The sequence below is a fragment of the Vibrio sp. OPT24 genome, from assembly GCF_015163545.1.
In the GTDB taxonomy this organism is placed as follows: Bacteria; Pseudomonadota; Gammaproteobacteria; order Enterobacterales; family Vibrionaceae; genus Vibrio; species Vibrio cyclitrophicus.
Window position 1 is genome coordinate 186,212 of record NZ_JADDYI010000044.1, and the last position, 57,671, is coordinate 243,882.

Here is a 57,671-nt window from a genome sequence, read left to right on the forward strand (position 1 = left end):
TCTCTCTACTAGGTATCCCACCATCAGACATGGCAGTAGACTGGAACCAAGTAATCTTTAAAGGCTTGGTTATCAAAGGTATCTACGGTCGTGAAATGTTCGAAACTTGGTACAAGATGGCGTCACTAATCCAGTCAGGCCTAGATCTAACACCAATCATTACTCACCACTACAAAGTGGACGACTTCCAGGAAGGCTTCGACATGATGCGCTCTGGTATGTCAGGCAAAGTAATCCTAGATTGGGAATAAGTTTTAGCTGAGTAACAAGATATTAGAAAGGCGACAGTTTTTACTGTCGCCTTTTTTACATCTCGGAACTCAAGAAAATGGGCGATATGATCAAGGTTCAGTTGCCCATTTTTTACAGCAATGAGTTGTTAACCCAATGCAGCAGCCTGCATGATTAGGCCACAGATGTAAGCGCCGTATGTACCGAGTGCGTAACCAAGTACAGCCATTCGACTTGTATGGTTTATATGTCGAGGAATGTTTCAACAATGTAAAAATTGAATTCATTTTTACAGAGCGATGAGAAATTAAAAATAATGGGTAGATCACATAAATCCTAAAGATCGCCGAGTTTAGCACGCTCTACCTAGTTAGCCGGTGCCCTGTTCGAGCTGTAGGTAAAGGTATGGGCAAAGAAAAAGCGGCATGAGAGCCGCTTTCTGAATTGGTATAGAGAATGGTTAGCTAGAACTTGCTTAGGACTCCTCTTCCTCAAAGCCGTCTGCATAACCTTTTGGCGGTGGTGTCCAGCCACGTTCGGAGCGAGAATGCTTGTCTGAACGGTCTTTTTTCATGTCTTCTTTCATCGCTTCTTCCAGGTGAATGAAGATCTGTCGGTAGTTATTGTCGTAGCGTGGATTTTCTTCGGCTTCAGACCAAGCTTGATAAAGCTTTTCAGATTTACGACTTTCGACACGTTGATACGTTGATTTTTGCTGTTCAACAAAAAATGGATGATGCCCAAGAGAACGCAAGGCTTGTGCGCCCATCTCAAGTGCTGAATGGTACGTTTCTGATTCCACAAAATCGGCGCCGGCTTCTCTTAAGCGATAGCTATGACCACGGTCAAATGCACGCGCCAAGATTTTAACTTTTGGATACGTGTGTTTTACGTACTTCACTAATTCGACGCTAGAATCTTGATTATCGATAGCAACAACAAGCATCGCGGCTTCTTCGATACCCGCGGTATGCAACAAGTCGTGACGAGTAGCATCACCAAAGTAAGATTTAATATTGATGGAGCGTAATAAGTCCACTTGGTTTGCTTGATGATCCAATACTACGGTATTGACGTCATTTGATACCAACAAGCGGTTTACTATCTGACCAAATCGGCCGATGCCTGCAATGATAACGGTACCTTTCTCTTCTATTTTGTCTTCTTCTCGATCGTTCGATTTTTGCTCGTAACGGGGCAGAATGACTTTATCAAACAGAATGAACAGACCAGGAGTTAAGAACATAGAGAGGGCAACAACCAGTGATAGTGTTTGAACAATATCCGCAGGTAATACATGGTTCTGTGCTGAGAAGCTGAGTAGTACAAAACCAAATTCCCCCGCTTGAGCCAAGCTCAATGTAAATAGCCAGCGGTCGCTGTTTTTGATTCTGAAGATCAAAGCCAGTGTAAACAACACCAAGGCTTTCAGCGCCATCACGCCAAGAGTTAAGCCAATGATGAGTGCGAAATCGTTAAATAGAACGCCAAAGTTGATACCTGCGCCTACCGTGATAAAGAATAATCCAAGCAATAACCCTTTAAACGGGTCGATGTTAGATTCCAGTTCGTGCCTGAACTCACTGTTGGCAAGTACCACACCTGCTAAGAAAGTACCTAGGGCAGGCGACAAACCAACAAGGCTCATTAGCGCGGCAATACCAATCACCAACATCAGTGCAGTTGCAGTGAAGATCTCGCGTAAGCCAGAGCTCGCAACAAAACGAAACAGTGGCCGACTTAGATAATGTCCACCGACGACCACAATCGCAATTGAAGCCGTAATAACAAGTCCGTATGCCCAACTTGGCAAACCTGCAACTAAACTGAGTTCATCATGGTGTGCAGCGGTTTGGGCGGCACTTTCTGCCAAAGCAACCAATTCAGGAAGAGCCAACAAAGGGATGAACGCCAGCATTGGGATAACGGCAATATCTTGGAACAAAAGTACCGAGAAAGCGTTTTTACCGCCTTCCGTTTTAGACAGGCCTTTCTCATTGAACGTTTGTAGAACAATGGCTGTCGATGAAAGCGCAAAGATCAAACCGATAGTTAAAGCAATCGTCCAAGGTTGACCAAAGAACTGTGCAATTCCCATCACGATAGCGGTCGTACCACCAACTTGAAGGCCACCAAGCCCCATCAATCGGTTTCTCATCGCCCATAGCATCTTAGGTTCAAGTTCAAGCCCGACTAAGAACAGCATCATCACTACACCGAACTCGGCAAAGTGCTGGATGGTTGTTGTCTCTTCGCCAACCAATCCAATGATGGGACCAATCACAACGCCAGCGATTAAGTAGCCGAGAACTGATCCAAGTCCAAGTCTTTTGGCAATAGGGACCGCAATCACGGCTGCAGTTAAATAGATAAATGCTTGTAGAAAGTATCCCGTCATTATTTAACCTCTGCCATCAATTCTTCCACAATATGGTTCAACTTTTCTGCCTTGTTGGCTCTTTTGATGTTGATATCACCTGCAACCAAGGCCTGTAAAAGCGTTCTGTAGCTATCGACATGTTGTTGAATACGGTTTTCTTCTAAAGCGGTACGAGATCCAAAAAGCGCAAAAGGCGCAAGATAGTTCATCCCACATAAAGACGCGGTTTGTTCAATTGGGTGAAGCAGTTCTCGAATAGTGAAGTGGTTGTAGCCATCACTTTGGTAAGCATCCTTTTTACCGCCAGCAGTGATGCAACACAGTAAGCTCTTACCTTGTAACTCGTTGCCATCGGTTCCATAGGCGAAGCCATACTCTAGAACGAGATCTTGCCACTCTTTGAGAATTGCCGGTGTGGAGTACCAATATAAGGGGAACTGAAAAATGATGATGTCATGGTCCAATAGGCGTTTTTGCTCACGATCGATGCTGATCTTGAACGTTGGATATTCGGCATAGAGGTCGACGCACGTGACACCGTCAACGCGTTTTGCTTGCTCAAATAACGGTTTGTTTGCTTCAGAACGATGTTGAGAAGGGTGTGCGAATAGCACTAAAACTCGATTTTTCGACATATAGCCCTCTTTGTATATAAACGAATAATACCTATTGGGATTATAGATATACAATAATAGAAGAATGCTTGAAGAACAACGAATTAGCTAATAGTGATTGTTTTTTCATTATCTCATTTCGTATAGTTTACCTTGTTTTAAGGCACTGTATTGTTTATACAATTCAATACTTCGAAAGGATATGAGCTTGTAAAACTAAATATTCGTTAATAATAAAAGCTAATATTTTTACTTTATGTCACCTTAACGTTAGAACGAAACCATTCGACAACTTTTCATACAATGATAACGAATAAAGGAAAGAGTATGAGTACAGATCTGCGTCAACAATGTGATTTTTTGCTTTCTGGTCACTTAGAACCAACTCCGGCACAAACATTCGCTCAGATGGCTCACTGGTGTGAAACAAATAATGTTACTCACGATAGCTACGGTGATGGCGAGTTTATTGAGAGTTTTGAAAAGAAAGTGGCAGATCTGCTCGGTTATGAAGCGGCTGTGTTTGTTATTACGGGCACCATGAATCAACCGACTGCACTAGAAATTGCGTGCCAAGAGAGAAGAAACCCAGTAGTGGCGATGCATGAATCGAGTCATATTATGCGCCATGAACGCCAAGGGTATCAGCTTCAAAATCGTTTTAGTGTTCTTCCTGTCGGTAACGTATTCCGCACTTGGAATGTCGATGACTTAAAGGCATGGCCTGATGAAATCGCAGCCGCATTATATGAACTGCCGATGCGAGAAATTGGTGGGCAGTTACCCGAATGGGAAGAGCTTGAGGCGATTAAACAGTACTGCAAAGAGCAATCGATTCACCTTCATATGGATGGTGCCCGCTTGTGGGAGTGTGGCGCGTATTACCAAAAGCCATACCGCGAGATTGCTAAGGGGTTCGATAGCGCCTATGTCTCGCTGTATAAAGGTCTCAATGGCCTTGGTGGTTCGCTACTGTTAGGCGATAAAGCTTTTGTAGCGAAGGCATCGGCGTGGATGAAGCGCCAAGGTGGTAACGTGTATCACCGAACGCCTTATGTGGTATCTGCTGCGATGCAGTTTGATGAGCGATTAGAACTGATGCCAGCTCTGTATGAACGCACCAAACAGGTTTATCAAATATTACAAGATTACCCTCAGTTCACCGTTAATCCGCGGCAACCGCAGGTCAATATGCTTCACCTTTATTTACCTGTGAACTACGAAGACGGCATTATTGTGAGAGATAACATAGCGAAGAAACACAAGATTTGGATAGGAAGCCCAGCGATCAGTGAGTTGCCAAACCAATGTAAGATTGAATGGTATGTAGGGGATAACTTACTAAATTTGCCTGATCATGAGCTGATAGACATTCTAGATTTTATTAGCGAAGAGCTGATTTGATCACGGAAGAGTTGAGTTGACTACAGAAGAGCTGACTGAAGAAGAACTGATCTAACTGAAATGGATACAGGAAAGAGTTCTTGTATCCATTTATATAGCTAGGATGTCCAGCTCTGTTACATATACTGGTTGATGTACACGTCGACCAAGAACATGAACACTGGAACCGTGCTGAGAAGCCCGAAGAAGACAATTGGCACCCAGTTCTTCATTTTCTTTTTAGGTTGCTCAGGGTTGTTCATAAATTCGGCCTTCAATTAGTTGTAGTTACAGTAGTAGTATTTGTAGCTGTCTAGCTTCGTGGTACTAAAAATCTAAGTGCATGGTATCAAATAAATGGGTTGAGCCCTATGTGGATTTAGAGAACCGTGGTGTGTATCAATCACATAAAATGTAAGTGATTCATAAGCGGTTCATAAAGGTTCAACAATAATGAACCTAATAGAACAAGCACTGCCTTACTCGGCATATAAAACAAATAACGTTCAAAAATTTGGAGAATACAGAATGAAAACAATAGGAAACATTATTTGGTTTCTGTTCGGTGGCGTATTTATGGGGTTAGCTTGGTGGTTCTTCGGACTGCTCGCATTTCTCACTATTGTTGGTATCCCATGGGGGCGAGCGTGTTTTGTTATGGGCAACTTCTCATTCTTCCCATTCGGTCAGGAAGCGATTTCGCGTGATGAACTAACCAATGAAATGGATATCGGTACTAGTCCGCTAGGTGTGATAGGTAATATTATTTGGTTCTTATTTGCAGGTATCTGGTTAGCAATAGGTCACATCATGTCAGCCGTGGCGTGTTTCATTACTATTATCGGTATTCCGTTTGCGATTCAGCACCTTAAGTTAGCGGTTATCTCTTTGGCGCCAATTGGTAAAACGGTTGTCGACAAGCGTGAAGCAGAAGCGGCGCGAGTAAGAAACTACAAAGGTTAAGATTACAGTATCATCTTGATTGAACTGAAAAAGCACATCGCATGATGTGCTTTTTTTATCTCTGGTTCGTTGCTTAAAAAGAAAACCAAGTTCTAAACGTTGTTGAATAGAACCTCTAACCTAAGTGTGAAATTGGCTTCTTCAATGTGCTTATCATAAGGCTCTCTTTCCCATTGGTAGCGAGGGGTTAGTTCATAGAATAACCACTCTTTCCAAACGTTTTGCCGATAAGTCACCGACACTTGTGAATATTCATAGTGGTTGTAAGGTTCGTTGGTTGCCTTGATAGTCGCGCTATATTGGAGAGCTTGATCTTGAGAAAGGTAGTGGTATAACGTCAAGCCCGTACCATATTCCCATCCTTTTAAATCATCGTTATAACCCGCAAAGTTCGACCATCTAGCTAAGAAATCATCACTTAGTGAAAGATCAAAATCGATATCGGTGATCTCTCCTGTCTCTTGCTTATCTTGATAAACACGTTGAGTCAGCCTAACTACGGCATCTGTAGTCAAAGGGTAGGTAAAACGATAGCGAGCTTCGATTCGTGGGCGCAGTGTTGCTTTGATATTGAAACTACTGTAACCCTTGGCATAGGCATCGTAGCGTAAACCTAATGCACTTTCTAATTCTTCTGAGTCGTTAGGGAAGAAATCAAAGAACTCTTCATCGCTGACTGATTCATAGATCAACTTCAACCGCTTACTGACAAAAGGAAGATGTAAACGCGCATTGAGTTTTGTTGAGTAGCCCACGTCACCACCTTCAGAGTAGATGAAATCGTTGTACCAACGGACGGACGTGCCAGCTCTAGCATCTTCTGTAATACGGTCATCAACAAAGAAGCTATCGAACCACAGGGCGGGTTGACAAAATTTACTGTTTAGGAAGTGGTAGGCTTTTTCTAAAGGAGCGTCTTCTAATGGCTGGCTGTGACACTCATTCTGTTCCTCCGCTTTAACAGAGTAGGACATGAGTGAAGCTAATAATGAGGTGCTAACTATCCAACGACTCAATGGAACCTGTTTGTTATTCTATATATCAATAGTTTAACTATAACCAAGCGATTACAACAATGCGACTTTTTAGTGGTTTATCGTGACTTTTGAGGTAGAGGCCGACAAATGAAAACGGACTCAGAAGGTGAGTCCGTTTGTGTTTACATTGATCTGTTTCTAGAACAATATTTGACCGAGCAAGGTCAAAATGTCTTAGTATCTAGATTACATTGCCGCTTCGAAGATTGCTGAAATCTCTTCGTGGGTTGCTTGTTTAGGATTAGTGAAACCACAAGCATCTTTCAGTGCGTTGTCAGAAAGTGTAGGGATGTCTTCAAGCTTCGCACCTAGTTTTGCGATACCTGTTGGGATATTTACGTCGTTTGCTAGTTGAACAATCGCGTTGATCGCTGCTTCTGCACCTTGCTCTGGTGTCATGCCTTCAATATTCACACCCATTGCTTTTGCAACGTCACGTAGACGCTCAGGGCAAACCTGCGCGTTGTAGCGTTGAACGTGTGGAAGCAAGATAGCGTTGCATACGCCGTGTGGAAGGTCGTAGAAACCACCTAGTTGGTGCGCCATCGCGTGAACATAACCAAGAGAAGCATTGTTGAAAGCCATACCTGCCATGAATTGCGCATAAGCCATTTGTTCACGAGCTTCAATATCGTCGCCATGTGCTACGGCTGTTCTCAGGTGTGCTTGTACAAGTTCAATCGCTTTAATTGCTACTGCATCTGTAATTGGTGTTGCTGCGATAGAAACGTAAGCTTCGATTGCGTGTGTTAACGCATCCATACCGGTTGCAGCAGTTAATGATGCAGGTTTAGCAAGCATCAACTCAGGATCGTTTACGGAGATAAGCGGTGTTGTGTGTTTATCAACGATAGCCATTTTAATGTGACGAGCTTCATCGGTAATGATGCAAAAGCGGGTCATCTCAGACGCTGTTCCTGCCGTGGTATTAATCGCAATCAACGGCATCATTGGCTTTTCAGACTGATCAACGCCTTCGTAATCAGCAATCTTGCCACCGTTAGAAGCAACCAGTGCGATACCTTTTGCGCAGTCATGCGGAGAGCCACCACCAAGAGACACAACAAAATCACAATCATTGTCTGTAAGCAGTTCAAGGCCATCATTAACGTTGGTGATGGTAGGGTTTGGTTGAGTGCCATCGAAGACAACAGCTTCAACACCACGTTGGTTAAGAAGATCTTGGACCTGCTTTACCACACCAATTTGGTTCAGGATTTTATCGGTAACAATAAGCCCTTTTTTAAAGCCTTGAGACTGAATACTATCAGCAGCATCTTTCAAACAGCCCGTGCCCATGAAGTTGATTGTAGGGATGTAGAATGCACTAGACATTGGAAAACTCCGTTAATTATGATTTTTGGTTTCTTTTATGTTGTCGGTAATCAGAAGGGAGTCTTTTGATCTGAGATAAGTTTGAGCCCGAACTACCACTTTGTAATTATGTGGTGTGATAGGGCTCATATAGCAATCGTTTTTATGGTTTTATTGTGTGTTTATTATCAACATCGAAAAGCTGAATTTTGGTAGATATGCAGGGATATTGATGAATAATGTGGCGAAAAATACACATTATCGTCTTGGTTCATCTTCGTTAGAAAGGATTATTTCAAGTTCAGGCTGAGTTAGACTGTGTGTAGGTTCTGCTTCTGAAATTTCATTTTCTTCTGGCTCTTTATCATAGTATTTAACAAGAAAAGGAGTAAGCATGATAGATGACGGTAAGAAGTGCTTCATAATACCTCCGGGTATTTGAGTGTATTTCTTGTATGGTATTGGTTTAATATGTGGCAAAATTTGCGATACATCATGACTTGTTGCTTGTTTTCTATAAATTCTTAGAACTATATTCAGGCTCACAAAAATGGTAGTAGAATGAACACTTAGCCTTTGAGGCTAAGAAAGAACAAAAATAACACGGCTAGATAGCGCGAATAATAGGACAGATAATGAAGTACGATTGGATATTCTTTGATGCAGATGAAACCTTGTTCCATTTTGATGCTTATCAAGGAATGAAGCTGATGTTTTCTCGTTTTGGGGTGGATTTCAGCGAGCAAGATTATTCGGCTTACCAAAAGGTTAATTTACCACTTTGGGTTGATTACCAAGATGGTCGTATTACCGCAGACCAACTGAAACACACCCGCTTCGAAAGCTGGGCCGAGAAACTAGAAACAACAACGGCTGCTTTAAACAGTGCATTTTTAACAGCGATGGCAGACATCTGTTCATTATTACCGGGTGCACAAGAGTTGATGGAGTCTTTAAAAGGCAAAGTGAATATGGGCATCATTACTAACGGTTTTACAGAGCTGCAGTCAATCCGTTTAGAGCGCACCGGAATGACAGATTACTTTGATCACGTGATTATTTCTGAAGAGGTTGGGGTAGCCAAACCGGACGCCCAGATTTTTGAATATGCACATAAGCTGGTGGGATTTCCATCCAAGCAAAGAGTGTTGATGGTTGGAGATAACCCGCATTCAGATATTCTAGGTGGGCTAGATTTTGGTATCGAGACTTGTTGGTTAAACAGCCAAGAAAAGGCAATACCTGCGGGTATCAACCCTCATTATCAAGTTAAGTCACTGGCTGACTTACAAGCGCTTTTATTGGCTTAGGCAATAACAACTAGCACCAACGAATACGCAATAACAAATAGTTTATTTCGTAAATTGCTCAATATTCGGAAGTCGCTTAAGTTTTCGCAAATTAATAACCGATGGCCGAGTACGAAAATGTACTCGGCCAAATATTTTAAACTTGGTTTAGCTTACAGAGTGATGACCACAAACAGATAAAGGAAGAGGCGTGCTGAAATCTCATCGTTATAGCTGCTACGGTATTATCGCCATTTTATTGTGGAGCTGCTTGATTGCTCTGTCTCGTAGTGTGTCAGAACAGCTTGGTCCAGTTGGTGGTGCAGCCAGTCTCTACACTGTGAGTGCGCTGTTGTTAGTGTGTGTGATGGGGTTACCAAAACTGTCACGCTTCTCTAAGTCTTACCTACTGATCGGTGGCGCGCTGTTTGTTTGCTATGAGATTTTCTTGGCTCTTGCTTTGGGAATGGCGAACAGTCGACATCAGGCAATAGAAATGGCCGTTATCAACTATTTATGGCCAGCACTGACGGTGTTATTTGCGGTGCTACTGAGCGATAAGAAGATTAACTGGTTGGTTTATCCAAGTATCTTCTTGGCATTTTTTGGGGTGGCTTGGAGCATCAGTGGTGATCAAGGTCTTTCTGTCGACCAAATTGCAGCCAACATTGCGACCAACCCAAAAACTTATTCAATGGCGTTCTTTGGTGCGATTATTTGGGCTGTTTATTGTAATTACACCCAGCGCGTTGCGAAAGGGCAGAATGCGATTGTGCTGTTCTTTATCGCTACGGCGGTCACTCTGTGGATTAAATACGCACTGAGTGATGAAACCGGTATGGTAATGACAACCAGTGCTGCAATTGATTTAGCATTAGCTGGCGCTTGTATGGGCGCAGGCTATGCACTTTGGAACACGGCGATTCTTGGTGGCAACATGGTGTTTTTGGCAACCATGTCGTACTTTACGCCAATCTTCGCGACGCTACTTTCCTCGGTGATTTTGGGCTTGTCATTGACTATGACGTTTTGGCAGGGCGTATGTATGGTAACGATTGGCTCTTTAGCTTGCTGGTGGGTAACAAGAGAAAAACCGACGGCAAAGGCGTCGGCTTCTAAAAAGGTTCAATCTCAGTCTTAATTTGCGCTTATGTCCCAGCGTCATTTGCTAGGTGAAAGCTTAGCTCGCGACATTGAGGTTCAGTTGCAGCTCATAAGGCATTTTAGATAAGCGTCGCTTAAGTTGGCGGCGCGTACGTTCTATATCATCGACCGCAATGGCTTGTTGGTTGTTGGTATGGATATCAACGTTAATTCTTAGCTCCGGCCCAACCTTTGTTACACCGATTAGCTCTAAATCTTGCTCTGCATCTTTGTCTACAGCGATAACGTTTTTATCTACCGTGTCACAAATATCTTTGGTTGCCGACATCATAAGCAGTTCACGCATTGCTTCTCTTAGCATATCGAAAGGTACTTTGATGAAGTAGAAAGACATCAGCAACATCATCGTTGGATCAGCATATACTGCGTACTCTGCTAGCGGAGAAAAAGTAATTAACCAAGCCGCCACGAAACCTGCCGTTACCGCTACACTCAACAGTGTATCCATTTGCCACTGCTTAGATTCAGCTTGAATCAGACCAGAAGAAATACGCTTACTTTTATTGGCGATGTACCACCAAGCGTAACCACAACCCAATACGTTGAAAATACCAAACAGAGTCGCGATAGAAGCATCGACTTCACGACCACCTGTCATCAAAGCACCGATCGCTGAATACAATGAGTAACCAACCACAAGCAGAATAACAATGGCTTTAATTGCGATAACAATCGGTTCGATGATCGCTCGACCAAACGGGAACTCTGTGTCTGAAGGGCGATTAATGTATTTTGAGGCAGCTAGTGACAATAAAGTTAACAGTAAGCTAATGAGAGAATAGACACCGTCAAATACTATGACTAGAGAGCCGACGAGAAGGCCTAATACCAGTCCACCGGTGGCGAAGCCTGATGCTAAAAGGGCTGAGAACAAGAGTACTCCGTTTTCGTTTTGGCTTTTCCTGTCACACATAATATTTTCCAGATGTTTTTGATAACTTCATTGTTCTAATATTGAGTTGGCTTTACAAACTTTATCTGATGATGGTTATATGCATTATTTAATTTTAATAAGTAAATCTATAATATTCATATATTTAGTTTTATTTTTAGGTGTCAATAAAATTGACGATGACTGTTTTTGGGGTAAAGTGTGCAAGCGAAATAGGATGGTTTATCATTAGTTAAATATATCTGTTGTTGTGCATTTTATAGATGTGTGAATTTGAACTGCTATTACTAAGGAGTAGGTGCATATGAAGTTTGACGATATCAGTGATAACGAGTTGTGGGTGATTGCTAACCCGATCATGGATAATCTGATGGAAGGTTCAACCAAAATTGACCATGATCTGCATTGCAGGGACTTTACTCAGCGAATGAAAGATATTGTTACGCCAGATTACTTAGAAAAGGTGTGCCATCATTATCAACATAGCAATGGCTTTTTTGCTGAGCGTGAGCCTGTCGCGCTGTTTAGACGTTCCGATTCAATTGCCTTTGTTTGGAAGCAAGCATACACGATTGCTAGAGGCGAATTTGTGGCTGAAATGGTGCTGGTAGAAGAAGACGGTCGCTACTTGGTAGACCATGTGATGGTTTTCTAATCTAGGAAGTCTATGATCGTTTTGCATCGATTTGGAAATCACCTGTTTAGATATTAACCGTTAGAAATCAAACAAGTAGTCGCTGAGCTGGTCGGCTAACCAATTCATTCCTGGGTGTTCAGCCATCCCTGCTGCTGTAAACATGCAGTAATCCTCTTGCGTCAAGCCGTAAGTGTGCTTGATCACCGCTAATTCCTGCTCGCGCAATAAATGACGAATTAATGGTTCAGGCATTACGCCCCAAGCTTCTTCTCGTAAGATTGTATCTAGCATAAAGTCAAAGCTAGAGAAACCTATGTAACGGCGAGAGAATGGCTCAAGCTCAGGATTATCCTTTTCGTTAAGGTAAACCATGGTCGCTTGCATTGAATTTCTCAATACTTCATCAGAAACACGTCGCATCGCACTCAGATCATGCCCTTTCTTACACACAGACATCATTCGAATTTTACCGAGTGGATTGTAGATAATCCTTGGATCGTCAACACGTTCGTAATCGACACCAAATGCGAAGTCGACTTGTTGGGTTTCAACGAGGTTAGCTAAGTCGCCGCTCGACGCGAGAACGAAGTTGAATGAAGTCGACGGGTACTTGTTGTTTAAGGTATGAGATAAGTCCTGCCACATCTCATCGGGTAGGGAATCATCTCGTGCAATCCAAATCTCTGCGTTGAATTCGCCCGAGACATGCAGGCAGGTTTGTTTAATACGCGCAGCCGTTACTAACATGCCTTCGCAGTCTTTGTAGATGGCTTTACCTGCTTCAGAGAGTTCAACGTGGTTTCCGCTGCGCACGAACAGTTCGACATCTAACTCTTTTTCCAAGGCTTTAATCGACATACTGAGTTTGGTTCGGTTGCATTCAAGCTGGCGCGCTGCTTCAGATACTGACCCTAAATCAGCAACAGAACAAAAGGCTTGGACTTGAGAAAGGTTCATTTCATTTCCATATTGAGCGGGTGTCGGTGCATATTATCTGAATATTGTGCTGACTATCTTAGAAATAGTCCATCTTTGCATGATAACTCTATGACGAATTGACTAATTTGGTTTACTCTGGAGAAGTTCCGAACCTACAAGAAGTAAAGATGGAGGCCATGATGGCGAAACAATGGGACGAATACGCCGTTGATTGGGATAAAGATCCCGCGACCGCAGTATTCGCACAGTCCGTATTTGACCAGTTAACACAGCTCGTTAATTTGAACGGAACCCGTGTCCTTGATTTTGGTTGTGGTACAGGACTACTCAGCCAGAAAATATCTCCTTTAGCAAAAGAGATCATCGCACTTGATATCTCCGAAGGGATGATTGAAGAGTTAGATAAGAAAGAGTTACCCAACGTTGAACCTGTTGTTGATCTTTTATCGCGCGGACTTGCAGCGCAGCATCCAGCATTCAGAAACCAGTTTGACGTAGTGGTAGCTTCTTCGGTGTGTGGTTTTATCCCTAACTTACAAGACACAGTCAGTCTTATTTACACGTTGCTTGAAAACGATGGCACGTTTGTACACTGGGATTGGTACTTAGACAATGACAGTGATGATTATGGCGTTAGCCAACAGCGCTCTGAAAACGTATTAAGTGCAGCCGGTTTTTCAGTTGTCGAAGTATCAACACCGTTCTCGATTGATACGCCACAAGGTACTTTGAAAGTATTGATGGGTGTTGGACGAAAACAAGTACTTCCTCATCTGTAATAGAGAATACATCTTGAGCTAGCATTCAGAGTACTCCTTCAAACACTAAACCCACATTAACGACTTAAGGTCAGTGATGTGGGTTTTCTATTTTTAGTCGTTTGTGTTCCAAACAGGCGAGCTAGTGAGTGCTTTTTAATATCTTCACTACCACTACCAACGGCAATACTGATTTCCTCTTTCCCATTTTGATCATAGATAAGTTAGTTTCCGACAAGTAATAAACTGGTAGTTTCCATTTTGGAAATGTATCGTTGACTACATTTCATTAGTGGAAATGCGGCTGTGAGATATAAAATAAGCCCATAATAAGTTTAAGGGTTTCATCATGAGCCACCAATCTGCGTCATCTACTTCTTCACCACTTTCAGATCAACAACAACGCTTTAGCAATATCATTTCAGATGCCAACCTGTCTCCAAAACAGAAGTCGAGCTATCTTGCTTTAGAAGCCGAAGCCAGCCTGCCGTATATGCCGGTAAGCAACGAAGTAGAGGAAGCCTTACAACAAGGTGTGCTATGTGACATGTTTGAAGGCCACGCTCCATTTAAGCCGCGCTATGTACTTCCAGACTATTCTAAATACTTACATCAAGGCTCAGAGTATTTAGAGCTTAGCGCGGCAACCAATTTTGATGAAGCGTTGAACATGCTTACCATTATCTACCATCACGTTCCATCTGTGACGTCGATTCCGGTCTACCTAGGACAGCTGGATGATGTATTGATGCCTTTTGTTGGTGACCTAACCGATGAACAGGTATATCAAAAACTTAAGCTGTTCTGGATCATGTTGGATCGCACGCTTCCTGATGCGTTCATGCACGTTAATATCGGTCCAACAGACAACGTTGTGTGCCGTACGATTTTGCGCGTAGATGCTGAACTGAAGCAGATCGCACCAAACCTAACCTTTATGTACGACCCTGCTGTGACCCCTGACGATCTACTTCGTCATGCGGCAAGCAATATCTGCGAGTGCGGTAAACCACATATCGCAAACTATCCAGCGCATGCCGAGGCTTACGGCGACAAGCGTTTTGGTATTGTGAGCTGCTATAACTCTTTGCCTCTAGCGGGTGGTTCAAACACCTTGGTGCGTATGAACCTTAAGCAAGTGGCGTTGAAGTCTGAGGATAGTGCTGATTTCTTACGACAAGTATTGCCGAATTACAGTGGCAAAATGGTTGAACTGATGAACGCACGTAGCCGCTTCTTGCATGAAGAGTCTCACTTTTTTAAAGGCTTCCTGGCCAAAGAAGGCCTTATTGAAGAAGACCGATTTGCGCCAATGTTTGGCATTTATGGCATGGCTGAAGCGGTAAACATTCTGTTGGAAAAAGAAGGTAAAGCAGGGCGCTATGGTCACGATGAACAAGCTAATCAACTTGGTCACCGCATTTCTGAAAAGCTGGCTGAGATCGTTGAAAGCTCTGAAGTGAAGTATGGGCTTGAGGGTAAAGCTTTGCTGCATGCTCAAGGCGGTATTAGTTTAGATGAAGATGTGACTCCGGGTGTGCGTATTCCTTATGGCACCGAACCTGACCCAGTCTCTTACGTTCGCGCTACCGCGGGTCACCATAAGTTCTACACCTCGGGTATCAGTGACATTCTTACCATCGACGAAACAGTGAAATCTAATCCTGAAGCGATGTTCAATTTGTGCAAAGGGGCGATTCAAGCGGGTTACCGTGAGTTTACGGCTAACGTCGCGTCAAATGATCTGGTTCGCGTGACAGGTTATATGGTCAAGCTATCTGATATTGCAAAATATGATGAGCAAGGTTCACGTACCAATACCACATTCTTAGGTGCTGAAGCGGCTAAAAACACAGGCATTCTTGAGCGCAAACCACGAGTAGCGAGTTTAGAGATGTCACCGACGTACGCTTAATACTTAAGCGTACATATGACAGCGAGCTTAAGTATCGTACTAATACTATGAATAATAAAAGTTTCTGATCTAATGACTCAAATGGCTAGGGTTAAAAATAATAAGACAGAAAAACAAGCGAAGGTCAGCCGTGTGCTGACCTTTTCTTGTGTTGACGGACCGGGAAATCGCTTGGTGCTGTTTCTGCAAGGTTGTAATTTTGATTGCATTACTTGTCATAATCCACACACCATCAATCATTGCAACCATTGTGGAGGCTGCGTTAGTGGCTGCCCAAGTGGCGCACTATTTTTGACTAAAGGTAAAGTTGTGTGGGACCCGGCAGCCTGTACAAATTGCGATCAGTGCATCGATAGCTGCGCTCATAAGTCGAGTCCGAAAATTACCACCATGACGGTCTCTGAGATTCTTACTCTCGTTAAACATAACGCATTCTTTCTGAGCGGTATCACTGTCTCTGGCGGTGAGGCGACGATGCAACTGCCGTTTATTATCGAGCTGTTCCAAGCAATTAAAAGTGATCAGCAATTAGCACACCTTACGTGCTTTATTGATAGTAATGGTTCGTTACCAATACAAGGTTGGGAAAGAGTATTACCATACCTTGATGGTGCGATGATTGACTTAAAATCATGGCAATCGGAAACGCATCAATGGCTTGTCGGAAGAGGCAACCATCGAGTCTTCAAAGCCATTAACTACCTTGCTGAGAAAGGCAAACTGCATGAAGTTAGGTTGTTGCATATCCCAAATAAAAGCGATCTCGAAGATGAAATTGAACAGGTGGGATGTTACTTGAAGGTGCTGCCTAGTGATGTTGGAATTCGACTGAATGCGTTTCAACATCATGGCGTGATTGGCGAAGCGTTAGATTGGCCGACATGCACCGAACAACAGATGCAGAGCTTTCACGATAAGCTCTACACCATAGTTCAAAGGCCGATACAAACCCCTGGGGTATATACCTAATTCTTTTGAAGCCTGCTTTCACAAAAGGAATTAGCTTGTTAGAGTTGCTTCCAGTTAATACCTAGGCTTCTAAGAACAAGTCACACAACCATTTGATCGCTTGGTCATTCATGTTGGGTTTGTTCCATACCAAGCTATACGCGACCTTACCGTAATCAAAAGGCAAGGGTTTGCTCACTAAACCTTGAGCTTGTTTAGCTTGTTCAGCCCACTGCTTAGAACAAGTGAACAAGAAAGGTGTGTGATGGCACAGCACAGCCGCAGCACCAAAATCTGCTACCGATATCGCCATCTCTCGTGGTTTATGACATTGAACCAGGTTTTGCTCAAAGTAAGGCTTGGAGAGTTCATTATCTAAGATCCCAATATGCTTATAATCTAAATAACCTTCAACGGTCAGGTCCCGCTGAGCGAGAGGGTGGTGTGCGCCCATTAAACATACCATTTCGTCTGGAAGAATCGTTTCCCAAACCAGTTCTTTGTTATCTGTTGGGGGCTGGGAAATATCATGAGGTAACAAGATCAAGTTTACCTTGCCACTAAGCAGAGCATCGAAGCCGAGTTGTTGCTTGGAGTAGATATTGAGCTTAGCTTTGGGGGCGAGTTCGGTGGTGATTTTGCTGATTTTAGAAGCGAAAACTTCAAAGGTACTTTCACGCATCGACAGCGAAAAGCTACCTTGGTATTTTTGAGGTGAAAAACTTTTTTGATGAAGCAATCCATTCATACTTGAAAGGATCGCGTGAACAGTCGGAGCTATCTGCAATGCAAATGGTGTCGGGATCAGCTTGGTGCCATCTCGGTAAAACAGTTCGTCATTTAGAATGTCGCGTAGTTGAGATAAGGTTTTGCTTACACTCGAAGGGCTTACACAGAGTTGCTCTGAGGTTTGCGTGACGCTGTGGGTATTTAGCATAATATGAAGCGCAGTGAGGTGCTTAAGGCTCACTCTAGATAAGTGTAAATAATCCATTTGTGACTCACGCATTAAGAATGGCTTGTGATTTTGCTTAATCCACACAATTACACAAGCCAAATTAGATAAAGGTTATTAACGAGCTAATTTATGGTGAGCTCGTGAAAAGTGGCCAGCGCAAAACGCACCGACAATCGATAGCTCACCCGCCAGACACAGTGCAGCACATACCTCAGCGAGGGCTTGTGATTTACCATTGCCGTGAAGACCAAGTAAATCGAGACACGCCTTTTGACTTGGCAGGCCAGTACCGCCGCCCACTGTTCCTAACATTAAATTAGGCAGTGTTACGCTCGCGTACAAACCGCCTTCTTTGTTGATTTCCATACGAGTCATGCCTATTGCTGATTCAGCAACACACGCTGCGTCTTGGCCACAAGCAATGTAGAGAGCAGCTAGTGCATTGGCATAATGGGCATTAATGCCGATAGTGCCGCTCAAAGCACCGCCGACAGTGGTCATCTGGCCAAACTGAACCATCTTCTGTGGCGTGGTATGTAGGTACTTAGCAACCAATTCTGGGGATATATTCACCTCAGCGGTGACTTTTTTGCCACGAACACTTCGTAAGGTTTGTGTATTGGCTTTCTTGTCGCCTGATAAATTGCCATCGAGAAAGGCATGATCAGGCTTAACTGGCGTATTTTCTATGATGTACTCAAATACGGCATTGGTCGCGATAGTCACCATATTTTGACCAGAGGCATCTCCAGTTAGAAATTCAAACACCAAGTAAACATGGTTACCCTCGATGTTGATATTGATGTCGGTAAGTTTGCCGTGTGAGGTTGTCGATTCCGCCAAGGTTTTAAATTGGTCATATTGTGTCACGGCCCAAGCCACAAACTGCCCGGCTTCAACTAACCCTTGGAATGCAAAGCCTGGGGTACGAGTGACGCCTTCGTTTAACAACATTGCACTTGCGCCACCACAAGCGGTAATCAGCTTTGAGCCACGGTTATAAGATGCAACAAGTGCAGCTTCAGTTGTTGCTAGCGGTACCAGGTAGTCACCCTCAGCGAATAAGCCATTGACTCTTAGTGGACCAGATATACCAACAGGGATTTTCACTGTTCCAATAAAGTGCTCGATGTTTTTTTCGTAGGCTTGGAATTGACTTTGCGTATGCGGGTCGAGTAGCTCTTGTTGTGATTCTGAATTATTGAGAGCAGCCCAACGGCGCGTTAGATTCTTTTCTGTCAGGTACGGGCTCGGAGTCAGTTTATTCACTGGCTTTTCAAAATGAGGTTGAAGCTTTTTTTCTAATTCGTCTGCGGAGATGTCGCCCCCTAAAATAGAAACATAGTCACGGCGATGCAGATTTAGTTTTGGCATAAATAGTATGAAGTAAAGTTTGCGCAGCAAAATTGATTTGCGCTGATTCTACCGAGTAATAAGCCAGAAACAAGCATCTGATATAATGAGTTACAGTTTGTGTGGTTGTGATGACAAAAAGGAGCTAATGATGGCTCAAAAAATGGCCTTTGAGACGTTATTCTAAATATGGATGTCGAGAAGACTACCGATGGCTTCATTTTGACGGTCAATCACGCTGGCTCCCACACGGTTGTAATTTGCACTTTGTGTCAGTTTTAAGATTGCATCGTTTGACGAGGTAATGGGATCAGCTTCTTTCTCTTTAAAAGAAATGGATTGGTCAGGTTCTACTTGATTAAAGCTCAAGTCGCTACCTTGGATTTGGTCGTCGGGGTTGGATGTGTGTTGAGAGGCTTGGTTGAGTTCGAGCGCTGCTTCTTCAGCCATATTGGTTGACTGCTGAATGATGGCATAACCAGATTGAATTCCCGATATCGACATAGCAGAACCTTTAATTGACATACGGACTAAGTCTAGGTGGACGATATATTGAGCGCAATGATGATTTGATAAAACTTACTATGAAACGATGAACTTGAGCTAAAATAGTGACGGGTGTCTACTAATTGAACAGGTCATTTATCGCGTTTAGCTCTTCATCAGTCAGAAGAGATGGCTTATCCAGCTCAAGACTTCCGTCGATCTCGCCTTGAAGCGCTTTAAGTTGTTGAGGATTGAGAAGCTGTATTTGCTCCTTAAACGCTTCAAATTGTTGTGTATTCATAGTGTGACCTTTGTTCAAATCCATATGCTCTATAGAGCATAGCCTACTGATTCGGAAAATCAAACAAGATTAAGTGAATATTAAATGAAGTTTGATAGTTCCCAAAACTAAGACGACTATAAATTGCTTTGGTTATTTTTTGTCCGAGAAATGTTAGGCAAAGTTATGGCTTGGTCAATCAATGTCAGAAAATTCCCACAATGTAAAAATCTCCCCAGCCCTTATTGCATAAGGTCGCGTAATAGTTTGTCTTGCCTCCTTATCGGTATGGGTAGAGTGAGTTTTTGCTATTGATAGAACAATGTACAAATAAAAGGGTGGTTAATAATTGCTCGATCTTGGCTATCTTTTTGTTTTTACAGTATTTTGTTTATTTCTCAAGACGCGCCTGTGTCGAGCGACTTATCAATCTTAACTTTTACCGCAAATTTGGTCGCTAAGGTATGGAGTTCTGGAAGCATTCGATAAATCAAATGAAGCTGTTGTAAGACCATTCTGACAGAGCTTTCATCTTCTTCTCGCCATTCACTTAAACGCTGATCAAGCTCAGGGTCGTAAGAATTTTTCACTTCACACTGTTCTTGATGAGAATAGAGCTGATCATTGAGAGCGTTGAGATGCTCATGTATGACACGGTGTGCGTCCAATACCAGTTTGTGTGTGGCTTCGTCATCGATACGAGTCCGATGGGCACCGAGTGCTGAAATATAGCTTAGTAAAGCATGATTGAGCGTAAGGAATCGAAAGCTCTCATCTTCTGAGGTGCGATATTTGCCGGGCTCAACCAACATGCTGCTGATGGCCACTGTTAGGTTCGCATCGTTATTGTGTGCGCTGCGACGTGCAATACGGTAATTTAGCGTGTCTTTTTTACCTACACGGTACTGACCAATGATTTGAGCCAGGTAGTTTTTATTTGAAGCGAGGGCGTCTGCCATGACTTTATGTAATCGCTTTGATTGCCAGTCTGGTAATACGTAGATCACAGCGAGTACGGCGAGAGCACAACCTATAAAGGTGTCAGCTAATCTTGGAAGTACAACGGCGAAGCCTTCTCCAAGTTGATTAAAACAGAATAATACCAATAAGGTAATGAAGCCCGTTGCGAAGCCATAGTTATTAATGCGGAATGCAAAGAACATCACGCCACTAATGACAATGAAAACCAATTGGCTCTCTTGGGAAGGGAAGAAAGTCAGTAACGGAACCCCAATGAGTAAACCTGCTACCGTGCCAATGACACGGGCGGTCAGTTTTTGTCGAGTTGCGCTGTAGTTTGGCTGACAAACGAACAGCGTCGTGAGTAGAATCCAATAACCACGTTCAATATTAAAACCTTGGATGATTCCGTAACCGAGTGTGAGCGTAATAGCCATGCGGATTGCGTGGCGAAATAGCATGGAGTCGGTATGCAGATTGGCTCTGATCTTTTGCCACATTGCTGTCAAAGTATGTGGGTTCGTATCGTCTAACACACCTTCTTCTAGTTTTTCGGCATCTGGATTACTGATATTCGATAGCTGTTTTTCAACGGTAGCTAGGTTGTTGAATAGATAATTCAATTGGTTTAACAGTGGCTTCCATTCTGGCTTGTTCTGTTGCTGTAAATGATTCAGTGAAGACATCAATTCATCAAGTGCCAGTACAGATTTGTCGCCATGTTGATATTCAGCACCAACTTTTAATGACGCCGCAACTTCTTTACAGGCCGCAGCTTGAGCTTCGAGCAGGTATTTGAAGCGAAACAGAACATCAGAACGTTCGAAATGTTTAGCTAGCTCTTGATAGCGATAGTGGCTTGAACTGACACGTTCATGAATATCTTGCGCGATGAAATAGGTGTTTAGGAACCGGTCACTTGGGCCATCAATGTGCCCTCGCTTGGAACGGTTAAGCAACGTTGCTTTGCACATGTTTAGTGCATTAACGGTGCTGGCATTCAACTTAGCTTCAATTATACGGTGTGGCTGTGGGATAAGGTCAGACACAGGATAGAATAGCTCCGCCTTTGATCCCATATAGGTGCCAATTTGATCAAATACGGTAGCAAGGTTCTGTTGCACGGGTTGCATTGGCCATACAATTTGCCAAATCATTGACATGAAGTAGTACCAAGCTGCCCCTGTTAATAGCAGCAAAGGCTGAAACCATAGGTTGGTACTTTCGTGAGCGCCAAGCATGGTGTAGATAGCGACCAACAGCGAGCCAAACGCGATACTGGCGTATTTAGGGCCAATCGCTCCGAGTATGATGAAAGAGAAGGTTGAAACGAAAAGCCCTATCGCGAACAGCCAAGGTGTATCGAAAAGAATCTCAATAGAGAAGGCTGCAACAGCGAAACAGATAAAGGTCAATGTGAGTGCTTTCAATCGACCAGTAAAGCTGTCATCACTTTCCGCTAGAGCAGCAGCAATGACGCCTAAAATAAGTGGGGTGATGAGTGTGTTTTGTCCATAATACCAAGCAGGCACCACAACACCGAGTAGGGTGATGAGAATTAATACGCTGTAATTTATGGTTTTATTCGCCCAATAGAGGCGTAATTTGGCAGAAAAGTCCACAGTCGCTCACTTGACACACTAAAACCATAATCCTAACAGAAATCAAGCACAAGAATTTGATACTTATCCATAATTGTCCCTAGATGGTCATGAAAGCGTCGATAAGATATGAGATATTATTAATTCTGATTGCATCATGATATAAATTCAATATTCCCAATTAAGAGCACGCTCCAATGCAGCTAAGCGCTAACAAGACTGCACAGTTTTTTATTCAAAATGAGTATCATCAGGTCGAACTTGATGGTCCACGCCTACTGTTGTCTTCAGTGGGTAGTGAAGAACGTATCCCGTTTACTATTTGGAGTGGCAAGATCGCGATAAAGCGCGGCTTGTTTTGGGGATCGTTGCAGTTTTTTGCTAACCAACAAGATGGCAAACAGCGCAGCTGGTTAGTGCAAGGGCTACCTTGGGAGCAGTGTCGTCAGTTTGCTCGAGCCTCCGTTGCCGCTTATCAAAAATGGCATGACACTCAATGTGAACAACTCGCGGAACACGTCCCTCAATGGGAAGCTGAATTAACTCGTTTGGAGCAACTTCCTGCTTTCTTGCCGCATTCCAAGGTCAATACTTGGGTTGAAATGGTCAATTCAAGTTTAGAAAATATGACGATGACGCTAGAAGAAGCGGCTCAGCGTATGCCAAACCGATTTGCTCGTATGCAGCCATGGTTGTTAGAAACCGAGATTAAACAAGCTGAACGAAATCAACAGTGGCTAGAAACTGAAAGGAAGAACTGGGAAGTGCTGTTTGCACAATGTGAGTCATCACCGTTGAATTTGTCTCAGCAATACGCGGTTTTGATGAACGACGACCATAACCTCATTCTTGCTGGTGCAGGGTCAGGTAAAACTAGCGTTCTGACGGCTCGTGTTGCTTATTTATTGCAAAGCCATCAGGCTCAAGCTGAAGAGATTCTATTGCTTGCATTTGGTCGAGAAGCGGCTGACGAAATGAAACAGCGTCTCGATAGCAAAATTGGCTTATCAGCTGAAAAAGTTCAAGTCAGCACTTTCCATCAATTAGGTTTGAAGATACTGAATCAAGTAGAAACCGAACGCGTTGTTATTTCTCCTCTCGCGCTAGACAATAATCAACGCCAAGCATGGTGCATTGATTGGTTGAAGAAGCACTGGATGACGCCGACCAACTTCAAGCGTTGGCAAAAACACCTGTCTAAATGGCCAATCGCGTATTTGACCGGAGATGATGAACTTGGTAGTCATGTATCGAACCTTAAGTTAATCGGTTGGCTCGAAAAACAACTTGAGCAGTTAAACGCGTCGGGCTTATCGAAGAAAGAAGTCCAGCAACAGTTAATCGATCATCGGGATTACACGCGCTTAAACAGTGAACTTTCATTGTGCTGGCCGTGTGTCATCGCATGGCAGAAAGCGCTAAAAGAAGAGAATCATATCGACTTCTCGACCATGATTAGTCGTGCGACTCAATACGTGGAGAAGGGCAAGTTTGTCTCGCCTTGGAAGTTCATCATGATCGATGAATACCAAGATATCTCACCTGATCGTCTTGCTCTGGTTGAAGCGCTTTGTAATCAGTCGAAGGCTCAACACCAAGCTTCTATCTTTGCAGTTGGTGATGACTGGCAGTCTATCTACCAGTTTGCAGGTGCAGATGTTGATCTAACTACGGGCTTTAAGGATCGTTTTGAGAGCTCGACTATTCATCATCTAGATACAACTTATCGCTTTAATAATCAGTTAGGTGCGGTTGCCAATCGCTTTGTACAAGAAAACCCGATTCAGTTGCCGAAAGAGCTGAACAGCTTTAAGCAACAAAAGCAGAAGGCGGTCTATAGTGCGCCAAGTAAAGAAGTGGAGAAGATCCTCGATCAATTGAATCGACAATCGAAAGGTAAAACCAAAAAATCTGTCTTGTTGCTTGGTCGTAATCATTACCACAAGCCTGAATTGTTAGAAGATTGGAAAAAAATCTACACTTCGATTGATATCAATTTTATGACCTGCCATGCGAGTAAAGGTAAAGAAGCCGACTTCGTGATTATCCTTTGTGTTGATGAAGGACAGTTCCCGGCTAAAAAGAAGCAGCTACACATTGATGGAGCATTGACTGAATCGTCCGATGTTTTCCCTTACGCTGAAGAGCGTCGCCTGTTTTACGTGGCAATGACGCGAGCTAAAGAGAAAGTTTGGATTACGCACAGCGGTGATGGTTCTGGCTTCGTACAAGAACTTCATGGCTCTGATTATCCAGTGGTTCGAAAAAGGTAATGTGACTTGATGTGATGGTCTAAGATTAGGTCTCCAAGGCTCGCTTTATTATCAATAAGGCAACGGCATAAAGCACAAGGAATCCGCTATGGAACATGGTTCTATTAACTACATCGAATTTGCTGCACGAGACATCACAGCAACAAAGGTATTTTTTAGCCAAGTGTTTGGTTGGAAGTTTGAAGATTACGGTCCTGAATATTCTGCTTTTGAAGGTAAAGGTTTGATGGGAGGGTTCTATTTGGCAGAGTTAGCTTCTGATGCTGAAAGTGGCGCGGCGCTGATGGTTTTTTATAGCCAAGATCTTGAGCAAACCGAGCGTGATGTGATTGATGCTGGTGGGCATATAAACCGAGAGATTTTTAGCTTTCCTGGCGGACGACGTTTCCATTTTAAAGAACCGAGTGGTAATGAGATGGCGGTGTGGAGCGATAACTAGCTTCGTTCCGAAGCATAGAGTTACTTTTACCAAGCGTTACAAATAATTAAGCCTGCGATAAAGCAGGCTTTTTAGTTCTCGCGTATTGCCGCATCTATATCCAATCCAAGAGTGAATACAGTTAAGTGCGCTCAGCTAGATACGCTTCATAATCTGGAATCTCGATGATCACTTCTTGATCCAACAGAGAAGAATTAAACAAGAAGTTTGCAGTTGCGCGGTTAGTGGCAACAGGAATGTTCCAAACACTTGCAATACGAAGCAACGCTTTTACGTCTGGGTCATGAGGTACCGCATTCAATGGATCCCAAAAGAAAATCAGCATATCGATTTTTCCTTCAGAGATAAGTGCGCCTAGTTGTTGGTCTCCGCCCATTGGACCGCTGATCATGCTCTTGATTGCCAAGCCTGTTTCTTTGCTTAGTAGTGAACCCGTTGTGCCTGTCGCATATAGGAAATGGCTCTGTAGCTTTTCTTTATTTTCCTTAACCCATCTTAGTAGCTCTGGCTTAAAATGGTCATGAGCAACTAAAGCAATATGTTTGTGCGTTGGCATTGTACGCGTTGTTTTTTGCATGAATGTTCCCTAAATTATTGTTCGTATTTTTATTGTTATTGACTACTTAACTCAATATAACACTATGGATTCACACTGAATACCGGCCGAAACTCAGAAGGTGACAAAGAGTCGGCAATAATTTGATCTTTTAATGTTGCAGGGGTGAGCGCTTCAATTGTTGGTGCACTGTGCACCTCATAAGGCTGCCCACGCAAGTAGCTGACGGCTTGTTTTACGGATAAACGACCTTGCTCGACCATTTTATCTGTTGGTGCAAAAAGTACCTTATTCCGCAATAAGCCTCGGTAGATTCCGTGACTCAAATAACTTGAAATTAACCCAATTTCTTTGGTTTTGCCTGCCGCTCGGAGTTCACTGATCGCTGCTTCAATTGCGACCGCACTGCCCACAATGTATTTGATATCAGGTTGTTCGATGACTTGTTGGACAAGGTTTCTTTGTAGCTCTTTATCGTTATCTGCCCAGTAGCTGATCGCGATTGTCACATCACTGGATTTAATCGCGTCGTAGAAACCTAATGCTACGGGTTTGGTGCCGCCACTGGATTGTGGTCCAAGTAATAGAGCAATAGGGGTTTTGCCTGAGCCTTTAGGATGTAGTTTTGCTAAGTATTCACCGACTTGAAAGCCCATTTGATACCAATCAACCCCCACAGTTCCTTTCAACACTTTTTGTTGTTCTTCACTCACTGTTAATTCGTTAACCGTAGCAAAAACCGGCGTTGAGCCTACCCAGTCGGTAAGATTATCGTGATAAGCGTCAGGTGAAACCGTGCCTAAAATAATGGCGTCAGCTCCCCATTTTGTGCAAAGCACTAATTGAGAAGCTTGTTTGGCAACGTTGGGGTAACCGCCTGCTTCCAAAACTCTGAATTCTACTTGTTGCTTCTCTGCTTCGGAAACCATGCCGTAATTGACCGATAACCAATATGAATCCTTAAGGTGAGGATAAATAGCACAAATCTTCTCTTTCTGTGATGTAGCGGTTGCCGGTTTTATAGGGCTCAAAGGTTCGCTAGCCTGACTTAGGGGCTTTTCAGAATCACTTAAAGATTCACTCGCATTTGTCGAAGCGCTCGTTATCACAAGCAAAGAGATAAGAAGTTTTGAAGCAAAGGGTTTAGAGAGCATGAATTGCCGTTTTATTGGTATTAGATAAGAAACACTGCAAAATATAGCGTATTCTGCATGGGTAAAGAAGAACGTTTTAAGGTTTAGGTTTTATGTTGTTAGCTTCAGCAAGTATTGGACGCAAGCTGCTGGCCTCATTTTTAGTGATGGCGATGCTCGTTCTTTTGTCTGCATTGATTGGTGTTTCTGGGTTTAGCTTTGTAGCAAAAACAGAGAGAAACGTCGTCGATTCGGCATTACCTGCGATGATTGAAGCTCGTCAGGTTTCTGAATTGAGTAATCGTATTATTTCGTCAGTGCAAACCCTCTCGAATGCTCGAAATGAAGCCGAGAGAAAAGAAGCGGGAACCGTCTTATTCGATCAACTTGAGGCGCTGCTCCAACATATCAAAGAGTTGGGTGTTGATAGCTTTGACTCTGAGCTTCTGAATAAACTCGAAAACAACGTGCAAAGTGTTATCAATACGCTGGCTGAGCTGGGTGTTTCTGTTGAACGTAAGTTATGGCTAACTAAAGAGCTGTCATCTCGTGTCGAAGAGATGCGTTTGCTTGCCGAAGAGCTTGAGCAACTCACTCGAACGCAAGTTCTGAATACTGCCACTATCGCGGTTGCTAATGTCACACATATCTATGACCTGCTAGAGTCACAAGAAACTGATAAAGCCTATCAAGCGCTAGATGCGCTTGTCGAAGTTGATCTCGACCTATCTGAACGTCTGCACGAATTGCATCTCCTCGCATTTAAGATGCTCAACCAAATTGAAGAAACTCAGACGGTAACCAATGTTGAACGTATTCATCAAATCCAAACTGAATTCGAATCTAATCTCAGAATTATGGTTCGCCGTGTAAAAGCGGTAGAAGATCCTACCCGTTCAGCACAGATGTCTCAGCTTCTTGAAGAGTTAAGAAAACGCCAAGTCGTGTTTGATATATCGCTAGAGCAATATGAAAACACCAAGAAGTCAGAGTTTCTGATGCAAAATACGTTGCAGTTGTTTTCTCAATTGAATACCACCGTCAACCAACTTATTGATGACTCAAATTTGAGTACAAAGAAAGCGGTAGATGAACTGACATCTACGCTAAGCTTGGCTCAATGGTCGCTCTCTGTCATCTCGATTATCGGCCTTGTTATTGTTGCCTTTATCGTGTGGCGTGTCGTTTATGTATCAGTGGTGAAACGTCTGACCGAGTATTCTTCAGCGTTAATGTTGATCGCACAGGGGCGACTTAATATTGATATTTCAGTCAAAGGTAATGATGAACTCGCTCACATGGGGGAAGCCATTATTACGGCGAGAAATACAGCGCAAGCGTTGCAAGTGGTGGCAGTGGGCGAAGCGAAAGCAAAACGCGAATTAGAAGAGCATAAGGAACATCTTGAAGAGTTGATCACTGAACGTACTTATCAACTACAACAAACCAACGAAAAACTGAATGTCGAGGTTGGTAATCACGCAAAAGCTCGTAATGCTGCTGAACAAGCGAGCCGCGCGAAATCCGCTTTCTTAGCGACCATGAGTCACGAAATAAGAACACCAATGAACGGGGTTTTAGGTACGGCTAGGCTACTTAAAGACACAGGGTTAGATCCACTACAGTCTGGTTATGCCGATATCATCAACCGCAGTGGTAAGAACTTATTAGCGATTTTGAATGACGTTCTTGATTATTCGAAGATTGAAGCTGGTCACCTAGAAATCCGAGTGGCTTCTTTTGACCTTCACCAGATGGTTCAAGATACATATCAGTTGATGGAAGGGCGCGCTGCAGAGAAGAAGCTAAATTTTGACTTCCATATTGAAAGTGACGTGAAACGCTATTGGCGCGGAGATGCGACTCGTATTAGCCAGATATTGAATAACTTAGTTGGCAATGCGATTAAATTTACCGAAAGCGGTTCGGTCGATATCTTTATTAGCCTAGATGTGGAAGATGAAAATCGGGTGATGTTCGAAGTATCAGATACGGGTGTTGGTATTGATGCAAGTGAACAGACATGTTTGTTTGATGCATTTAGCCAAACGGATAGTGGTCGGAATAAAACAGGTGGTACCGGTTTAGGCTTAGCCATTAGTAAGAGTATTATGCTGGCGATGAACGGCGACATTGGCGTCCATTCAGAAGAAGGCGAAGGTAGCCAATTCTGGTTCTCTGTTCCGCTTGAAATAGGCGAGAAAATAGAGACGAAAACGGCAGTAGTCGAAACCTGTATTCGTGCGAAAGTGCTTTTGATTGAAGATAACCCAGTGAACTGTATTGTTGCCGAAGGTTTCTTACATAACTTGGGCCATGAAGTTGTGATTGCTACAACAGGTCAAGAAGCTCGAGTCCTCTTTACTGAACAAGCGTTTGATATTGCGCTGGTGGATATTAACTTACCAGACTGCGATGGTGTTGAATTGATTCAGCAGTTAAAAAGCAGTTATGACACCCAGCGAGTCCAGACTTTATATGCCAATACTCAACATGTTCCACCAATGGTGGCTGTGTCTGCACACGTATTCAATGAAGAAGTCGAAGGTTATTTATCATCGGGGTTTGATGGGTTTTTACCTAAGCCGTTAGAAAAAGAAGCACTATCACAACTCATTGTGACTCAGCTTGATGGTAAATCCTTGTTGCTTCCGCAGCCAGGCCCAGACGATGCTATATGTAAAGAGGCTGCAAGGCTAAATAAAATTGATAGGCCCAACAAAACGGATAGATTGAGCCGAACCAACGAAGAACATCAAGAGCCCCCTTATATGGCTGGTGTAATAGTTGATTCAATCTCGGAAATGAGCGCTCAGAAGTCAGGCGTAGGAGAAACGACAGTGACACTGATTGATCGAAAAGTAATAGAAGGCGACTTGTCTATTCTTGGTTTGGAGAAAATGAAACAAATTGTTGGGTTATTTGAAGAGAGTAGCCAGCAAACGTTGAATGAATTGGTTCAAGCAAGTGAAGCAGCCAATGGGCGAGAAGTAAAATCTCTGGCTCATAAGTTAAAAGGTTCTGCGGGTAGTTTAGGTTTATCTGCGTTATTGAATTTATGTCAGAGCATTGAAGCAAGCGATGATCCGTTGAAGCAGTACCGAGATTGCAGTGAGTCTCTGATTCAATTGACGAAAGACTCGCTAGCTGAACTACGATTACAACTATAAAGTGGTTGTTGAACTGAAACTCCGAGACTAAAAGTAAAAAAGCAGGCTATTTCTTTATTTGAATATAAAGAAACAGCCTGCTTTTTCCATTGTCGAATAAGACTTTAAATTAGACATTCTAAAAACGGCTCTAAGCCGTCTTGATATGTCCTGCAGCTTTTATTTTGATGTGAACCATATTGCCTTGTAGGTAGCTTAATGGAATCTCGCTGCGTTCAATGATCGCGACATTATCGCTGCAAGCGCCAGCTTCAATCGCCAGTTGCTTTGATTGTTCTTCCAAGCCTTTTAAGGTTTCCTCTCGAGAAGCGGGCTCAATCGGAACGATCTTATCGAACTGACCAGATATTTCACCCAGCGCAACACCAATGGCATTCGCTACTTCAAAGTGCTCTGGGCGAACCACTTGGCTTACACCTTCAAAATGATCTGGGAATAGGGCACTGCCGCCGCCAACCATGATCACGGGTACGCTCGCAGCTGACGTCTTCATTTTATCGATTCCTTCTTCAACATCCGTGACCATTTGTTGGTATACCTGACTGGCTTGTTCGCTCGATATACCAATCTCATCACTCAATTGATGCTCTGCCTGCCACTGCATTTGACCTGTTTTGAGTGCAATATCGGTTAGCGTAAGTTCATCACCGCCAAAGCTACGAGCGGCCTGCGTTAAGGTATGGCCAACACTTTCTGGGCCAAGCTCTATACGCTGTTGTTCAAAGCGAACCTTGGTACCACCACCAATCGCTAATGCCAAAATATCAGGCATACGGAAGTTGGTTCTGACTTCACCAATTTCTACCGCGAGGCTCGATTCTCTTGGGTAGCCGTGAGTAAGCACACCAATATCCGACGTTGTGCCGCCTACATCGACCACAATCGCGTCTTTAAGTTTGGTTAGATGGCTCGCACCACGAATCGAGTTTGTTGGGCCACAAGCCACGGTGAGAATCGGGTACATCAACGCGAACTGTTGCGACATTAATGTTCCATCGTTCTGACCGAAATAAGGCGTGGTGTGGATTTCATGATTGATGAGTGCACTGCAAAAACCGTCAACGAATCGTTTTGCTGTGCCTTGCAGAGCCGCGTTGAGGATAGTCGCGTTCTCACGTTCTAGAAGCCCTAAGCTGCCTACTTTATGGGAAAGCGATAGGTTCACGCCCGGAAGTTCTTGCTGAATCCACTCTGCTGCTCGAAGCTCTTGGTCGCCGTTGACGGGAGAGAACACCCCGCAGATAGCAATGGAATCCACATGGCCTTTCATTTTCTGACAAAGCTCGCGGATCTCAGACTCTTGAATGTTAGCGATCAACTGGCCGTCGTATTCATAGCCGCCGTGCGCTTGATAGAAGTGTTCACCAAGCAAGTTTTGCCACGCTTTGCTCCAACCACAAAGGGGCGGGACGCTATCACCACTTGGAAGCGCTAAGCGAATCATGCCGACTCTGTCTAAACCTTTTCGTTCAACAATTGCGTTGGTGCATTGAGTCGTCCCAAGCATCGCATGTTTCACTTGCTGACCGTCAATGTTTGCTTGGTTTAATAGTGCAGTTATCGCGTTATCAATACCGGTTGAAATGTCGTGTGTGGTTGCCGTTTTCACCTTAGCAATCACATTTAGGTCTGCGTCGAGCAACACACCATCGGTATTAGTGCCACCAACGTCAATGCCAAGGCGGCAGTAATCAAGCGTAATGTTTGTCATGTTACTACCTCTTCAATGCAGACTTTAGTTGTTCAATGGTTTGATACTCGACGGTGTAGCCAAAGTAACCCGGGCCCGCAACTTCAATACCTTTGTCAGTGCGCCATTTGGAGTCGCAAGGATAGGCGATAAGGTCGATGCGCTGTCCGTAACGAAGTTGTTCGGTCGTGATTGGTTTACCGGTTTCATGATCCAAGATCGAAATCAGATCCGGTGTCGAAGCCAAAAGATTATCTTGATTCATGTCTGCGCGGCTTGTGCCTTTGTGCACGAGAAGCAATTCGTTTTGGAACTGCACAAACACGTTATCGATGCCGGTATCTTCAAACTGAGCCAGCTTTTCAATCACGACACCGCCTGTTGCAAATCCACCATCGGTTTCACGTTGAATATCAACAATCTTGCCACTGATGATGGTATGGCCACCAACAATGTTTAGTACGGCCTGTGTGCCACTCTGATTGTTGTCGTTCGCCAATCTAATCGCTTCACCAATCTTCATTGCTTGGGTCAGTGTTGCAGGCAGTGCGCTGCGTTTTAGGTTCTTACCGTTCATTGGGTAATCGCACATTGCTGCAGAGCCACCCATCTGTTCGGTAATTGGTCTCGCAAACTTTTCAGACCAAATACCGTCAATTGGGTAAAGTGTGACGACATTACCACGCTCATCAGCCAATGTGTTCGGAGCAGAAGGGAGGCCATCAAGAAAGAAAGTCACCATCTGAGCTTCTGGGAACGCACGGCCCATTGCATCACAGTCAATTACAGGGATGTTCTTTTGTGCTGCAACAAGGATTGGAATCAGCGAATTAAAACCGCCCACTTCGATAGGAAAAGTTGCCGCTACTTCAGTGTCGAGCGCTTTTTCCATCGCTTCGAAAGCAATCAACATTTGATCTTTCGAATTGAGTTTTTCTACTGCGACGGTTGGTGCACCAATCATTGAAGAGGGCACTGTCATCCAATCGTCTTGCACGTCTTCTAAAGAAATTATGCGTACAGGGTGCTTTGCCGTTGCAATGGCTACTTTCGCCATCAATGCACCGCTGTATGGGTCACCACCGCCGCCAGTACCTAATACCGTCGCACCAAGCGCGATATCATCAATCATTTGTTCAGTAATAATCACAACTACTATTCCTTATTACTTGAAGGAGAAAGCTTCATTAGGGCGAGGTAAATCACACCAGCGGCAAGAATGCCGTCTAACGCCGAGATGCTGGTGAACGAAAACAGGTTGAAGAACTCTGGTGCGGTACAAGCGCTGAATGCAGTACCAAATGCCCAAGAAGCCAAGCCTTTAAACATCCAAGCTGGAACTTGTTGGATGTTCTCAAAGCTCATTTTTGTCGAATCTAAAACATAATATTGAACGATGTAGACACCTGCCGCAGGCGCAATGGTTACGCTGAGGAGCATTAAGAAGTCAGTAAACTTGTTCACCATGCCGAGTTGAGCAATGCCAATACCGACGATGGTCATGATCACAACCAAAACAGGGCGCGGAATCTTCGGTAGAACCATCGACATGCATAAGCCGCCAGAGGTCAGGTTGCTACTGTTGGTGGTCCATTGTGCGAACACCAGTACGATAATAGCCGCCATACCTAAACCAAGTGTGAAGAAGACTTCTACTAGGTCGTCGGTGCCTGTCATTTTGGTCAGGATCAACGCGATAAGAATAATGGCACTGTTGCCGACGAGGAAACCGATACCCGCTCCTAGAATCGCATCACGACGCGTTTTGGCGTAGCGAGCAATATCAGGCGCGGCAACCGCAGCTAGAATCCAGATAGACATAACAAATGAAATAGCTTGGCCAAGAGTCAAAGGATCTTCAATGGATGGCGCTGCGCCACCTTGATAATCAGCGGCCATAAACAAACCGATGGTAATCAGCGTCACCATCAAAGGTACTGAATAGGTACTGAGTTTGCCTAAAGCACGAACGCCATAGATAGCCGTCATCATCATTAATACACTGCCGCCAATAAGAGCGGTGAGGTGTGAAATTATGATGTCGTATTTCGCTAGTGCATCGACCATGATGAAAGCGAAGAAATCAGCCTGGAATGCGAACCAGCCAACTAATGAGATGCCGTTGATGAAGCCAAGAATTTTACCGCCGTTACGACCAAACACCGCGCTGCTCACCAGCGGGGTAGACACGCCAGCTTGAAAGCCAATGTTGGCACACAGCATCGCGATGATCGCCAATAAGCCTGAACCAATAAACGTGGCAAGCAGTGCGTCTTCAAAACCAATCCCGCTACTTAGAATCGAGCCGAGAAACAACCCCGAAATATCGATGCCGATAGCCAACCAAATAAGGCTGATAACCCACCAAGATCGTTTGGCTTTCTCGGGAACGGGTTCCAATTCGAAGTCGTCTATCTTTTTGTGGCTGTGTGTTGCTTCGGGTTTATTCACGTAAGCTTCTGCCGCCATAGTGCCATCCATGCATTGTTATTCCATAAGTGTGAATAAAGCATACTGATGTATTTATTGTTAATAAATGAATATAATCAGATGTAAACATAACAAAAAACAAATGTGAGTGACAAAGTGAATTCAAACAATAAGTTAGATAAAAGAGACCTGCGAAGATTAGAGCTTTTTTGTGAAATTGTTGAGCAAGGAGGCATCAATCAGGCGGTCGCAAGCACCGGGATTAGCCAGCCTGTGCTGAGTAATCAGCTTATTGCCTTGGAAAAAAGCTTAGAATTAACATTATGCCAACGTGGAAGAAGGGGTTTTAAGCTGACTCATGAAGGTGAGCAAGTGTATAAATATGCGAACCAACTAAAGTTAACCCTAACCGACTTCGCTTATAAGTTACGAGGTGTACAGACAGAACTCTCTGGGCATGTTCGAATTGGATGCTTGGATAACACCGTCACTTTGCCCTATAACCCACTTCCTAAAGCGATCGAGACGTTTTACCAACGCAGTAATAGTGTTGAGGTGAGTGTTGATGTTGGCGATTTCACCCAGTTGAATGAGAAGTTAGCAAAGAACCAGATTGATATGATGATAGTGGTTCTAGGGTCACATCAAAAATCAGCGTTTCAACATAAATACCCATTGTTTGAAGAGCACAGTTATCTGTATGCGCGCAAAGATCTGGCTGAGAAGATCATGGACAAGAACTTCTCATTGGATGGTTGTCGTATCAATATGGGGGGTTATGCTAAAGGTGAGATGTTCCGATTACTGAATATTGAGCAGTACGATTCTGTAAAGCCTTTTGATGGTTGGCATGTCGAGTCGGGGGTGATTCTAACCTTGGCTGGCACACACTTGAGTTTTTTACCGTCTCACTTAATCGACCGTGGCCATTATGACCAAGCTTTGATTCCACTTCAGCCTGAGAAATGGAGCCTTAAGAGCCAGTTTTACGTGGTGCTAAAGCAGCCTGTGGATTCCCTTTCCCCTGCCGCGCGTGCGTTTTTTGATGAGTTACACCAACTGGAAACATCGGACTCAAACTAGGGACTCCTTTGTTTCTAAATCATACTGAAGGTACTTACCTTCGCTTATAGAAAAACCCTCCGAGTGAGGTGCCCAGAGGGTTTTTATCCATTTAAAGTTCTAGGATAACTCGCTTACTGATCTTAATTCGATTAACGGTTCTCAAAGCGGTTGTAGTCCAACAGGCCAAATTCAATTGGTTGGTCTTTCTTATACCAACGATGAACGCGGTCACTGAACGGCCAAAACTCGCTAGAGCTGCGTCGTACTGCAAACTTATCAAGTAGCGCTACATAATCTTCTTCTGAATTTATCTTCTGCAACACCGATACGAGAGTGGGTATTTGCTCTTCTGTTAATGATAAATATGCGGCTGGATAGCTTCCTATAACGCCTCTAACTAACGTTAAATCATCATTGGCGTAATCTCTGTTACCTTCTTCATCAAATAGGCTCGAGATGTTGCTGTGGGCGTTATTGTGAATGAGCGTAAATAACTGTTCTTCACCGTTCTCGCCTTCAATCATGATCATGATGAGCTGAGGTACATGGCGTAAGCCTTCTCCTCGAATCAAATTAACTTGACTCAATAAGGCTTCATTTTTTTTACTAAAGCCTGTCTCGACGATGTCGAATCGGTTATCGAGTACAGGTTCTAGTTTTTCTTCAATCATGTTGAGCAGTTCACGCTTAGGATCGGCTGTTTTGTAAACCACGTTTGTCGGCTGCTCGAAAGGTGCGATGTTACGTTGCAGGAAGTCACTTAATTGCACGCTCTGGTTTTTGTACCAGCTTGAATGCTCAATGTGTCGAACGTCTTTAGGAAGAAGAGTTAAGAAGTTACTTTCACCTTCTAAACGTAAGAAGTCCATGAACATGCGTGTAATTAGTTGGTGGCCAAAATTACCGTAAACATCAAAACCGGCAACAAGGAGGTAATGGATTCGCTCTAATAAGGCGTAATCTAGAATCCAGGCTGTTTTAGGTTGCGGGCCGACCAATCCTTGGACAACAGAGGCGCTATCAAAATGTCTAAAGATGGTCAGCGCTGCATTTCGGTTAGTACCATTACCGTCCCAAATAATGCTTGTATCTAAGTTTACACCGCTCCCAAACCATTGGTTGGTGAAGTCTGATTTCGCATTGAGGTATCGTGCTTGTTGCTTCGCGTATCTTACCCAATTCGTTACCGGTACTGTGTTGCTTGTAAGCTCACTAGGTAGCTTTAAGTTTTTCTTTTGACTTGCGTAGAAGGCATTTATTTCTGGTAAATCGGCTTTCTCTGGATCGATAAAAAATACCCAAAAGCGGTCATTAATTACGTTGAGAGCGAGTTGACCACGACACACTGGTCCTTTAATAAAGGCCATAATGGTGTTTTGCGCATTGTCTAACATGAAGTGGAAGCGCGAGTTCACTGGTATCGCTTCGAAAGACGTCATGGGGTTAGCTGACACGTCTATATCATAGCTAGGAAGTTGTTTTACCTTGTAATCCGCATCAACAAACCATGTTTTCCAGTTTTGTAGACGTTCTTTATTCAATGCGAAAGGCATGTGAGTTTTGTCGACAATAGTGCCTTGCTCGGGTATTAGTCGATAGTAAACACGTCCAACTTTTGGATCGTCGTAAGGGCGACGAGTGCTAATGCGTTGAACGGCTTCGCCTGGAGGCGTGGCAGAGCGGACAAGCGTAAAAAAGCGAGTTGGCTGAGATAGGTCAGAGAAATACAGGTGTGATAAAAATAGGTGCTCGTAGATGTAGCGAGCGGAAAGTTGGCTCTTAAGGTCACTTTCATTAAAAAGGTTTTCATAGGTATCGACCAACGCTTGTTCACTGTCATTGAGGGGAATATGGTCATTCATCAGTGAACCATTTTCCAGCCAACTCATTAAGGTCGCATATTCCGTTTTATCTAAGTTAGGCATACCATAAGGCATCCCCCAAGTCGGGTAATCTCTTTCGTATTGAGCATATTCTTCAATAGTCGGACACTGTTGATCGCGATTGGTTGAAAAATCGAACCCTTCTAATTGCATTTGATCGGGGAGAGGGTGGTTTTCTTTCTGCATCAACATTCGAGAGACAAGACCTGCATCGAGGTTTGCGGTTGAATTCTGCATACGTTCGTTTAGCACAGGGTGGAAGCTTGCATCGCGCCACTCTTGCGTAGTGATTGCGTCTTCGAATAAACGAGTTGGAGCAGAGGCCGTTAAACGAGTGCCTTGGTAGACGAGTGTTTTGCTCGCACCTCGGTCTATGCCTTCCACAGACGACATTTTGAGTTGGCAAGGAGCGTCGTAACACGCGTGACAAACTACACAGCGGTTATCAATGATGGGCTTCACTTCGTCAATGAAGTGCTGGGCTTGAGCCGAGAGAATAGGGGCTTGGCGATCACGTACTTGTTGTTTACCAAACAGCTCGTCGAAGTTTAAACCCGCGTAGACAGCACAACCTGAGAAGACGCTAACAAAAGCTAAAATGAAGAGTTTTTTCAAATTCATACGTATTTAATATTAGACATTTTCTTTAATTATATCGAAAACGATTGAAAATGCTCATGTTCTAACGATTTTATAGACAAGATACGGATAGGATCGAATAACTCTCTCGCACTTATTATCTGAAATCGGGTCTCACTATTACACGCATGTAGCGGGTTATTGATTGACGTAACAAACTGAGAACGGCAATTCAAGACGCTCGAATTCTTTAATCCATCGCCATTGGTTGTCTTGCAGTTTATCTCCAGGCCCTTTGACTTCAATCCAATGAAACTCTTCGTCTTTGAACGCAATCAAATCCGGCATCCCAGTTCGAAACAGTTTTAAATCACTCAATATCACTTTGAAGAGATCAACAGCTAAGGCATTTGGAATCGAAGCCAAGCTGTGTTCGATGAGCGCCTTCGTGAAATAATTCCAATGAACAAAGGGATTAGCGATACCTTGTTTTTCATCGTAAGTGTCGCGCAAATGGTTTAGCCCATGTTTGGATATAGCCTGAAACACGGCTTCAACCTGTTCTGCTCTCTTGTCTACGAAATCTGAATGGTACAGATCCAGTGGTCGATGTTGGTATTGGTTGATAAAGGCGCCATCTACGTCTGCAAAAATCACATTCCAGAAAGCCAAACCAAATAAGCCACATAAAAAACTGTTCTCAGAGAAATAGACATTCCATCCTTGGCTTTCAAAGTGCTGCTTTACCGCAAGCTCGACTCGCATTTGACTGAGATCTAGCTCCAGCTTTATCTGATCGTAACTTGGTTTGGCGCTACGTGGTACTTTGTTTCCTTGCATACGGAATAACCTATGTTCAAGCTTAGCCGCGACCTCTAGCTCTGATACATCTGATGGCGTACTTTTCATTTCCGTGACAATGTCACACATTAGGTCTAGCTCACCTTGTTTGTCATAGATGCGAGCAAGTCGTTCTCTGCTGGGAGGAAGTATAGATTGCTTGAACCAAAAGACAGCTTGGTCGTTTAGGTTCAATCTTTCTAGATCGCGAGCAATATCATTGATCAAACGCGATCGTTTTCTGGCAATACTTCTGTGATCCGATTCAGTAGGTATCGACAGCAAAAGCTGCTCAAGAAACTCACTGTCTTTACGGTCCCCCTCAAAATACAAGCGTTGTACATCGTGCATTTGGATCAGTTGATTGAGCTGTTCTCTAGAGGTGAAGAAACGACGCTGTTTGCTTAATGGGTAGTTTTCGAAGTTGTTGAGTCCAAGGTCGCTCAGAACGAATTGGCTTAGGTCTTGATAAGTATTGGCAAAGAAGAGCAGCAGCAATACATCAATCACTTCAGATTCGACAACGTAAATACAATCGAACGACAAGTTTCGGAACTGATCAAAAGGTTGGTGGTCAAGTAACGCCAAGAGTTCGTCTTTCTTCGCTGTCTTATTGTTTTTAAGAGATGGAAATGCGCTGAACAGCTCTGGTTTAGTAAGTAGATGCAATCCTAATTCGAGATCACTAATGACGAGGTTATGTTGTTCAGTTGGGTGACTTAACGTAATGAAGCTCGATGCGTTTAGCTCTTGTAGGGCGCTTTTCAGATCTGGAATCTCAGCATAGTCGAGCTTATCACTTCTAAACCAACAGCCCTTGCGAGAAAGCAAACGAACCATTAGACACTGGCTTGTAACCGAAAGACGTTTGTATTCAGACAACCAACGGCATTCATCGTCACTCAGAAGATCGGGATAGAGAGTTTGAGCGTGTTCAATCAGTCGATTAAAGTTGTCGAGATAATAAGTAGGGGAAAGCTGAGGAGTGGTTTCTATCGTCAATGGGTTAGTCGCTTGATACAAAAAGAGCCTAACCTTAAGGTTAAGCTCTTCTGTAACAAATTCAATCTTTTCTAACGATTAAGCTTGAGATGCTTTTAGTTCAGAAACTTTAGCTTCTGAGATAGGCTTCGTGATGATTGCTAGCACAATACACACTGCCATCATAGCTGCAGAGATTGTGTAAGCTAGGCCGTAACCTTCGCCATTTGTCATTGAGTAACCAACAACCGCTGCGCCAATAGCACCGCCGATACCCCATGCCGTGTAAAGCACGCCGTAGTTAGTACCGTAGTTTTTCAGGCCGTAGAATTCAGCAGTTAGTGTTGGGAATACTGCTAGAAGCGTACCGTAACCAACAGCTGCGATAGCCGTACCAATGATTAGCGTGAATTCAGAGTTGAACGTAGCGAATAGAGCCATGTTCGCGCCTTGAAGGATGAACGCTAGAAGTAGAGTACGTACGCCACCGATTTTATCTGCAAGCATACCCGCAGCAACACGGCCGCCTGAGTTAAATACAGCAAGGATAGACGCTAAGTAAACTGCGTTTGGTAGGTTCGCTTGAACGCTAGCAATCGTAGTGATGTTACCGATGATCATAAGACCAACAGAAGCAGCAAATGCGTACATGATCCATAGAGAGTAGAACTGAGGAGTCTTCAGCATTACTTTCCAAGTCAGGTCTTCAGTCTTCTTAACCGCTCTAGGTGCTTGGCCTTCTTTTACTTTAGGCTCAGCTGGCGTGTAATCCGCTGGTGGGTTGTTGATTGTTGCTGCTAGAGGTACTGCAATTGCAAGTACACCAACACCAAGAATCATAAAGCTTGTTTGGATACCCATGCTATCGATTAGCGCAGAAGTTAATGGTGCCAGGTAAATAGCGGCAAGACCGAAGCCTGCTGCGATTAAACCATTAACCATACCTTTCTTAGATGAGTGGAACCACTTCATTGCTGATGGAGAAAGACATGCGTAACCAAAGCCGATACCAGCACCTGTCATCACGCCAAATGTCATATTCAGCATCATAGGTGTAGTAGCGAAACCAGAAGCAATCATACCTAGGCCAGTAAGTGCTGTACCCAGAATAAGGATCTTACGTGGACCCATGCGGTCTTGTAGGATGCCTGCAACAAGAAGACAAACTGAGAATGTGATAGTTGCAATAGCGTAAGGTGAAGATGCTTCAGCAGCACTCCAACCAGCTTCTGTCACTAGCGCTTTGTTAAATACACTCCAAGCATACAGGATGCCAAGACAAAGGTTGATACAGAAGCCTGCTAGCAGGATACGTGATGCTTTATCAATCTTGCTCATTTTTATTCTCAGTTCTGTCATCAGTTAGGTGAGAGCCACTTAACTAAAGACGGGTTATTGTGATTGTTTCTTCAAAATTAGTTTGCGTTTATCAACAGATAGCGCAAAAGAGCGCGGATTATAACCAATAAAAATGTGATTGGAATCTCTTTTTCCATTTTTGGTCAATTAAATTCGGTTTGTTAATGAGTTGTTTTTTATTGGTTCTTAAATTGTTTTGAACACCTTTCTGTTTTGTTCTTTTTAGTGCTGTTGCCTTATTGTTTTAGGCGTTTTTCGATGATGCTCTCTAAATAGACGCGTATTCCGTGCGGATATCACAGAGTTACGAATTATTTAAAATTTTTTCTAAGGTTAATTTTGTGTAACAAAATAAATCAAAATGGAGCTTTATCCATACGAGACAAGGAGTAACGGAGTTCTATTAAAAACAAAATGTTAACCAGTTGTTACGGTTGGTTATTGTTAGCACCTTTGCTTACATTTTGTTCGATTTGAGGGGTTGTGTTGTCCGTAAAAAGTGGGAAAATAGTACGCAAACAAAGATTCCAAATTTGAAAGGATGCGTTTCCAACTTATGGTGAGGCGAGTATTATGAAACTGTTTTTAATTCTATTGATGTCAATTTCTGGTGGTTTAGCGGCAGCTGACCATATTCACTCTTTCTTATTCGGCTTCTATATCGCTGCGTTAGCGGTGGGTAGTTGTTACTGGCTTGCATTCCGCAGCACACGCTTCCCACAGTTGGCTTTGATGCTATTAATGTGTGGCTTCTTCGCGAAAATTGCAGTGACGGTTATCGGTGTTTCTTGGGGTATCTCGAACGATATCATTCAATCACCGTTCATTTTCTCGTTGTCATACCTGTTTTTCTTAATGGTTGTTACTTACGTTTGGTTTGCATACCGCGATAAGTTAACGTTGAAAAAACGCGCCAAGCAGGTTGAAGAGTCCCGCAAACAAGCGACAGCATAATTCGATTTGATTCTTAAAAAGCCTTCCTCGGAAGGCTTTTTTGATCCTGTCTAGCTATCAATTTAAAGGCAGATAGATTAAACCCCAGTATGCTGACATACTGGGGTTTATTGTTATTCTTTTTAGTTTCTACAGCTTTAAAGTTGTGCTACTTCTTCATCATCTTAGCGAGATCAGCAAACGGATTATGTGTTGCTGACTGATGATCATCTAAACTTGCTTTTGCATCCACACCATAGCGTTCATGGTCAGTGTATTTTGAGTGCTCATGATCGTGACAGTATAGACACAATAGCTCCCAGTTACTGCCATCTTCAGGGTTGTTTGTATGGTCGTGATCCACGTGGTGAACGGTAAGCTCTCTCAAGTTTGAGTAAACAAATTCACGTGCACATTTACCACAAACCCATGGGTACAGTTTTAGTGCTTTTTCGCGGTAGCCTTTCTCTTGGCGAGCGTACGCTGCACTCGAGCCTGTGTAATCAGAAGACATTGCCAAATCCTTATCAATTGTAATCCACCAATTTTATCACAGCTTTCTTAAACCTGTAGGCATGTCGTCTGTAAATGTCGATTCCAAATAGTACTACGGATTAATCTCTATTTAGATTGAAGTTTGAATAGGTACTTATCTTTTACACAAGCCAATTTTTAAAGCGGGTTATGCCTTTCTGGAATAAGCCATGCTTAACAGTTTGAAAATAAATCGTATTCAGGGGTTTTAACCAAGGGTATGTGACCTAATATCAGATTGTGAGACCCTATATTAATAAGGAAATATCATGTCAGAACAATACACACCGCCAAAAGTTTGGGTTAACGATACCGCTGGTGGTAACAAGTGGGCAAACATCAATAGCCCTGAATCTGGAGCTCGGTTTGATAAAGATCTCGCTGTTGGTGAACATGCTTTACAATTGTATTCTCTTGGCACACCTAACGGTCAAAAAGTCACTATCATGCTTGAAGAGCTATTGGCAGCAGGTGTAAAAGAGGCTGAATATGATGCTTACTTGATCAACATTGGTGACTCTGATCAATTCTCTTCTGGTTTTGTTGGCGTGAATCCAAACTCGAAAATACCAGCACTTGTCGACAAGTCTGGTGACGAAGATGTTAATGTTTTCGAATCGGCATCTATCTTGATGCACTTAGCTGAAAAATTCGGTCACTTCTTACCAAAAGAAGGGGCAGCAAGAACACAAACCATTAACTGGTTGTTTTGGGCACAAGGTTCAGCGCCATTCTTAGGTGGGGGCTTTGGTCACTTCTACGCTTACGCTGATGAAAAGCAAGAGTACCCAATTAACCGTTTTGCGATGGAAGCTAAGCGTCAACTAGACGTGTTAGACAAACAGTTAGCAAATAACACATTTGTTGCGGGTGAGGAGCTTAGCATCGCTGATATCGCGATTTGGCCTTGGTATGGCAACCTTGTACTAGGCAAATTGTATGATGCAGCTGAGTTCCTACAAGTTGAGTCTTACATCAATGTCGTTCGTTGGGCGAAGCAACTTGAAGCGCGTGAAGGTTTCCAACGAGGTCGAGTGGTGAATCGCTCATTTGGCGAAGAGTGGGAGCAAGTTCCAGAGCGCCATTCAGCTGAAGATATTGATCGAGTTTTAACGTTACGCCCGTAGTAATTTTTAAACGATAGTCGTCACTAGTATCTCTAGAGTTTGTTTTAGCGAATAACGTTAATTCAAACTCTAGTTTTTTGTCCTACGGATTTTTCCATAGTAAGTCCACTTATTTAGATTTAGCTATTAAAGGCGGTTTAGGTATAAACTTGCGGCATCATAATTCTAAAGGATGGTGTCATGTACCACGCACATATTTATTTCCCTCTGCGATTTGCAGAGCAGGCAGAAACACTGCGTCAGAAAATTCTATCAGAACGCAGGGATGTGTTAGAGACTTTCCCATTAATACAGCGTTTGGTTGGCCCACATAAGATGCCAATGTTTGAGCTCCATTTTGCGAACAAAGAGTCGGGTATTATCGAATGGCTTGAACAAGAACGTGGCGATATGTCGGTGTTGATTCACCCAGTAACCGGTGGTGAAGAAAAGCTAGATCACACAGTACGTGCGACTTGGCTTGGTCGTGAACTGGGTGTCTTTGAAGAAACGCTGACTAGTTAATCAAACATACAAGTGTTGTTATTACCTCTTTCTGAACGGAACAATTCACAAACTTAAAAGGCTCCTCAAATGGGAGCCTTTGTTTTACCAAGGAACAGTTTTACCAAGGGACTGTTTAATCAAGAGCCTCCGTCCATCGGGTTTAGCCGTTAAACAGAGTAGGGGGATTAAGCCTCTGCTGTCACTTTATCGCTGCTCATCTTTTTAAGAGCTGCGTAACCGAAGCCTGTTACTGCCGTACCTGCTGCAATCGCCACTAGGTACATAAGCACTGGAGAGATAGCACCAGGAATCAGTAGTACGAACAAGCCGCCGTGTGGAGCCATTAGCTGTGCGCCAAACATCATTGATAGTGCGCCAGTTAGTGCACCACCTGCCATACAAGCTGGGATAACACGCATTGGATCTTTCGCTGCGAATGGGATTGCACCTTCAGAGATGAAACATAGGCCAAGAACGAATGATGCTTTACCTGCTTCACGCTCGCCTGCTTCAAACTTGTCTTTCACTAGGAAAGTCGCAAGGCCCATACCTAGAGCTGGAACCATACCTGCTGCCATGATAGCCGCCATTGGTGCGTAAGTTTGCGAAGCTAGTAGACCAACACCGAATGTGTACGCCGCTTTGTTTACAGGGCCACCAAGGTCGAAACACATCATTGCGCCTAGAATCACACCCAGAAGAATCGCATTAGACGTTCCCATGTTGTTTAGGAAAGTCGTCATTGCGCTCATCACGCCAGAAACAGGGCCACCCACGATGTAAACCATCACCAAACCAGTGAACAAACTCGCGATAAACGGAATGATCAGGATTGGCTTGAGGGCTTCCATGGATTGTGGAAGTTGAACCTTGTCGGCAATGAATTTCGCTGCGTAACCGGCAATGAAACCTGCTGCGATACCACCTAGGAAACCTGCGCCCGTTGAGCTAGCCAGCATACCGCCGATTAGACCTGGAGCCAGACCCGGACGGTCAGCAATTGAGAATGCAATGAAACCAGCAAGAACAGGAATCATTAGAGCGAATGCAGAACCACCACCGATAGTCATCAATGCTGCTGCTAGTGTGCCTTCTTCTTTAAACGCTTCGATACCGAATACGAAAGACAGAGCTATGATCAAACCCCCCGCAACAACTACAGGAAGCATGTGCGATACACCTGTCATTAGGTGCTTGTACACGCCTTTCTTCTCGTCAGCAGGTGCTGAATTTGAAGAAGCAGTGTGTTGGTATGGTTTAGCTTCTGCGAACGCTTTTTCCATCTCTTGCTTTGTTTTCTTAAGCGCAGGACCCGTTGTCGTTTTGTATAGCGCTTTGCCGTTAAAACGATCCAAAGGAACATCGATGTCTGCCGCGATGATAACAAGGTCAGCATCTGCGATTTCTTGGTCTGTCAGTTGGTTCTTCGCACCTACAGAGCCGCGAGTTTCCACTTTAATTTGGTGACCTAGGCGTTTACCTTCTGCTTCAAGCGCTTCAGCTGCCATAAAGGTGTGTGCAACGCCAGTCGGGCAAGCCGTAATCGCTACGATCTTTTTGCTGCCTGTGCTTGCCGTTGTAGAAGAGTTTACTGATGTACCAGTCACTTCCACTGTAGACTCAACTTGAGAAGCGTCTAGTACTGTTGCTTCTGCTACCGCTTTCTCTAGAAATGCTTTTGCATCTGCAGTGCATTCAGAGATAGCCGCTTGGTACACTTTCTTACCAACAAAACGTGCTTTATCAACGTTTGTGTTAGCTGCGATAACCACAACGTCGCTGCTGTCGATAGTGTCTTGTGATACGGTTGAGTCAGGTAGCACGCTTGATTGGCATTCAATAGCGGCGTTCCAACCCAGTGCTTTTGTTGCTTGCTCTAACAAGCCTGCTGCGATGATGCTGTTTGCTACGCCACTAGGGCAAGCCGTGATAATGGTAATATTCATAATAAACCTTTTGTCCTATTTGCTTGTGTCTAACTGGTTAGTTGGAGCACTAAGCGACTGTAATTGGATATTTTGTAGTACTGAATCCAGCTCTTGTTGGCTGGTAATGCCCACGCCTACCTGTGAAACTGCTAGAGCAGATAAGGCGGTTGCGAATTTAATAAGTTCTGGTTTTGGCATCTGTTGCATGTGACCCCAACATAGGCCAGCGACTAATGTGTCGCCTGCGCCAACCGTGCTTACCACTTGCATGCGCGGCGGTTGAGCATGTAGCCATTCACCTTGGTTTAGCCACATCACGCCTTCAGCGCCAAGTGACACCACGATGTTCTCGATGCCTTTTTCACTGAGGGCTTGGCCTGCGTGTTGGCATTGGTCGCGTGTGGTTAGTTCTGCATTGAACAGCTGAGAAAGCTCTTCATCGTTTGGTTTAATTAACCAAGGCTGTGCATTGATACCGGCTTTAAGTGCGTCACGGCTGCTGTCGAACAGCACCTTTTTACCTAGGTCACGCAAGCGTTGTACCCAAGAAGCGCAAAGCTCTGGTGATACGCCTTGTGGCAAGCTGCCTGCAATCACGAAGTAATCGTGTGTTTCAGCAAGCTCTAACAAGGTTTCTTCAAACGCTTTGATAGCGTCAGCATCAACAGGAACACCTGGGAAGTTGATGTCGCTTACTTGGCCTGAGTTTTCTACCAATTTCACGTTGATGCGAGTCGCGCCGTCGACACGGATGAAGCGGTCAGTTGCGCCCATCTGTTCGAACAGTTGGCAGAATGCTTCTTCGTTATTACGACCAAGGAAACCAGTTACGGTAACCTTCGCGCCAAGCTCTGAAAGTACTTTTGCTACGTTTACACCTTTGCCTGCTGCATGTAGAGAACCTTTGTTCACTAGGCTGACTGAACCCACGTTAAGTGCGTCGATAGCGCCAGTCAGGTCTAGAGCAGGGTTTAGCGTAACGGTAACGGCTTTGATTTGTTTATCAGACATATCGATTCCTTAACCTTCACCAAGGCCTGAAGCGATAGCTTTACCAATCGATTCAAGAGCTTGTGCTGCATCTTCACCTTCAGCAACAAACTGAAGCTGATGGCCGTGTTTAACGCCAAGAGCGATCACTTTCATCAAGCTCTTCGCATTCACTTCTTTTCCGTCACCATCTAGGTTTGAAACGCGAATGGTTGACTCGAATTTCTTCGCTTCAGCGACTAGCATTGCACCCGGACGAGCGTGTAAGCCGTGAGCATTTTTGATTTTAAATACCGCGCAGTTGTCATCGTCTTGAGACGCTGTAGAAACCGCTTCATCTCTTAGAAGGCCAATGACTTGTGCTATGTCAGCAGTCAACAGTTGTTGCTGTTTACCTTCGAAAATCATTTTGCTTAGGTTCGCTAAAATAGATTGGTGAGCGCTGTTACAAGCGGCGAACGCTACCAATGCTTTAACGGGTGTGCCTTCGTACTCACAATGGTTAGCCGTTGAAACGAACGATACGCCAGTGCGAGTTACGCCTTTGTCGCTGCCCAACAACCAAAGGCCTTGGCCTAGGTGAGTCGGTGTTTTTGTTACGAGGTCAGCAACGAATGCGTTGTCCGTACAACCTGTATTCTTAAGTAGGCCGCCCGCTACTGCAGACATTTGAATCATGTCGCTTGCAGGGAACAGTAGCTGCACTAAAGAAGCGTCTAGATCGGCTTCAAGTTGAACTTCACCGTTCAGTAGAGCGATGATTTCGTCTTCTGATTTCGCTTGCTTTAACTTCTCTTCGACACCGTCTGCAGCGAGAACTTTGGTCAGTTGCTTAAGAATGCCTAAGTGCTCGTCAGATTTAGCCGCAATACCAATCGCAACGTAAACACGGTTGCCATCTGCCCAATCAATACCTTCAGGGAAGTGGTGTACCGCAACGCCTGTCTCTTTTACTAGGCCACGAGTATCAGTGGTTCCGTGAGGAATCGCGATGCCGTTACCTAGGAACGTAGAGTTCTGGTTTTCACGGTTCAGCATTCCTTCAACGTAGCCAGATTCAACTAAGCCTTTCACCGTTAAGTCGCCAGCAATGTTTTGGATTGCTTTGAATTTGTCTTCGGCAGTTTGGCCTAGAGTAATGTCAGATTTTGATAATTTAAGCATGGTGCCTCTTTAGCGTATCGCTTGAGAATTTGTGTTTCGCTACGATTCAGTTTAGAGCAAGAATTAGTGAACTTTACTCTTTGCTTGCTCTTTGTTTTACCCTGGCTGAATCGGTTCAGCATTTAGTGTAAAAAAATTCAGCAAAGCCGATTTTGGTTTTCAAAATAGTTTGCTGCGTGTCGTTAATTTGCTTCGGTTGCGATTCGTAAATAATGAAAAGCTTATTAACGACAAATGGCTCTCAATTCATTCAAAAGGATGATTGAAGTCACTTTTCAGATTTTGCTGAATCCTTTCAGCTTTTATACTGAATCGATTCAGCATATAATTCAACTAATCCAAGGATCAGAATATTGGTTATATGATCCTACGCACAAAATACAGGTCACCCATATGACACTTGATGAAATTGCCAAACTAGCTGGTGTGTCGAAAACCACTGCTAGCTATGTGATCAACGGCAAGGCGCAGAAATACAGAATCAGCGAAAAGACTCAGCAGAAAGTGATGGCAGTCGTTGATGAGTACAACTACCGTCCAGATCATGCTGCTTCGTCGCTGCGTGCTGGTAATAGTCGTTCATTTGGTTTGATTATTCCTGATCTTGAAAACAGCAGTTACGCGCGTTTAGCAAAATTGATAGAGCAGAACTCACGTAAAGTGGGCTATCAAATCCTGATCGGCTGTTCAGATGATGATGCTGAAACCGAACGTAAAGTCGCTGACGCTTTGGTGAGTCGTCGTATTGATGCCTTGCTGGTGGCGAGCTCTATGCCAGACGCTAATGAGTTTTACTTGAAGCTGCAAAACTCAGGCACCCCCGTAATCGCGATTGATCGTCCATTAGATGATGAGCATTTTGCTTGTGTGATCAGTGAAGATTTTGAAGCTGCGTTTGAGCTGACGCATTCTATTCTTGATGACAGTATTGAGAGTGTTGGTTTGATAGGTGCATTGCCAGATCTGAACATCTCACGTGAACGTCAGTTGGGTTTCGAAGCGGCAAACAAAGCGTATGGTCAACAAGTCGGGCTGTCAGAAAACAAACCTACCGTTGTTGGTTACGGCGAGCACTTTGACCGAGAATCTGGGCGTGAAATTTTTGAAGGTTGGATTGCAAAAGACGCAGTGCCCGATGCGATTGTCACCATGTCATACACCTTGTTAGAGGGTGTACTTGATGTAATGGTCGAAAAGCCAGAACTGGTTAATCAAGTGAAGTTGGCGACCTTTGGTGATAACCGACTGCTCGATTTCTTGCCTTTTAAGGTCCATTCACTTCCGCAGCAGTTTGAAGTAATTGCGGATAGTGCTTTTGCTCTGGCTTTGAACGCTTCTGCTAAACGTTATCAAGCGGGTATTGAATTAGTGCCAAGAAGCTTAGTTAGGCGAGGCTAATTCGTAAACGTATCTAGCTTGGGTTTAACAACAAACCTAGTTCTACTATCGCAATAATGCCGAGCAACAAGGCTAAAACTTTCCAAAACTGGATCGGGTTTCGGTTTATCAAAGGTTGCTTGGCTTTGCTTTTTACCAAGCTTTGGTTAGGTGTGTAAAGGTCGGCCACAAAGTCCCCTAACACTTGATGGCGTTCGCTTGGCGATTCGGCACACGCTTTTTGTAAAACCAAATCAACCCAAGCTGGTATGTCAGTACGCTTTTGTGTCAGCGATTGGTATTCCCATTGATGATGACGAGATTGCTTGAGCGATTGTGCAGACATCTCAGAGTAGGGCAGTTCGCCTGTGAGCATTTCATACCCGATGACTGCAATAGAGAATAGATCCGAACTTGTGGTCGCGGTATTGTGCTTTATGGTTTCCGGTGCAATGTAATTAACAGCGCCCAATGGTACCGAGTCTTGCTCTGATTTACTTCCTTCTTCAATACCTCTTACCAACACAGCCCCAAGATCAATTATTTTAATCTCGCCATCACGTTGAATCATGATGTTTTCAGGTTTTAAGTCTCTGTGCACCATATCTGCACGTTGTAGCACTCGGATACCTTGTGTGATCTTATCGAGTATATCGCGCACTTGTTTGAGTGAAGGTTTTGGATTGTCGTACATCCACTGTCTCAGCGTGATGCCTTCTACCCATTCACAAATTTGATATAGGAATTGCGAGTGTTCTGGCGTCGGGTAGACCTTCATTACTTTCTTGTTGTTCAGTAGGATTCCTGCCCATTGCTCGTTAAAAAACGCGCTCAGTTGTGCTGGGCTGTCGTGATACTGAACCGAAGGTACCTTGAGGACGAATTCGGTTTGTGTCTCTTTGTGCATGACACGGTATACATGGCTTCTTGAACCTGCATATAGGACTTCGAGTACCATATAGTTGTCGATGCTTTGCCCGAGCTTTAAAGCGGGTGGGATGGCTCGTTTAGCGAGCTTTTCATGGAACTCAATGAGCGAAGGCTTAGGTAGATGACTGACTTGCACAATCAAGCAGCTCACGTTATCAGAGCTATTGTGGCTTAAAGCGGTGTTACAGATGGTTTGTGCTGCATATTCGAAATCCGCTCCGGGTTTGTCGATGTGTTCCTTGAAGGTGTTAGGGGAAACAAACTCATGCACGCCATCTGATGTAAGGATGAAGCAGTCATTTTTTTTAATCGGTAGTGTTTGGTAATCAACGTTGAGTTGGTTATCCATACCTAAAGCTCGTGTTAGGTAGTGTTTCTGTCCCATATTCTTGCGGGTATGATCGCGAGTAAGCTGACGTAATTCGCCATCTCTCAATAGATAAATACGACTGTCGCCGACATGGAATATATGGGCGGTGTTTGATTTTAGGATCACGCTGCTAAAAGTGGAAACGAGCGCATTATGGTTAACTTGTTGAGTGGGTTGGATATTTGAGACTGAAGTGTTAAAAAGCCAAGAGTTGAGCGAGGTTAGGACTTTTTGAGCTGAACGTTGAATACTCCAGCTCTGCGGGGTTGAGTAATAGTCATCAATGAATTGCATCACGCTGGTATGGCTGGCTTTTTGACCGTGTTCACTGCAACTTGCACCATCCGCTATACAAGCAACACTGCCTTTTAACTCTTGCTCTGCGCGAGTTTTGGGGTGTTTTACAATGATTGCATCTTGGTTTTCATCACGTACGCCTTTATTCGAATAGCCACCAAACTTGAGCGTTAGTTGGTTGTTCGATTCCGGTGTGATGACTTGCCCTTGGCTGAATGAAATTGTCATAACTGTTCTTCTTCTTAACTGCTCTTCTTCCCGCTTCCTTGACAGAACCCCCTAGGAAGAACAAAAGCCCTAGTGAACGTAGAGCCTTTGAACGAAGCACCCAGCATTGATATATCGAAACTTGAATAAACTTAAGCGTTAGTACATTTAAGCATTAAAGATTCGAGCATAAATATGTCAGCTAAGGTGCTCCTCCCGATTTGATAATATCTACGTTAACCGTTAGTGCTCAGACTAACTCGAAACATTGATAAGCGTGACACTGCCATCATCGTTAACTTCAGCAATTTGACCGTTAGGTTCTTCCATGAACAATAGAGTCACAAAGCCAAGTACCGCTGTTGCAGCAATCACTAAGAAAAACGTTTGGTAGCTCACGAAAGACAATACTGTTAGGTAAACTACCGCACCAACGTTACCGTAAGCACCAGTCATACCTGCAATCTGACCTGTCATGCGTCGTTTGATTAGAGGAACTGTCGCAAATACCGCACCTTCACCCGCTTGAACGAAGAAAGAACACGCCATTGCTGCGACAACCGCTAGCCATACAGGCCATGTACTGTCTACTTGACCCATTGCGAAGTAACCTACAGCAAGACCAATCGTTAGAATAAGCAGGGTTGGTTTACGACCGAATTTATCTGAAATCCAACCACCACCTGGGCGAGACATTAGGTTCATAAAGGCATAAGCCGATGCAACCATACCTGCAAGAACGGGTGTTAATTCAAAGGTTTCAGAGAAGAACAGTGGCAACATAGAAACAACAGCCAGCTCAGAACCAAATGTCGCGAAATATAATACGTTCAGTACCGCTACTTGCTTAAATTTGTACTGGTGAATTTCTGGTACTTCTTCTTTAAATACGTTTTTGTTCACTTTCCAAACTTGTGAAACTTCATATACGTAAAGTGCGGCTAAACCCACGTAAACCGAGTTAACCGCCATATCAGAAAGCATGTTGATGTTGGTTGGCGATAGTTTCCATGTTAGTAGAGCAAGAGCGGCATACATCGGGATCTTCATAATAAGTAAGAAGAAAAAGTCACCCTTTGATGTTACTTCCATCGCTGTTACTTGAGCCGGTTTGAAGTACGTTGAGCCTTTTGGTGTGTCTGTTACGTTTTTGTAGAAGATAAACGAGAACGCTAAGCTCATTGCGCCAGTAATACCGACTGCATAACGCCAGCCATCTTCACCACCAAACGCTAGAGCTAATGTGGGAAGTGTGAATGCTGCCGCTGCTGAACCGAAGTTACCCCAACCGCCGTAAATACCTTCTGCTGTACCCAGTTCATTGTGTGGGAACCACTCAGACACAAGGCGAATACCAACAACGAAGCCTGCGCCAATGAAACCTAATAGGAAACGTGCAATCGCCGCTTGAATGAAAGAGTCTGCCATCGCAAACATAAAACAAGGAATTGAACAGACAGCCAGTAGTGAAGAGTAGACCAACCTTGGGCCATACCTATCGGTTAACATACCAATCGCGACACGCGCTGGAATAGTCAATGCAACGTTGAGGATCAGAAGTGTTTTGATCTCTTCAGTAGAAAGACCAAGCGTGGTTTTCACCATTTGCAGTAGGGGAGCAAAGTTGAACCATACAACAAAGGTGATAAAAAAGGCCATCCAACTTAGGTGTAAGGTTTTCATCTTACCTGTAAATGAAAGCAGCGAAAATTTTGTGTTATCCATGGTTTAAATCCTTTAAATCTGGAAAATTACCTGGCTTGAGCACGTGCGTTACTTCCGAAATTCGAACGCTTAAATGTGCTAAACCTTTATGCCGAAATTACTCACGCCTTAAAGCGTTTTGAGGATGATGTCGGCTGTTTATTAACTGGCGATAGCAAGCGGTGCGAGAACTTGTACATGTTCACCTTGCTTGCGAACTTCAAATTTCATGAGCTTGAGTTCTGGTTGTTCAAGACATGCTCCAGTTTCTAAGTGGTAATGCTGCTTGTATAAGGGCGACGCGACATACGGTTCACCGCTTAATGAGCCAATGATACCACGAGACATCACATTCGCTTTGCCGATAGGGTCGTAGTTAGATAGCCCATACAGTGTGTCACTGCGTTTGCAGTAAAAAATAGCCACTTGGTTATCGTCTACTTTGGCGCAAATACCACCGTTTGGGGTTAAGTCCTTGGTGTTGCATACGGTTGTCCAATTTTCCATGACTTTCTCCTAGTCTAAAATTGAGTCTTTAATCATTTCTCTAATTTTTTCGTTTCTAAGCAGTTCGTTTCCGAGCTGCTGTAATCTTTGTCATTTGAGTCGTCTTTCTTGTCTTTATAGCTGAGCGGCGGGAGCGACTTGCTGAGCATGCCAGTCACTTCCTAGCGTTTTATGTTAGATGCTTTACCTTACTCAACTGTTTTTTTGGGGGGTACGACTACTGTTGTTTATAAAGCTGATGAAACTGATATTTATGAAACTTCAGTCACTTCGATTTGGTCAGCCTTGGTTAGCTTTTCATCGCGTTGCGAATCTAAAGACGCGCTAATGTTTGGTTTAGGAAAGCGCTGCTCTCGTTCTTTGATGAATGAAAGGCTAGTGTCCATCTCTTCGCTGTTGATGTAGTGCTGGAAGCGCTTCATCTTTTCAGGGTTTTCGATGGTGGTTTTCCATTCACACTGGTATTTCTCGATGTTGAGCGCGATGTCGGCTTCAAGTTCTTCAACAACATTGAGCTTGTCTTCAATCACGACTTGTTTGAGGTATTCAATGCCGCCTTCAAGGTTTTCCATCCATACTGATGTGCGTTGCAGGCGATCTGCAGTACGTGTGTAGAACATTAGAATGCGGTCTATGTATTGCAGAAGGGTGGTTTCATCAAGGTCGGTAGCAAAAAGGTCACCATGGCGAGGGCGCATACCACCGTTACCACAGATGTAGAGGTTCCAACCTTTGTCGGTTGCGATAATGCCGAAGTCTTTCGATTGCGCTTCTGCACATTCACGAGTACAGCCAGAAACTGCAAACTTGGTTTTATGTGGCGAGCGTAGCCCTTTGTAGCGGTTCTCTAATCGAATCGCTAAGCCTACGCTGTCGTCGATACCGTATCGGCACCAAGTGCTACCCACACACGACTTAACAGTACGAACCGACTTACCGTAGGCGTGGCCTGTTTCGAAACCTGCATCAATCAGCTTTTTCCAAATGATAGGCAGTTCGTTAAGCTGCGCACCAAACAAATCGACACGCTGACCACCGGTGATTTTGGTGTAAAGGTCGAACTCTTTCGCGACTTCGCCAAGCACGATCAATTTGTCAGGTGTGATTTCACCGCCTGCAATACGTGGCACAACTGAATAAGTGCCGTCTTTTTGCATGTTGCCTAGGTAGATATCGTTGGTGTCTTGCAGTTCAATATGCTGATCTTCTAGGATGTAATCGTTCCAGTAAGAAGCCAAAATTGAACCGACTGCAGGCTTACAAACTGTACAGCCTAATCCATTGCCATGAGAATCCAATAGCTCATCGAATGTCTTAATTTTGTTGACGCGGATAATGTCGGTAAGTTCTTGTCGAGAATAGGCAAAGTGCTCACAAATATCGTTTGAGACTTCCACACCAAGGTTGCTTAGTTCACTGTCTAAAACTTGTTTAGCAAGCGCAGAACAACCACCACAACCTGTTGAAGCATTGGTTGTTTCTTTTAATGCTGCCATGGTGGTGCATCCAGCAGATACTGCGTCTTTGATATCGCCTTTGGTCACATCAAAACACGAACAAATCACTGCGCTGTCAGGCAGGGCTTCAACACCCATTGCTGAACCAGAATCGTCCGCGAGGTTTGGCAGAATAAGCACGGATGGGTTTTCAGGAAGAGGCATATCATTTTGTTTGATTTGCAGTAGTGACCCGTAAGCCTCTGCGTCGCCCACCAATACTGCACCAACAATCTTTTTACCATCAGCTGAGATGATAAGGCGTTTGTAAACTTGCTCGATTTCGTCGTTATAAGTATACGATTGAGCACCTTCTGTTTGGCCGTGTACTTCACCTATACTTGCGACATCAACACCAAGCAGTTTGAGCTTAGTGCTCATGTCGGCACCAGTAAACGAAGCGTCGCTCGCGCCATCAGAGATGATATGCGCTGCTGCGACTTTCGCCATTGAATAGCCAGGAGCCACTAAGCCGAAGATCTTGTTGTCCCAAAGTGCACATTCACCAATCGCATACACATTGTCAATGTTGGTTTGGCAATGATCGTTAATCACGATGCCGCCACGTTCACCAATGGCAATATCAGAGCTACGAGCTAGGGCATCTTGAGGACGAATACCCGCAGAAAACACAATCATATCGGTTTCAAGATGGGTGCCGTCTGCGAAGTTCATACGGTAGCGAGAAGTCTCACCCGCGACTATCTCAGAGGTTGCCTTCTCAGTGTGAACCTGAACACCAAGGTCTTCAATTTTACGGCGTAAAAGCGCACCGCCACCGTCATCCAACTGTACGGCCATCAGGCGAGGAGCGAACTCCACCACATGGGTTTCCAAACCAAGGTTTTTAACTGCATTTGCGGCTTCTAAGCCAAGCAGGCCACCACCAATAACCACGCCCGATTTACTGCTTTTGCTTGATAATTCAATAGCGTCTAAGTCTTCGATGGTGCGATAAACGTGGCAATGTTCTTGGTCGTTACCGGGAATAGGAGGAACAAAAGGAAATGAACCCGTCGCTAGAATTAATGTGTCATAACTCTCGGTATGTCCCGACTCTGTCACAACGCACTTATTGTCAGTGTCTAGTTGAGCGACTTTTGCGTTCAATAGGTAGTTGACGCCATTGCTTTGGTAATACTCTTCGCTGGTCAATGCCAAATCTTCGGCATTTCCACGTTTGAAGTAAGCTGTAAGCTGGACTCGGTCATAGGCTAACCTAGGTTCTTCGCTGAAAGTAATTACATCAAAATCATCACTTTCTGATTGTAAAATGTTGTCGATAAATTTGTGTCCAACCATACCGTTACCAACGACGACGATCTTCTTCTTGCTCATAATCCATTCCTTATTCTCGGCTTCATTGTTTATAGCGTTAACGTTTATAGCGTTTAACTTCTAATGGTTAACAAATGAATACCGGGTTGAGATTCCACTCAATTCATCATTATCAAGAAAACAAAAATTGTTTTTCTAACTCTTGGTTTTTAGTAGAGCAAGGAGGGTGCCAAATTGTGATTTAGCAAAATAAATAAAATAAAATTTATATTTTTCAATAAATTAAAAATTATAGGTAGAACGCAATTACCCCCAAAGTGGTATGTAATTTTTTTGTTAAATTTATGGAAATGAACGTTTGTGGTGCAACTTTCCGCAAGATGGTGCAAAAAATAAGTTTTTGATATCAACCAGTTCTTAGTAACTGGTTTATTATTGTTTTTATTACACTAAATTATTGTTTTATATCGGTTTTTCTTATTTGTTTGATTCTTGGATTTAATGGCGTGCTATTTGCTTTAGTTAAATAAATGCAATTTTGGATAATTGAGCGAGAAACGGATGAGTGATTCAAACAGTGGCTGGATAAAATCGACATGTGCCTATTGTGGTGTTGGATGCGGAATAGAAGCGAGGCCCACTGCATTAGGTAAGCTTGAAGTACGTGGTGACAAAGAACACCCGTCGAATTATGGAAAGTTATGTACTAAAGGTATTGCTCTAGGTGAAACCGTAACACCTCTAGGTCGTCTTACTCAGCCTACTCATATTAAGAATCAACAAAAACACGAACTCGTATGGGATGACGCCACTCAATTGGTCGCTGATAGGTTTAACCAAACCATTGAAGAGTTTGGTCCTGATTCAGTTGCGTTCTATGTCTCTGGCCAACTGTTAACAGAAGACTATTACGTTGCTAATAAGCTGATGAAAGGCTTTATTGGTAGCGGAAACATTGACAGTAACTCAAGGCTTTGCATGGCATCGAGCGTTGTTGGACATAAACGTGCATTTGGTAGCGACACGGTTCCTATTTGTTATGAAGATTTAGAGCAAACCGACTTGGTCGTGATTACTGGCTCAAACTTAGCATGGTGTCATCCGGTTCTTTTTCAAAGGTTAAGAGCAGCTAAGCAAGCGAATCCCAAACTGCAAGTGATCGTCATAGATCCTCGTTATACCGACACATGTGAAATAGCAGATCAACATTTAGCGATTGAATCGGGCTCTGACGTGGCCTTGTTTAACGGGTTACTTTCATACTTAGCGGATAATGATGCACTTGATGAAGGCTATATAAGCAAACATACAGAAGGCTTCCAACAAGCGATCAAGTCAGCAAAGAAGTATGTTTACCACGCTGATTCAAGCATCAATTCAGAGCAAAGCGTCAGCCAACTGACCGGGTTAGCGGAACAAGAGGTTGAGCGCTTCTATCGCGCGTTCGCTTCTAAACAAAAAGTCGTCACCATTTATTCTCAGGGCGTGAATCAGTCGAGCCAAGGTTGTGACAAAGTGAACGCTATTCTCAACTGTCATTTAGCCACCGGAAAAATCGGACAAGCAGGTATGGGGCCTTTCTCTGTGACAGGGCAGCCCAACGCAATGGGCGGTCGCGAAGTTGGTGGTTTAGCGAATACGCTAGCGGCGCACTTTGAGTTTGGGGATGAGAAATCACACCAAACGGTGAGTGATTTTTGGCAAACCGATAACTTAGCAACCCAACCCGGCTTGAAAGCAGTCGAGTTGTTTGACGACATGCTTGAAGGCAAGATCAAAGCGGTGTGGATCATGGCGACCAACCCTGTGGTGAGCCTTCCAGACAGTGCGAGAGTGAAAGCAG

46 protein-coding genes and 1 pseudogene (1 of these 47 cut by a window edge) are annotated in these 57,671 nt (G+C 43.8%); 18 read left to right on the plus strand and 29 right to left on the minus strand.

Annotation, left to right across the window (positions count from 1 at the left end; genetic code table 11):
- Positions 1-251: pseudogene (gene tdh, locus IQO02_RS22135) on the plus strand (L-threonine 3-dehydrogenase); the annotation flags it as partial.
- A gap of 455 nt (positions 252-706) precedes the next feature.
- Here the strand turns inward: tdh and IQO02_RS09400 are convergent.
- Together IQO02_RS09400 and IQO02_RS09405 are read right to left on the minus strand one after the other, a co-directional pair.
- Positions 707-2,629, minus strand: coding sequence for a monovalent cation:proton antiporter-2 (CPA2) family protein (locus IQO02_RS09400; protein WP_010428884.1), 1,923 nt, complete (start codon positions 2,627-2,629; stop codon positions 707-709).
- The gene (locus IQO02_RS09405) at positions 2,629-3,246 is read right to left on the minus strand and encodes an NAD(P)H-dependent oxidoreductase (protein ID WP_010428887.1); all 618 of its coding nucleotides are present in this window, start codon (positions 3,244-3,246) and stop codon (positions 2,629-2,631) included. The genes IQO02_RS09400 and IQO02_RS09405 overlap by 1 nt, the downstream gene beginning before the upstream one ends.
- Before the next feature lie 306 nt (positions 3,247-3,552).
- On the opposite strand from IQO02_RS09405, the gene IQO02_RS09410 reads away from it, so the two are divergent.
- Positions 3,553-4,629, plus strand: a complete 1,077-nt coding sequence (locus IQO02_RS09410; protein WP_010428890.1) for a threonine aldolase family protein — start codon at positions 3,553-3,555, stop codon at positions 4,627-4,629.
- A 116-nt stretch (positions 4,630-4,745) separates the two neighbouring features.
- Here the strand turns inward: IQO02_RS09410 and IQO02_RS22365 are convergent, their stop codons facing one another.
- Positions 4,746-4,871 (minus strand): hypothetical protein, encoded by a 126-nt coding sequence (locus IQO02_RS22365; protein ID WP_016769172.1) that lies wholly within the window; start codon positions 4,869-4,871, stop codon positions 4,746-4,748.
- Between the two features lie 265 nt (positions 4,872-5,136).
- Between IQO02_RS22365 and IQO02_RS09415 the strand changes: the two genes are divergently transcribed.
- A complete protein-coding gene (locus tag IQO02_RS09415; protein WP_032544929.1) occupies positions 5,137-5,571 on the plus strand; it encodes a YccF domain-containing protein in 435 nt (144 codons plus the stop codon).
- 92 nt (positions 5,572-5,663) lie between these two features.
- On the opposite strand, the gene IQO02_RS09420 is transcribed toward IQO02_RS09415, so the two are convergent.
- The 3 genes from IQO02_RS09420 to IQO02_RS09430 form a co-directional block, all read right to left on the minus strand.
- Entirely contained in the window at positions 5,664-6,545 is an 882-nt protein-coding gene (locus tag IQO02_RS09420) for a hypothetical protein (protein WP_010428896.1), read from the minus strand.
- Between the two features lie 249 nt (positions 6,546-6,794).
- The gene (yiaY, locus tag IQO02_RS09425; protein ID WP_016794488.1) at positions 6,795-7,943 is read right to left on the minus strand and encodes an L-threonine dehydrogenase; all 1,149 of its coding nucleotides are present in this window, start codon (positions 7,941-7,943) and stop codon (positions 6,795-6,797) included.
- Between the two features lie 237 nt (positions 7,944-8,180).
- Positions 8,181-8,345 (minus strand): hypothetical protein, encoded by a 165-nt coding sequence (locus IQO02_RS09430; protein WP_010428901.1) that lies wholly within the window; start codon positions 8,343-8,345, stop codon positions 8,181-8,183.
- A 212-nt stretch (positions 8,346-8,557) separates the two neighbouring features.
- Between IQO02_RS09430 and yjjG the strand changes: the two genes are divergently transcribed.
- Positions 8,558-9,232, plus strand: a complete 675-nt coding sequence (gene yjjG / locus IQO02_RS09435; RefSeq protein ID WP_010428904.1) for a pyrimidine 5'-nucleotidase — start codon at positions 8,558-8,560, stop codon at positions 9,230-9,232.
- A gap of 190 nt (positions 9,233-9,422) precedes the next feature.
- Positions 9,423-10,352: an aromatic amino acid DMT transporter YddG gene (gene yddG, locus IQO02_RS09440; protein WP_010428906.1), complete on the plus strand. Its 930-nt coding sequence runs from the start codon at positions 9,423-9,425 to the stop codon at positions 10,350-10,352.
- Between the two features lie 39 nt (positions 10,353-10,391).
- On the opposite strand, the gene IQO02_RS09445 is transcribed toward yddG, so the two are convergent.
- Positions 10,392-11,288 (minus strand): cation diffusion facilitator family transporter, encoded by an 897-nt coding sequence (locus IQO02_RS09445; protein ID WP_010428909.1) that lies wholly within the window; start codon positions 11,286-11,288, stop codon positions 10,392-10,394.
- A 283-nt stretch (positions 11,289-11,571) separates the two neighbouring features.
- Between IQO02_RS09445 and IQO02_RS09450 the strand changes: the two genes are divergently transcribed.
- Positions 11,572-11,922: a hypothetical protein gene (locus IQO02_RS09450; RefSeq protein ID WP_016769174.1), complete on the plus strand. Its 351-nt coding sequence runs from the start codon at positions 11,572-11,574 to the stop codon at positions 11,920-11,922.
- A 60-nt stretch (positions 11,923-11,982) separates the two neighbouring features.
- Here IQO02_RS09450 and IQO02_RS09455 read toward each other — a convergent pair whose 3' ends face one another.
- Positions 11,983-12,861 carry a LysR family transcriptional regulator gene (locus IQO02_RS09455; protein ID WP_010428915.1) on the minus strand — a complete coding sequence of 293 codons (879 nt, stop codon included), beginning with the start codon at positions 12,859-12,861 and terminating at the stop codon, positions 11,983-11,985.
- A gap of 161 nt (positions 12,862-13,022) precedes the next feature.
- Between IQO02_RS09455 and IQO02_RS09460 the strand changes: the two genes are divergently transcribed.
- From IQO02_RS09460 to IQO02_RS09470, 3 genes are all read left to right on the plus strand, one after another.
- Entirely contained in the window at positions 13,023-13,622 is a 600-nt protein-coding gene (locus tag IQO02_RS09460; RefSeq protein WP_010428918.1) for a class I SAM-dependent DNA methyltransferase, read from the plus strand.
- 328 nt (positions 13,623-13,950) lie between these two features.
- Entirely contained in the window at positions 13,951-15,516 is a 1,566-nt protein-coding gene (locus IQO02_RS09465) for a YjjI family glycine radical enzyme (RefSeq protein ID WP_016794489.1), read from the plus strand.
- 72 nt (positions 15,517-15,588) lie between these two features.
- Entirely contained in the window at positions 15,589-16,485 is an 897-nt protein-coding gene (locus IQO02_RS09470) for a YjjW family glycine radical enzyme activase (RefSeq protein ID WP_016794490.1), read from the plus strand.
- Between the two features lie 61 nt (positions 16,486-16,546).
- On the opposite strand, the gene IQO02_RS09475 is transcribed toward IQO02_RS09470, so the two are convergent.
- From IQO02_RS09475 to yccS, 5 genes are all read right to left on the minus strand, one after another.
- Positions 16,547-17,458, minus strand: a complete 912-nt coding sequence (locus IQO02_RS09475) for a LysR family transcriptional regulator (protein ID WP_016788176.1) — start codon at positions 17,456-17,458, stop codon at positions 16,547-16,549.
- Positions 17,459-17,536: 78 nt separating this feature from the next.
- Complete coding sequence (locus IQO02_RS09480; RefSeq protein ID WP_016769179.1) at positions 17,537-18,796, minus strand: hydroxymethylglutaryl-CoA reductase; 1,260 nt, start codon at positions 18,794-18,796, stop codon at positions 17,537-17,539.
- 162 nt (positions 18,797-18,958) lie between these two features.
- Positions 18,959-19,279, minus strand: coding sequence for a hypothetical protein (locus IQO02_RS09485; protein WP_010428933.1), 321 nt, complete (start codon positions 19,277-19,279; stop codon positions 18,959-18,961).
- Positions 19,280-19,400: 121 nt separating this feature from the next.
- Positions 19,401-19,586 carry a hypothetical protein gene (locus tag IQO02_RS09490; protein WP_016795847.1) on the minus strand — a complete coding sequence of 62 codons (186 nt, stop codon included), beginning with the start codon at positions 19,584-19,586 and terminating at the stop codon, positions 19,401-19,403.
- A gap of 353 nt (positions 19,587-19,939) precedes the next feature.
- The gene (gene yccS / locus IQO02_RS09495) at positions 19,940-22,123 is read right to left on the minus strand and encodes a YccS family putative transporter (RefSeq protein WP_010428937.1); all 2,184 of its coding nucleotides are present in this window, start codon (positions 22,121-22,123) and stop codon (positions 19,940-19,942) included.
- A gap of 176 nt (positions 22,124-22,299) precedes the next feature.
- Here yccS and helD point away from each other — a divergent pair, with 176 nt between their 5' ends.
- On the plus strand, positions 22,300-24,375 hold the full coding sequence (gene helD, locus IQO02_RS09500) for a DNA helicase IV (protein WP_016795846.1): 2,076 nt from the start codon (positions 22,300-22,302) through the stop codon (positions 24,373-24,375).
- An 88-nt stretch (positions 24,376-24,463) separates the two neighbouring features.
- Positions 24,464-24,814: a VOC family protein gene (locus tag IQO02_RS09505; protein WP_010428944.1), complete on the plus strand. Its 351-nt coding sequence runs from the start codon at positions 24,464-24,466 to the stop codon at positions 24,812-24,814.
- A gap of 121 nt (positions 24,815-24,935) precedes the next feature.
- On the opposite strand, the gene IQO02_RS09510 is transcribed toward IQO02_RS09505, so the two are convergent.
- On the minus strand, positions 24,936-25,391 hold the full coding sequence (locus IQO02_RS09510) for a methylglyoxal synthase (RefSeq protein WP_010428948.1): 456 nt from the start codon (positions 25,389-25,391) through the stop codon (positions 24,936-24,938).
- Positions 25,392-25,453: 62 nt separating this feature from the next.
- The gene (gene torT, locus IQO02_RS09515) at positions 25,454-26,524 is read right to left on the minus strand and encodes a TMAO reductase system periplasmic protein TorT (protein ID WP_010428952.1); all 1,071 of its coding nucleotides are present in this window, start codon (positions 26,522-26,524) and stop codon (positions 25,454-25,456) included.
- Between the two features lie 92 nt (positions 26,525-26,616).
- Here torT and torS point away from each other — a divergent pair, with 92 nt between their 5' ends.
- Positions 26,617-29,673 (plus strand): TMAO reductase system sensor histidine kinase/response regulator TorS, encoded by a 3,057-nt coding sequence (gene torS, locus IQO02_RS09520; protein WP_010428956.1) that lies wholly within the window; start codon positions 26,617-26,619, stop codon positions 29,671-29,673.
- Between the two features lie 130 nt (positions 29,674-29,803).
- On the opposite strand, the gene IQO02_RS09525 is transcribed toward torS, so the two are convergent.
- From IQO02_RS09525 to IQO02_RS09535, 3 genes are read right to left on the minus strand one after another with little or no spacing between them, the layout of a single operon-like run.
- On the minus strand, positions 29,804-31,384 hold the full coding sequence (locus IQO02_RS09525) for a hydantoinase/oxoprolinase N-terminal domain-containing protein (RefSeq protein WP_016769182.1): 1,581 nt from the start codon (positions 31,382-31,384) through the stop codon (positions 29,804-29,806).
- 4 nt (positions 31,385-31,388) lie between these two features.
- A complete protein-coding gene (locus tag IQO02_RS09530) occupies positions 31,389-32,513 on the minus strand; it encodes a DUF917 domain-containing protein (RefSeq protein ID WP_016785124.1) in 1,125 nt (374 codons plus the stop codon).
- Between the two features lie 5 nt (positions 32,514-32,518).
- Entirely contained in the window at positions 32,519-33,844 is a 1,326-nt protein-coding gene (locus tag IQO02_RS09535; RefSeq protein WP_016769184.1) for a cytosine permease, read from the minus strand.
- 93 nt (positions 33,845-33,937) lie between these two features.
- Here IQO02_RS09535 and IQO02_RS09540 point away from each other — a divergent pair, with 93 nt between their 5' ends.
- Positions 33,938-34,876, plus strand: a complete 939-nt coding sequence (locus tag IQO02_RS09540; protein ID WP_010428964.1) for a LysR family transcriptional regulator — start codon at positions 33,938-33,940, stop codon at positions 34,874-34,876.
- 131 nt (positions 34,877-35,007) lie between these two features.
- On the opposite strand, the gene IQO02_RS09545 is transcribed toward IQO02_RS09540, so the two are convergent.
- From IQO02_RS09545 to IQO02_RS09555, 3 genes are all read right to left on the minus strand, one after another.
- The gene (locus IQO02_RS09545; RefSeq protein WP_016794971.1) at positions 35,008-37,362 is read right to left on the minus strand and encodes a fatty acid cis/trans isomerase; all 2,355 of its coding nucleotides are present in this window, start codon (positions 37,360-37,362) and stop codon (positions 35,008-35,010) included.
- A gap of 156 nt (positions 37,363-37,518) precedes the next feature.
- Positions 37,519-39,183, minus strand: coding sequence for a VRR-NUC domain-containing protein (locus tag IQO02_RS09550; RefSeq protein WP_016795844.1), 1,665 nt, complete (start codon positions 39,181-39,183; stop codon positions 37,519-37,521).
- A 57-nt stretch (positions 39,184-39,240) separates the two neighbouring features.
- Positions 39,241-40,479: an OFA family MFS transporter gene (locus tag IQO02_RS09555; protein WP_010428970.1), complete on the minus strand. Its 1,239-nt coding sequence runs from the start codon at positions 40,477-40,479 to the stop codon at positions 39,241-39,243.
- Positions 40,480-41,073: 594 nt separating this feature from the next.
- On the opposite strand from IQO02_RS09555, the gene IQO02_RS09560 reads away from it, so the two are divergent.
- Positions 41,074-41,454 carry a hypothetical protein gene (locus tag IQO02_RS09560; RefSeq protein ID WP_010428971.1) on the plus strand — a complete coding sequence of 127 codons (381 nt, stop codon included), beginning with the start codon at positions 41,074-41,076 and terminating at the stop codon, positions 41,452-41,454.
- A gap of 148 nt (positions 41,455-41,602) precedes the next feature.
- Here the strand turns inward: IQO02_RS09560 and IQO02_RS09565 are convergent, their stop codons facing one another.
- On the minus strand, positions 41,603-41,947 hold the full coding sequence (locus IQO02_RS09565) for a YajD family HNH nuclease (protein ID WP_010428973.1): 345 nt from the start codon (positions 41,945-41,947) through the stop codon (positions 41,603-41,605).
- Positions 41,948-42,236: 289 nt separating this feature from the next.
- On the opposite strand from IQO02_RS09565, the gene yghU reads away from it, so the two are divergent.
- Positions 42,237-43,094 (plus strand): glutathione-dependent disulfide-bond oxidoreductase, encoded by an 858-nt coding sequence (yghU, locus tag IQO02_RS09570; RefSeq protein ID WP_010428975.1) that lies wholly within the window; start codon positions 42,237-42,239, stop codon positions 43,092-43,094.
- Positions 43,095-43,274: 180 nt separating this feature from the next.
- On the plus strand, positions 43,275-43,598 hold the full coding sequence (locus IQO02_RS09575) for a DOPA 4,5-dioxygenase family protein (protein WP_010428978.1): 324 nt from the start codon (positions 43,275-43,277) through the stop codon (positions 43,596-43,598).
- 167 nt (positions 43,599-43,765) lie between these two features.
- Here IQO02_RS09575 and fruA read toward each other — a convergent pair whose 3' ends face one another.
- Genes fruA through fruB form a run of 3 tightly spaced genes read right to left on the minus strand, consistent with a single transcriptional unit; the run spans position 43,766 to position 47,662 of the window.
- On the minus strand, positions 43,766-45,526 hold the full coding sequence (gene fruA / locus IQO02_RS09580; protein ID WP_016769188.1) for a PTS fructose transporter subunit IIBC: 1,761 nt from the start codon (positions 45,524-45,526) through the stop codon (positions 43,766-43,768).
- A gap of 15 nt (positions 45,527-45,541) precedes the next feature.
- Positions 45,542-46,519 carry a 1-phosphofructokinase gene (pfkB, locus tag IQO02_RS09585; RefSeq protein ID WP_016769189.1) on the minus strand — a complete coding sequence of 326 codons (978 nt, stop codon included), beginning with the start codon at positions 46,517-46,519 and terminating at the stop codon, positions 45,542-45,544.
- Positions 46,520-46,528: 9 nt separating this feature from the next.
- Entirely contained in the window at positions 46,529-47,662 is a 1,134-nt protein-coding gene (gene fruB, locus IQO02_RS09590; RefSeq protein ID WP_016785130.1) for a fused PTS fructose transporter subunit IIA/HPr protein, read from the minus strand.
- A gap of 393 nt (positions 47,663-48,055) precedes the next feature.
- Between fruB and cra the strand changes: the two genes are divergently transcribed.
- Positions 48,056-49,060, plus strand: coding sequence for a catabolite repressor/activator (cra, locus tag IQO02_RS09595; RefSeq protein ID WP_010428986.1), 1,005 nt, complete (start codon positions 48,056-48,058; stop codon positions 49,058-49,060).
- 13 nt (positions 49,061-49,073) lie between these two features.
- Here the strand turns inward: cra and IQO02_RS09600 are convergent, their stop codons facing one another.
- From IQO02_RS09600 to nirB, 4 genes are all read right to left on the minus strand, one after another.
- Positions 49,074-50,864, minus strand: coding sequence for a bifunctional protein-serine/threonine kinase/phosphatase (locus IQO02_RS09600; RefSeq protein ID WP_102270713.1), 1,791 nt, complete (start codon positions 50,862-50,864; stop codon positions 49,074-49,076).
- 234 nt (positions 50,865-51,098) lie between these two features.
- A complete protein-coding gene (locus tag IQO02_RS09605) occupies positions 51,099-52,568 on the minus strand; it encodes a NarK family nitrate/nitrite MFS transporter (protein ID WP_010428993.1) in 1,470 nt (489 codons plus the stop codon).
- Positions 52,569-52,709: 141 nt separating this feature from the next.
- Positions 52,710-53,054 carry a nitrite reductase small subunit NirD gene (nirD, locus tag IQO02_RS09610; RefSeq protein ID WP_010428996.1) on the minus strand — a complete coding sequence of 115 codons (345 nt, stop codon included), beginning with the start codon at positions 53,052-53,054 and terminating at the stop codon, positions 52,710-52,712.
- 251 nt (positions 53,055-53,305) lie between these two features.
- Complete coding sequence (gene nirB, locus IQO02_RS09615; protein ID WP_010428999.1) at positions 53,306-55,888, minus strand: nitrite reductase large subunit NirB; 2,583 nt, start codon at positions 55,886-55,888, stop codon at positions 53,306-53,308.
- A 501-nt stretch (positions 55,889-56,389) separates the two neighbouring features.
- On the opposite strand from nirB, the gene IQO02_RS09620 reads away from it, so the two are divergent.
- Positions 56,390-57,671, plus strand: partial view of a molybdopterin oxidoreductase family protein gene (locus IQO02_RS09620; protein WP_010429002.1) — the 5' portion only. It continues 1,274 nt past the right edge of the window; only the first 1,282 of its 2,556 coding nucleotides appear in the window; it begins with the start codon at positions 56,390-56,392; the stop codon falls past the right edge of the window.

Excerpts from the sequence above, each read along its gene's own strand:
- IQO02_RS09400 (WP_010428884.1), bottom strand. The coding sequence starts at position 2,629 with ATGACGGGATACTTTCTACAAGCATTTATCTATTTAACTGCAGCCGTG.
- IQO02_RS09405 (WP_010428887.1), bottom strand. The coding sequence starts at position 3,246 with ATGTCGAAAAATCGAGTTTTAGTGCTATTCGCACACCCTTCTCAACAT.
- IQO02_RS09410 (WP_010428890.1), top strand. The coding sequence starts at position 3,553 with ATGAGTACAGATCTGCGTCAACAATGTGATTTTTTGCTTTCTGGTCAC.
- IQO02_RS22365 (WP_016769172.1), bottom strand. The coding sequence starts at position 4,871 with ATGAACAACCCTGAGCAACCTAAAAAGAAAATGAAGAACTGGGTGCCA.
- IQO02_RS09415 (WP_032544929.1), top strand. The coding sequence starts at position 5,137 with ATGAAAACAATAGGAAACATTATTTGGTTTCTGTTCGGTGGCGTATTT.
- IQO02_RS09420 (WP_010428896.1), bottom strand. The coding sequence starts at position 6,545 with ATGTCCTACTCTGTTAAAGCGGAGGAACAGAATGAGTGTCACAGCCAG.
- yiaY (WP_016794488.1), bottom strand. The coding sequence starts at position 7,943 with ATGTCTAGTGCATTCTACATCCCTACAATCAACTTCATGGGCACGGGC.
- IQO02_RS09430 (WP_010428901.1), bottom strand. The coding sequence starts at position 8,345 with ATGAAGCACTTCTTACCGTCATCTATCATGCTTACTCCTTTTCTTGTT.
- yjjG (WP_010428904.1), top strand. The coding sequence starts at position 8,558 with ATGAAGTACGATTGGATATTCTTTGATGCAGATGAAACCTTGTTCCAT.
- IQO02_RS09445 (WP_010428909.1), bottom strand. The coding sequence starts at position 11,288 with ATGTGTGACAGGAAAAGCCAAAACGAAAACGGAGTACTCTTGTTCTCA.
- IQO02_RS09450 (WP_016769174.1), top strand. The coding sequence starts at position 11,572 with ATGAAGTTTGACGATATCAGTGATAACGAGTTGTGGGTGATTGCTAAC.
- IQO02_RS09455 (WP_010428915.1), bottom strand. The coding sequence starts at position 12,861 with ATGAACCTTTCTCAAGTCCAAGCCTTTTGTTCTGTTGCTGATTTAGGG.
- IQO02_RS09460 (WP_010428918.1), top strand. The coding sequence starts at position 13,023 with ATGGCGAAACAATGGGACGAATACGCCGTTGATTGGGATAAAGATCCC.
- IQO02_RS09465 (WP_016794489.1), top strand. The coding sequence starts at position 13,951 with ATGAGCCACCAATCTGCGTCATCTACTTCTTCACCACTTTCAGATCAA.
- IQO02_RS09470 (WP_016794490.1), top strand. The coding sequence starts at position 15,589 with ATGACTCAAATGGCTAGGGTTAAAAATAATAAGACAGAAAAACAAGCG.
- IQO02_RS09475 (WP_016788176.1), bottom strand. The coding sequence starts at position 17,458 with ATGGATTATTTACACTTATCTAGAGTGAGCCTTAAGCACCTCACTGCG.
- IQO02_RS09480 (WP_016769179.1), bottom strand. The coding sequence starts at position 18,796 with ATGCCAAAACTAAATCTGCATCGCCGTGACTATGTTTCTATTTTAGGG.
- IQO02_RS09485 (WP_010428933.1), bottom strand. The coding sequence starts at position 19,279 with ATGTCGATATCGGGAATTCAATCTGGTTATGCCATCATTCAGCAGTCA.
- IQO02_RS09490 (WP_016795847.1), bottom strand. The coding sequence starts at position 19,586 with ATGGATTTGAACAAAGGTCACACTATGAATACACAACAATTTGAAGCG.
- helD (WP_016795846.1), top strand. The coding sequence starts at position 22,300 with ATGCAGCTAAGCGCTAACAAGACTGCACAGTTTTTTATTCAAAATGAG.
- IQO02_RS09505 (WP_010428944.1), top strand. The coding sequence starts at position 24,464 with ATGGAACATGGTTCTATTAACTACATCGAATTTGCTGCACGAGACATC.
- IQO02_RS09510 (WP_010428948.1), bottom strand. The coding sequence starts at position 25,391 with ATGCAAAAAACAACGCGTACAATGCCAACGCACAAACATATTGCTTTA.
- torT (WP_010428952.1), bottom strand. The coding sequence starts at position 26,524 with ATGCTCTCTAAACCCTTTGCTTCAAAACTTCTTATCTCTTTGCTTGTG.
- torS (WP_010428956.1), top strand. The coding sequence starts at position 26,617 with ATGTTGTTAGCTTCAGCAAGTATTGGACGCAAGCTGCTGGCCTCATTT.
- IQO02_RS09525 (WP_016769182.1), bottom strand. The coding sequence starts at position 31,384 with ATGACAAACATTACGCTTGATTACTGCCGCCTTGGCATTGACGTTGGT.
- IQO02_RS09535 (WP_016769184.1), bottom strand. The coding sequence starts at position 33,844 with ATGGATGGCACTATGGCGGCAGAAGCTTACGTGAATAAACCCGAAGCA.
- IQO02_RS09545 (WP_016794971.1), bottom strand. The coding sequence starts at position 37,362 with ATGAATTTGAAAAAACTCTTCATTTTAGCTTTTGTTAGCGTCTTCTCA.
- IQO02_RS09555 (WP_010428970.1), bottom strand. The coding sequence starts at position 40,479 with ATGAGCAAGATTGATAAAGCATCACGTATCCTGCTAGCAGGCTTCTGT.
- IQO02_RS09560 (WP_010428971.1), top strand. The coding sequence starts at position 41,074 with ATGAAACTGTTTTTAATTCTATTGATGTCAATTTCTGGTGGTTTAGCG.
- IQO02_RS09565 (WP_010428973.1), bottom strand. The coding sequence starts at position 41,947 with ATGTCTTCTGATTACACAGGCTCGAGTGCAGCGTACGCTCGCCAAGAG.
- yghU (WP_010428975.1), top strand. The coding sequence starts at position 42,237 with ATGTCAGAACAATACACACCGCCAAAAGTTTGGGTTAACGATACCGCT.
- IQO02_RS09575 (WP_010428978.1), top strand. The coding sequence starts at position 43,275 with ATGTACCACGCACATATTTATTTCCCTCTGCGATTTGCAGAGCAGGCA.
- fruA (WP_016769188.1), bottom strand. The coding sequence starts at position 45,526 with ATGAATATTACCATTATCACGGCTTGCCCTAGTGGCGTAGCAAACAGC.
- pfkB (WP_016769189.1), bottom strand. The coding sequence starts at position 46,519 with ATGTCTGATAAACAAATCAAAGCCGTTACCGTTACGCTAAACCCTGCT.
- fruB (WP_016785130.1), bottom strand. The coding sequence starts at position 47,662 with ATGCTTAAATTATCAAAATCTGACATTACTCTAGGCCAAACTGCCGAA.
- cra (WP_010428986.1), top strand. The coding sequence starts at position 48,056 with ATGACACTTGATGAAATTGCCAAACTAGCTGGTGTGTCGAAAACCACT.
- IQO02_RS09600 (WP_102270713.1), bottom strand. The coding sequence starts at position 50,864 with ATGACAATTTCATTCAGCCAAGGGCAAGTCATCACACCGGAATCGAAC.
- IQO02_RS09605 (WP_010428993.1), bottom strand. The coding sequence starts at position 52,568 with ATGGATAACACAAAATTTTCGCTGCTTTCATTTACAGGTAAGATGAAA.
- nirD (WP_010428996.1), bottom strand. The coding sequence starts at position 53,054 with ATGGAAAATTGGACAACCGTATGCAACACCAAGGACTTAACCCCAAAC.
- nirB (WP_010428999.1), bottom strand. The coding sequence starts at position 55,888 with ATGAGCAAGAAGAAGATCGTCGTCGTTGGTAACGGTATGGTTGGACAC.